Origin of the sequence: Hymenobacter aranciens, assembly GCF_030580865.1 — a bacterium.
Classification (GTDB): Bacteria; Bacteroidota; Bacteroidia; order Cytophagales; family Hymenobacteraceae; genus Hymenobacter; species Hymenobacter aranciens.
This window is the reverse complement of record NZ_JAUQSY010000010.1, coordinates 112,066-169,736: the sequence shown is the minus strand read 5'-3', so window position 1 is coordinate 169,736 and position 57,671 is coordinate 112,066. Positions and strand designations below refer to the sequence as shown.

The 57,671-nt window shown below is 61.4% G+C and carries 37 protein-coding genes (1 of these 37 running past the window's edge); 22 read left to right on the top strand and 15 right to left on the bottom strand.

Translation table 11 applies throughout. From position 1 onward, the window contains the following. Both Q5H93_RS16095 and Q5H93_RS16090 read right to left on the bottom strand, forming a co-directional pair. Nucleotides 1–471: the 5' portion of a transposase gene (locus Q5H93_RS16095; protein ID WP_305007627.1), read on the bottom strand. It extends 90 nt beyond the left edge of the window; only the first 471 of its 561 coding nucleotides appear in the window; it begins with the start codon at nt 469–471; the stop codon falls past the left edge of the window. 159 nt (nt 472–630) lie between these two features. Continuing rightward, on the bottom strand, nt 631–3,249 hold the full coding sequence (locus Q5H93_RS16090; RefSeq protein ID WP_305007626.1) for a PIG-L family deacetylase: 2,619 nt from the start codon (nt 3,247–3,249) through the stop codon (nt 631–633). A gap of 326 nt (nt 3,250–3,575) precedes the next feature. Between Q5H93_RS16090 and Q5H93_RS16085 the strand changes: the two genes are divergently transcribed. Both Q5H93_RS16085 and Q5H93_RS16080 read left to right on the top strand, forming a co-directional pair. Then, a complete protein-coding gene (locus tag Q5H93_RS16085; RefSeq protein ID WP_305007625.1) occupies nt 3,576–3,971 on the top strand; it encodes a hypothetical protein in 396 nt (131 codons plus the stop codon). Nucleotides 3,972–4,323: 352 nt separating this feature from the next. After that, the gene (locus Q5H93_RS16080) at nt 4,324–5,961 is read left to right on the top strand and encodes a S8 family peptidase (protein WP_305007624.1); all 1,638 of its coding nucleotides are present in this window, start codon (nt 4,324–4,326) and stop codon (nt 5,959–5,961) included. Between the two features lie 93 nt (nt 5,962–6,054). Here Q5H93_RS16080 and Q5H93_RS16075 read toward each other — a convergent pair whose 3' ends face one another. Next, nucleotides 6,055–6,858: an SDR family oxidoreductase gene (locus tag Q5H93_RS16075; RefSeq protein ID WP_305007623.1), complete on the bottom strand. Its 804-nt coding sequence runs from the start codon at nt 6,856–6,858 to the stop codon at nt 6,055–6,057. Nucleotides 6,859–7,164: 306 nt separating this feature from the next. On the opposite strand from Q5H93_RS16075, the gene Q5H93_RS16070 reads away from it, so the two are divergent. From Q5H93_RS16070 to Q5H93_RS16045, 6 genes are all read left to right on the top strand, one after another. Continuing rightward, nucleotides 7,165–9,462 (top strand): GEVED domain-containing protein, encoded by a 2,298-nt coding sequence (locus Q5H93_RS16070; RefSeq protein ID WP_305007622.1) that lies wholly within the window; start codon nt 7,165–7,167, stop codon nt 9,460–9,462. Between the two features lie 649 nt (nt 9,463–10,111). Beyond that, nucleotides 10,112–15,712 carry a T9SS type B sorting domain-containing protein gene (locus Q5H93_RS16065; RefSeq protein WP_305007620.1) on the top strand — a complete coding sequence of 1,867 codons (5,601 nt, stop codon included), beginning with the start codon at nt 10,112–10,114 and terminating at the stop codon, nt 15,710–15,712. Nucleotides 15,713–16,053: 341 nt separating this feature from the next. Then, complete coding sequence (rlmD, locus tag Q5H93_RS16060) at nt 16,054–17,463, top strand: 23S rRNA (uracil(1939)-C(5))-methyltransferase RlmD (protein ID WP_305007619.1); 1,410 nt, start codon at nt 16,054–16,056, stop codon at nt 17,461–17,463. Beyond that, nucleotides 17,463–17,750, top strand: a complete 288-nt coding sequence (locus tag Q5H93_RS16055; protein ID WP_305007618.1) for a hypothetical protein — start codon at nt 17,463–17,465, stop codon at nt 17,748–17,750. The genes rlmD and Q5H93_RS16055 overlap by 1 nt, the downstream gene beginning before the upstream one ends. Before the next feature lie 11 nt (nt 17,751–17,761). Then, on the top strand, nt 17,762–18,136 hold the full coding sequence (locus Q5H93_RS16050) for a hypothetical protein (RefSeq protein WP_305007617.1): 375 nt from the start codon (nt 17,762–17,764) through the stop codon (nt 18,134–18,136). 168 nt (nt 18,137–18,304) lie between these two features. Further along, nucleotides 18,305–19,231 carry a hypothetical protein gene (locus Q5H93_RS16045; protein WP_305007616.1) on the top strand — a complete coding sequence of 309 codons (927 nt, stop codon included), beginning with the start codon at nt 18,305–18,307 and terminating at the stop codon, nt 19,229–19,231. A gap of 72 nt (nt 19,232–19,303) precedes the next feature. Here the strand turns inward: Q5H93_RS16045 and thiL are convergent, their stop codons facing one another. Together thiL and Q5H93_RS16035 are read right to left on the bottom strand one after the other, a co-directional pair. Further along, entirely contained in the window at nt 19,304–20,332 is a 1,029-nt protein-coding gene (gene thiL, locus Q5H93_RS16040) for a thiamine-phosphate kinase (protein ID WP_305007615.1), read from the bottom strand. 177 nt (nt 20,333–20,509) lie between these two features. After that, nucleotides 20,510–21,655, bottom strand: a complete 1,146-nt coding sequence (locus tag Q5H93_RS16035; RefSeq protein WP_305007614.1) for a T9SS type A sorting domain-containing protein — start codon at nt 21,653–21,655, stop codon at nt 20,510–20,512. Between the two features lie 197 nt (nt 21,656–21,852). Between Q5H93_RS16035 and Q5H93_RS16030 the strand changes: the two genes are divergently transcribed. The 3 genes from Q5H93_RS16030 to Q5H93_RS16020 all read left to right on the top strand — a co-directional run bounded on the left by Q5H93_RS16030 (nt 21,853) and on the right by Q5H93_RS16020 (nt 23,638). Further along, entirely contained in the window at nt 21,853–22,440 is a 588-nt protein-coding gene (locus tag Q5H93_RS16030; RefSeq protein ID WP_305007613.1) for a TetR/AcrR family transcriptional regulator, read from the top strand. Between the two features lie 168 nt (nt 22,441–22,608). Then, nucleotides 22,609–23,226: a hypothetical protein gene (locus Q5H93_RS16025; protein ID WP_305007612.1), complete on the top strand. Its 618-nt coding sequence runs from the start codon at nt 22,609–22,611 to the stop codon at nt 23,224–23,226. 193 nt (nt 23,227–23,419) lie between these two features. After that, nucleotides 23,420–23,638 (top strand): hypothetical protein, encoded by a 219-nt coding sequence (locus tag Q5H93_RS16020; protein WP_305007611.1) that lies wholly within the window; start codon nt 23,420–23,422, stop codon nt 23,636–23,638. A 63-nt stretch (nt 23,639–23,701) separates the two neighbouring features. Here the strand turns inward: Q5H93_RS16020 and Q5H93_RS16015 are convergent, their stop codons facing one another. Together Q5H93_RS16015 and Q5H93_RS16010 are read right to left on the bottom strand one after the other, a co-directional pair. After that, the gene (locus tag Q5H93_RS16015) at nt 23,702–25,444 is read right to left on the bottom strand and encodes a M3 family oligoendopeptidase (RefSeq protein ID WP_305007610.1); all 1,743 of its coding nucleotides are present in this window, start codon (nt 25,442–25,444) and stop codon (nt 23,702–23,704) included. A gap of 132 nt (nt 25,445–25,576) precedes the next feature. Beyond that, nucleotides 25,577–26,668, bottom strand: a complete 1,092-nt coding sequence (locus Q5H93_RS16010; RefSeq protein ID WP_305007609.1) for a ferredoxin--NADP reductase — start codon at nt 26,666–26,668, stop codon at nt 25,577–25,579. Between the two features lie 201 nt (nt 26,669–26,869). On the opposite strand from Q5H93_RS16010, the gene Q5H93_RS16005 reads away from it, so the two are divergent. Next, nucleotides 26,870–27,562, top strand: coding sequence for a peptidoglycan DD-metalloendopeptidase family protein (locus Q5H93_RS16005; RefSeq protein WP_305007608.1), 693 nt, complete (start codon nt 26,870–26,872; stop codon nt 27,560–27,562). Here Q5H93_RS16005 and Q5H93_RS16000 read toward each other — a convergent pair. After that, nucleotides 27,555–27,872: a hypothetical protein gene (locus Q5H93_RS16000; protein ID WP_305007607.1), complete on the bottom strand. Its 318-nt coding sequence runs from the start codon at nt 27,870–27,872 to the stop codon at nt 27,555–27,557. The genes Q5H93_RS16005 and Q5H93_RS16000 overlap by 8 nt on opposite strands. 11 nt (nt 27,873–27,883) lie before the next feature. Continuing rightward, nucleotides 27,884–29,098, bottom strand: a complete 1,215-nt coding sequence (locus Q5H93_RS15995) for an ABC transporter permease (RefSeq protein ID WP_305007606.1) — start codon at nt 29,096–29,098, stop codon at nt 27,884–27,886. Nucleotides 29,099–29,294: 196 nt separating this feature from the next. Here Q5H93_RS15995 and Q5H93_RS15990 point away from each other — a divergent pair, with 196 nt between their 5' ends. The 3 genes from Q5H93_RS15990 to Q5H93_RS15980 all read left to right on the top strand — a co-directional run bounded on the left by Q5H93_RS15990 (nt 29,295) and on the right by Q5H93_RS15980 (nt 32,301). Then, nucleotides 29,295–30,524: an exo-beta-N-acetylmuramidase NamZ family protein gene (locus Q5H93_RS15990; protein WP_305007605.1), complete on the top strand. Its 1,230-nt coding sequence runs from the start codon at nt 29,295–29,297 to the stop codon at nt 30,522–30,524. Nucleotides 30,525–30,773: 249 nt separating this feature from the next. Continuing rightward, complete coding sequence (gene fmt, locus Q5H93_RS15985; protein WP_305007604.1) at nt 30,774–31,715, top strand: methionyl-tRNA formyltransferase; 942 nt, start codon at nt 30,774–30,776, stop codon at nt 31,713–31,715. Between the two features lie 91 nt (nt 31,716–31,806). Continuing rightward, on the top strand, nt 31,807–32,301 hold the full coding sequence (locus tag Q5H93_RS15980) for a dihydrofolate reductase (protein WP_305007603.1): 495 nt from the start codon (nt 31,807–31,809) through the stop codon (nt 32,299–32,301). A 127-nt stretch (nt 32,302–32,428) separates the two neighbouring features. Here the strand turns inward: Q5H93_RS15980 and porU2 are convergent, their stop codons facing one another. Together porU2 and Q5H93_RS15970 are read right to left on the bottom strand one after the other, a co-directional pair. After that, nucleotides 32,429–37,735, bottom strand: a complete 5,307-nt coding sequence (gene porU2 / locus Q5H93_RS15975; protein WP_305007602.1) for a putative type IX secretion system sortase PorU2 — start codon at nt 37,733–37,735, stop codon at nt 32,429–32,431. 50 nt (nt 37,736–37,785) lie between these two features. Continuing rightward, nucleotides 37,786–38,895, bottom strand: a complete 1,110-nt coding sequence (locus Q5H93_RS15970; protein ID WP_305007601.1) for a putative type IX sorting system protein PorV2 — start codon at nt 38,893–38,895, stop codon at nt 37,786–37,788. A 388-nt stretch (nt 38,896–39,283) separates the two neighbouring features. On the opposite strand from Q5H93_RS15970, the gene Q5H93_RS15965 reads away from it, so the two are divergent. Beyond that, the gene (locus Q5H93_RS15965) at nt 39,284–39,631 is read left to right on the top strand and encodes a PadR family transcriptional regulator (protein ID WP_305007600.1); all 348 of its coding nucleotides are present in this window, start codon (nt 39,284–39,286) and stop codon (nt 39,629–39,631) included. Between the two features lie 65 nt (nt 39,632–39,696). Continuing rightward, entirely contained in the window at nt 39,697–42,369 is a 2,673-nt protein-coding gene (locus Q5H93_RS15960) for a PspC domain-containing protein (RefSeq protein ID WP_305007599.1), read from the top strand. A 92-nt stretch (nt 42,370–42,461) separates the two neighbouring features. On the opposite strand, the gene Q5H93_RS15955 is transcribed toward Q5H93_RS15960, so the two are convergent. Continuing rightward, a complete protein-coding gene (locus Q5H93_RS15955; RefSeq protein ID WP_305007598.1) occupies nt 42,462–43,901 on the bottom strand; it encodes a CCA tRNA nucleotidyltransferase in 1,440 nt (479 codons plus the stop codon). Between the two features lie 1,140 nt (nt 43,902–45,041). Between Q5H93_RS15955 and Q5H93_RS15950 the strand changes: the two genes are divergently transcribed. After that, complete coding sequence (locus tag Q5H93_RS15950) at nt 45,042–46,886, top strand: T9SS type A sorting domain-containing protein (RefSeq protein WP_305007597.1); 1,845 nt, start codon at nt 45,042–45,044, stop codon at nt 46,884–46,886. Between the two features lie 186 nt (nt 46,887–47,072). On the opposite strand, the gene Q5H93_RS15945 is transcribed toward Q5H93_RS15950, so the two are convergent. Together Q5H93_RS15945 and mce are read right to left on the bottom strand one after the other, a co-directional pair. Continuing rightward, nucleotides 47,073–47,645, bottom strand: a complete 573-nt coding sequence (locus tag Q5H93_RS15945; protein WP_305007596.1) for an L-threonylcarbamoyladenylate synthase — start codon at nt 47,643–47,645, stop codon at nt 47,073–47,075. 206 nt (nt 47,646–47,851) lie between these two features. Then, nucleotides 47,852–48,259, bottom strand: a complete 408-nt coding sequence (gene mce / locus Q5H93_RS15940; RefSeq protein WP_305007595.1) for a methylmalonyl-CoA epimerase — start codon at nt 48,257–48,259, stop codon at nt 47,852–47,854. A 154-nt stretch (nt 48,260–48,413) separates the two neighbouring features. On the opposite strand from mce, the gene Q5H93_RS15935 reads away from it, so the two are divergent. The 4 genes from Q5H93_RS15935 (at nt 48,414) to Q5H93_RS15920 (ending at nt 51,052) form a co-directional block, all read left to right on the top strand. Beyond that, nucleotides 48,414–49,628 (top strand): IscS subfamily cysteine desulfurase, encoded by a 1,215-nt coding sequence (locus Q5H93_RS15935; RefSeq protein ID WP_305007594.1) that lies wholly within the window; start codon nt 48,414–48,416, stop codon nt 49,626–49,628. Nucleotides 49,629–49,746: 118 nt separating this feature from the next. After that, complete coding sequence (iscU, locus tag Q5H93_RS15930) at nt 49,747–50,157, top strand: Fe-S cluster assembly scaffold IscU (RefSeq protein ID WP_305007593.1); 411 nt, start codon at nt 49,747–49,749, stop codon at nt 50,155–50,157. A gap of 86 nt (nt 50,158–50,243) precedes the next feature. Then, complete coding sequence (locus Q5H93_RS15925) at nt 50,244–50,639, top strand: hypothetical protein (RefSeq protein WP_305007592.1); 396 nt, start codon at nt 50,244–50,246, stop codon at nt 50,637–50,639. Between the two features lie 86 nt (nt 50,640–50,725). Then, on the top strand, nt 50,726–51,052 hold the full coding sequence (locus Q5H93_RS15920) for a HesB/IscA family protein (protein WP_305007591.1): 327 nt from the start codon (nt 50,726–50,728) through the stop codon (nt 51,050–51,052). A 142-nt stretch (nt 51,053–51,194) separates the two neighbouring features. Here the strand turns inward: Q5H93_RS15920 and Q5H93_RS15915 are convergent, their stop codons facing one another. Further along, on the bottom strand, nt 51,195–57,410 hold the full coding sequence (locus Q5H93_RS15915) for a T9SS type A sorting domain-containing protein (protein ID WP_305007590.1): 6,216 nt from the start codon (nt 57,408–57,410) through the stop codon (nt 51,195–51,197). Nucleotides 57,411–57,671 lie beyond the last annotated feature (261 nt).

Below are 57,671 nucleotides of genomic sequence, written 5' to 3'. Positions count from 1 at the left end.
CCGCGCCAACTCCCGGTCACACAAATTACCATTCCGCAGCCCGGCATAATCCCGGAACGACGACCATGGCCAGTCGCCTGCTATTGCCTCCAGGCTAGCCCGCCACGGGTTCTGGTGGATGTAACAGAAGCAGTTGCTAGCGTATATGTCGGCCGCCAACTCCTTGGCCTGCGTGTGCTGTTGAAATAACGAGCCCGTGCGCTGCTGCTGATTCTGCACGGCGCGGGTGTATGACGAAAGCATCGTTCGCAAATCCTGCCCCAGCGCGGCCACGCTGGCATCTTCCCGCACGTAAAGCAGCCAATGGAAATGGTTTGGCATCAGGCACCACGCTAGTAGCTGAGTGTGGGGCAGCAGATGCTTGCGCATCTTCCCCAGAAAGTATCGGTAATTTTCTTCGTTGAAAAAGATGCGCTCCCGATTGTTGCCCCGGTTGTAGAGATGATAGAGCCGGCCGGGTTGCAGGTTCATGGTGTGGCAGGATTGCGTGGTAGTACGAATTCCGCGCAGCGGTTCGTACTACCACTTCGTCGTTGTTAGGACCGCAATGTAAAACACTTTACCCCAAACGGCGCTACCGACAGAGTGGTAGTACGAACCGCTGCGCGGAATTCGTACTACCACGTCGTTCTACTTCCCATACGACACCAGATTAGCCAGCACCCGATACGCTCCCGGCACCCCCGCCGGCAGCTCCCGGAACAGCGACAAGCCGGTGTAGATGTAGTGCCCCTTCCCTACCGCCGCCACCAGGATGGCGCTTTGCTGGTCGGCCTCGCCGGGGTCGTGGCTGGCGATGAGGGGCGTGTACTTGGCATCCCAGGCCGAGGGGTAGTAGAGGCCCTGCTCCTGCACCCAGCCGGTGCTGAAATCCTCGGGGGTGAGCTTGTTGGGCGCGTTCAGCAGCGGGTGCTGGGGGTTGAGGAACTTGACGGGCGTGTTTTCTACCGTGATGCGGTTGTTGGAGAGCGTGAGGGGATAGGGGCCGATTTGGGGGAGCAGCACGCCGCGCGTCACCACGTACTGCACCACCACGGTGCCGCCCTGCTCGGCGTACTTGAACAGCTCGGCTTGCTGGCTTTTGAGCTTCTCGACAGTGTTGTAGGCGCGGATGCCCAGCACCACGGCGTCGTAGCGGCGCAGGCGGTCGAGGGTGAGGTCGGTGGCGGGGTCGAGCAGGGTCACGGTGTAGCCGAGCTGGCGCAGGGCCTCGGGCACCTCGTCGCCGGCGCCCATGAGGTAGCCCACGGTTTGGGCTTTGCCGCGGCTCACGTTGAGCTTCACGAGCGGGGCGGTGGCTTCGGGAAACAGCGTTTGGGTGGGGATGTGCGGGTAGCTGATGGTTTGCAGGCCGCGGGCGTAGTCCTGACCGTCGACGGTGGCCACGGCTTGCACTTCGGCTTTGCCGGGGGTGGCGCCGGGCAGCGGGCGCAGCTGGAAGTTAAGGGTTTGCTCGGCGTCTTTGGTGGCGAGGTCGAAGGCGGCGCGGGCGGGCTCGGCCTGCCAGCCGGCGGGCAGGCGCAGGGCCAGCGTGCCCTTCACCCCGGCCCGGCCGGCGCGCAGGGTCACGGGCACGGCCTTCGGCTGGGCATCGGCGAAGACGTAAGCGCGGGCGGCGGGCAGGTTCACGGCCACGGGCGGCACCACGGCCAGCGGCTGGTATAGCTCGCCCAGCACGGGGTCGGTGTGCTTGTATTGGACGTTTCCAAATATGGCTCCACTTGACAAGAGGGCGAGGGTAGGAATCGCGCCGGGATTGTCCGGCGTACCGATAAGTTTCTGTTGCTTCAGCCTTATCCAATCCAAGCTACCTGCATAGGAAGGAGTGGCATCCGGGCTGCGTTGAGCCACCATAAGATACTCCGGCACTCTGTACATGCCTTTGTTCTCGGCTAACTGTAACCAATAAGGCTGGGAAGGGGCGACAGCTTTGCTGATAGTGACTTGGCGGCGGAAGCGGAGCTGCTGCCCGGGCTGTACCACTTTTTGCGCTATTCCACTACTGTCACCATCAGCAAAACTGGGTATCATCGGACCTGCGGCCATCACCGTTACCGGGCGTTTGGATTGATTGGTTATCTCAAAATCAACCGGTATGCGCTGGCCAGGCACTACGGTTGGGAAAGGAGTTGTCGCCCCCACGTACACCCGTTGGCATGCTTGCAGTAAGGTTTGGACTTCTTCTTCTTTTGAGTCGCGCCAGAAATTAAAGCCACCTCCCCAAGTGCCGCTTGGTTCGGCAGGCACTTTCCGTAAAGCCGCCTGCACCGCTAGTAGGTCCGTCACACTGGCTTCCGGTTCACTGGCATTGTATTTCTGAATTATATCCTCGATTTTCTTTCCAATTTCGGCCCCGCCAGACACCCGGTTCCAGGTCATGTCCACCCCCTCAAACAGCTCCTTGGGCAGCACATCGCCCGGCCGCAGGGTCTGGAAATACTCCAGGCTCTCGCCACGCTGGGCGGCCGTGCCCATGCCCTGCGAGCGGTGCTGCGAGCGCGAGAGGGACGCCAGCTCGCCGTAGCTTTTACCTAAGAGGGGATTGTAGCCGCCGGCATCGAGCTTGAGGAAGCCGCTCAAATCCTCGCCGGGCTTCACGAAGAAGCTGCCGGTGTTCCAGAGCAGGCGCTTGGGCTGCCAGGGCTGCACGTATTGCAGCTGCTCGGGGAAGCGTTTGGCATCGCCGGCGGCGGCGAAGGCCTCGATGGCCAGGATGGCGCTGGCCTGGTGGTGGCCGTGGCCGGCGCGGGCGTCGGGCGGGAAGCGGGTGATGAGCACGTCGGGCCGGCGCTGGCGGATAACCCACACCATGTCGGCCAGCACCTGCTCCTTGTCCCAGATGGTGAAGGTTTCGTCCGAGGTTTTGGAGAAGCCGAAGTCGTTGGCGCGGGTGAAAAACTGGCTGGCCCCGTCGATACGCCGGGCCGCCAGCAGCTCCTGCGTGCGGATGACGCCGAGCTGCTCGCGCAGCTCGGGGCCGATGAGGTTCTGGCCGCCGTCGCCGCGGGTGCAGCTCAGGTAGGCGGTTTCGAGCAGCCGCTCGTTGGCCAGGTAGGCCAGCAGGCGGGTGTTCTCGTCGTCGGGGTGGGCGGCGATGTAGAGCACCGAGCCGAGGACGTTGAGCTTTTTCAGACCTAATAGTATCTCGGAGGAGGTGTAGGTTTTGGGGGCCTGGGCCTTTGTTTCAATGAACAAGGAGCAATTGGCAAGGAGCAGGGCAGCGGCGAGGCGGAGTATCAGGAAGCGCATGGGCGGAATAACCGGATTGGGGCCGTGAAGTTAGGCCGGCGGGGGCCGCAGGCCATGCCAGGCCCCTGACAGGTCAGCAATATGACCTGATAGGTCCGGTATTTCGGCTATCAGGTCAGCACTTAGCCCTATTAGGTCAGATAATGGAGCTAGGAGGTCAGAAAATCCTTATATCAGGTCAGTATTTGCCCATACAAGGTCAGTTTTTAACCCTACTAGGTCAGTTACCTGAGCTAACAGGTCAGCAATTAGCCCTAATAGGTCAGAAATCAAAGCAAAGCAGTCCGCGTTTGGCTATATTTGCCTGTCTTCTGCTCTTTTACTTTATGGCTTCTTTACCTCCCGATTTAGCGGCGGCCTTCGCCCAGCGCGTGGCTGAGCGCGACAACCCGCCACCGGCCGCCGTTAGCCAAGAGCCGGCGGCCATCCAGGCCCGCCTGGAGCAGTGGCTGCTTATGGTGCACCAGGTGCGCAACGTGCGCGCCCGCCGCCGCCAAACGCAGGCGCTGCTGGCCCTGATGCAGCACCCCGAGCTCGAAACGCTGGCGCTGGGCCGCGCCTCGGGCCCGCCCGCCTTGGCCGACCGCTCGGCCGCCCGGCTGGCCGTGCAGCTGCAAAGCCTGGGGTTCACTGCCTGGGAGTATCGGGGGCTCTACCGCTACCACCGCCTCACCCGCGCCACCGAAGATGCGCTGCTGCTGGTGGTGGCGGGAGGTAAGTAGCGCGGACTTTGTAACTCCAGTTGCGGACTGGCCGCGAAGCGGCGCCACGTTGGTAGAATAGCTGCGCCAGGGAACCCCGAGCCGCGAAGCGGCGGCACGTTTGCCTGGTGAACGTGCCGCCGCTTCGCGGCTCGGGTCCCTACCCCTGCATTTAAACTACCAACATGTCGCCGCTTCGCGGCTATCCCGCAACTTGGGTTTTGTAGTCCGCGAGTTTGAGCGTTTAACGATTCGACTCGCGGACTACAAAGTCCGCGCTACGAGGCAACGAAACCGCCCCCGGGCACGTCTTTGCGGCAACTTTGGTTTCTTTGCCCGTCGGCCGCGCCGTTGCGGCCTTTTTTGCTTCTGAATGACTATTGCCGTTCCCCGGCGCTGGACGCTGGCCCTGCTGGGCCTCGCCTTCACCACCGCCGCCCAGGCCCAATCGGCCGCCACTCCCACCACCGCCGACCTCAGCGCCCAGCAGTGGTATCTCAAAGACCCGCAGCTCGACAAAGTGCCCGGCATCGGCGCCACGCGGGCGTATAATGAGCTACTCAAAAACAAGGTACCCACGCCGGTCATCGTGGCCGTTATCGACTCGGGCATCGACACGGCCCACGTCGACCTCAAGCCCGTGCTGTGGCGCAACCGCGGCGAAATCCCCGGCAACAAGATTGACGACGACAAGAACGGCTACGTGGACGACGTGCACGGCTGGAACTTCCTCGGTGGGGCCGACGGCCGCAACATCGGCGTCGAAACCCTGGAGATGACGCGCCTCGTGGCCGCCGGCCGCGTCAAGTTCAAGGGCAAAACCCTGAAGCAGGTGCCCGCCGCCCAGCGCGCCGAGTTTGAGCTGTACCAGAAAGCCGAAACCGCCTACGCCAAGCGCGTGAAGGACGAAACCGGCCGCGATGAGCAGATGCAGGGCATGGTGGAGCCCCTCACCATGATGGTGATGATGCTCAAGCACGAGCTCAAAACCGAAAAGCTCGACACCCTCACGCTGCGCGAAGCCAAGTTCACCGACCCCAACCTGGGCCGCGTGCGCGATGGCCTGCTGGCCATGATGCGCGAAACCCACCTGCCTGACACCGACGCCGTGCTCAAGGAAGTAACCAGCGCCGCCGACCAGGGCCACAGCATGGTCAGCAAGTCGCTGAACCTGGAGTATAACCCGCGCCCCGACATCGTGAAGGACAACCCCGACGACCTCACGCAGCGCTACTACGGCAACAACGACCTCTACGCCACCGACCCGCTGCACGGCACCCACGTGGCCGGCATCATCGCCGCCGCGCGCGACAACAACCTCGGCGTGCAGGGCGTGGCCGGCCCCATGATTCGCATCATGCCCGTGCGCGCCGTGCCCGACGGCGACGAGCGCGACAAGGACGTGGCCAACGCCATCCGCTACGCCGTCGACAACGGCGCCAGCATCATCAACATGAGCTTCGGCAAGGACTTCTCGCCCCAGCGCAAGGCCGTGGACGAGGCCTACCGCTACGCCGCCAGCAAAAACGTGCTGCTGGTGCACGCCGCCGGCAACGAGGACGACAACCTCGACGTGGACCCGCACTACCCCGCCCCCACCCTGCTCGACGGCAAGCCCGTGCCCAACCTGCTCACCGTGGGCGCCTCCGGCCCCCTCGACAACGAAAGCCTCACCGCCGACTTCTCCAACTACAGCAAGAAGTACGTCGACGTGTTCGCGCCCGGCGTGGCCATCTTCAACACCCTGCCCGGCAGCACCTACGGCAACGAGAACGGCACCAGCATGGCCGCCCCCGTCACGGCCGGCATCGCCGCCACGCTCAAGTCGTACTTCCCCGGCCTCACCGCCGTGCAGCTCAAGGACATCATCCAGAAATCGGCCCAGGTGCACCACACCCAGGTGCGCGTGCCCGGCACCGATAAGAAGGCCGATTTCGCGACGCTGTCGGCCACCGGCGGCGTGGTGAATCTGTACGAAGCCGTGAAGCTGGCGCAGACGGTGGCGAAGTAGCTTAAAGAGTTATGAGTTTTGAATTATGAGTTAGGAGTTGGCATTGGTTCGTCCAGCCAACTCCTAACTCATAATTCAAAACTCATAACTCTTTTACAGCACCCCCTTCTCCTCCTTCCGAAAGTGGTTTAGCACCAGCCTGTCCGATAAGCCCGGCAGCCACTTATTCAGAAACACCGTGAGCTTGCCCAGCCCCGTGAGCACCATGTCGCGGCGGCGGTGCTTCACGGCATCCAAGATGCGCTCGGCCACTTCCTCGCTGGTCATCATCTGGCCCTCGTCGCGGGGCGACTCGCCCTGGGCCGAGCCGTCGGCGGCCAGGGCCGTCTGGCGGATGTTGGAGGCCGTGAAGCCGGGCGCGGCCGTGAGCACGTGCACGCCGTCGTCGAGCAGCTCGGTGCGCAGGGCTTCCAGAAAGCCGTTCATGGCAAACTTGGAGGCCGAGTAGCCGGTGCGGCCCGGCAGCCCCCGGTAGCCCGCAATGCTGCTGATGCCCACGATGGAGCCCTTGCTCTGGAGCAGGTGCGGCAGGGCGGCCTTGGTGGTGAACACGGTGCCGTAAAAGTTCGTCTGCATCAGCTGCTTGATAACGCTGAGGTCGGCATCGACGAACTTGGCCCGCATGGAAATGCCGGCGTTATTAATGAGTGCCGTGAGGCCGCCGAAGCGGGCCACGGTGTCCTGCACGGCGCGGGCGGCGGCGGCTTCGTCGCCCACGTCGGCTTTGATTTCGAGGTGGGTGATGCCGGCGGCGGCCAGCTCCCGGCCGGTGGCGACGAGCCTGGCTTCGTCGCGCCCGGTGATGGCCACCTGGTAGCCGGCCCGGCCAAAGGCCAGCGCGCAGGCCCGGCCGATGCCCGAGGTGCCGCCGGTGATGAGAACAACAGGTTTTTGCATAAGTCCGAAGAAAATCAGCCCGCAGCCGGGCAACTATTTTGCGGGCTGCCCGGTCTGGAGGGCAAAGCTACGACGGGCCCGTGGTGCGATTTTTGCGGCAGGAATTAAACTTTTGCCATCCCTGCTATTCGATAGCTGCCGCCGGGCAGGCAACCGTTGGGCAGAAACTGTCGAGAGCCTGGACACAATCCGGCCGCTTTCCTGATTCGGCGGCGAAAGATTGGAAATGGCCGATTTTCGGCGGGGCTCCCTGCTTTTAGTGTTACTTTTATCCGCAGAATTCTCTCCGACCACTCTACATTGCTTATGAACGTCTCTTTACGCGCTTGGAAACAGCTTTCGATTAGCGTGCTGACCCTGGGCCTGAGCGGGCTGCTGGGCACGGCCGCCGAGGCTCAGTGCCCCGCCACGCCCGCCGCCTGCACCCCCGGCCGCGCCAGCAACGCCAACGCCGGACTGTTCGGCATGGGCATTGCCAACGTGACCCTCCGCAGTGGCACAACGGCCCTGATTAACAACTCGACCGGCAACCAGGCGGAGGGCTACGTGGACTACGCCTGCCGCGCCACCAACCCCATCCCCGGCGCCGCGCTGCTGGTGGGCCAGAACTACACCCTGACGGTGAGCAACTCCGCCGCGGGGGTTTTCGAAAACGTGCGGGCCTGGGTAGACTTCGACAACGATGGTGCCTTCGGCACGGCCGAGCAGGTACTGAGCTCCAACAACGCCGCGACGCACACGGTCACCTTTGCGCCCCCGGCCACCACTGTGCTGGGCACAGCCCTGCGCCTGCGCGTGGCCTCCGACTACGCCAACGTGGCCGTGCCCACGGCTTGCTCGACGCCGCAGTACTCGCAGGTAGAGGACTATTCTATTACCGTGACGGCCAACAGCAACCCGCCGGTGGCCGCCTTCACCACCAGCGGCCTCACCACCTGCTCGGGCTGCGTGCAGTTTACCGACGCCAGCCAGAACGTGCCCACCGCCTGGGCCTGGAACTTTGGCGACGGCCAGACCAGCACCGACCGCAACCCCAACCACTGCTACGCCACGGCCGGCACCTACACCGCCACCCTGGTAGCCACCAACGCCGCCGGCAGCAGCGCCGCCGCCACGGCCACTATCGTTTATACCACGCAGGTACCCTTGGCGGCTGCCTGCTCGCCGGCCACCAACAGCTACTGCTGCGGCTACGGCGTGACGCGCTTCCAGCTGGGCACTATCGACAACGCCTCGGTAGATGGGGCGGCCGGCTATCAGGACTTCACCTGCCCCCAGCGCACGCAGCTGACCGTGGGCGTAGCTCACCCATTGGTCATTAGCCTGGGCAGCACCTCTACCAACCAGGACACCCGCGTGTACCTCGACCTGAACAACGACGGCACCCTGACGGCCAGCGAGCTGATTTACGAAGCCCTGAACCAAGCCAGCGTAAGTGGTAACATCACCCTGCCCGGCAGCACTATCCTCAACCAGCCCCTGCGCCTGCGCGTGGTGACCGATGCCGGCGGCAACAACCCGCAGCCCTGCGCCAGCCCCATCAGCGGGCAGGTAGAAGACTACACCATCATTGCCCTGCCTAATACCATGCCCCCGGTAGCCGCCTTCACCTCGAACTACGTGGCCGGCGCCTGCATCAACCCGGTGCAGTTTACCGACGCCAGCACCAACGCACCGACTTCGTGGAGCTGGGACTTTGGTGACGGCAGCCCCACCAGCACCCTGCAAAACCCCTCGCACCAGTACGCCGCCAGCGGCACCTACACCGTGACCCTGACGACCACCAACGCCAACGGCAACGACGTGGAAACCAAGACGGACTACGTGAACGTGCAGGTACCCTGTCTGGTGTATTGCCCCTCCAACGGAGTTGGGCAGCCCGGCCCCGGCGGCCAGACGCAGCCCAGCCAGCTCTTCATCACGCGGGTGGCGGTGGCCAATGCCCAGCCGGCCTTTACGAACAACACCCGGGTCGAAACCGGTGGCTACGGCAACTATACGGCCCAGACCATCACCGTGAACCCCGGCCCCGTGAACCTGACCGTGGCCGTGAACCTCAACCTGGCCCACCGCACCTTTGTGTGGATGGACGTGAACCAGGATGGCGTTTTGGACAACAGTGAGTTGGTGGTGAACGGCAACTCGACGGCCGGCCCTAATGCCTCGACCTTCACCACTACCTTCACGCCGCCCGCCAGCATGGCCGCCGGCGCCGCCATTCGGATGCGGGTGCGGGTTTCGCTCGCCGGCTCCACGTCTAACGCCTGTGCCGTGAACCTCGTCAATGCCGAGGTGGAGGATTACACCTTCCGCATTCAGCCCCTGGCCACCCGCGAGGCGCAGAACCTGCCCGCCCTGGCCGTGTACCCCAACCCCACCCAGGATGGCCGCCTGCACCTCAACCTGAGCGATGCCAGCGCCAGCGGCACTTACACCGCCACCGTGGAAAACCTGCTGGGCGCCCGCCTGCTCGAAACCTCGCTGCGCCTGGCTCCCTCGGCCGATGCCGAGCTGAACATCGGCGCCCTGGCCAAGGGTGTGTACCTGCTGCGCCTGCGCGATGCCCAGGGCCATACCGCCCTGCGCCGCGTGGTGCGCGAGTAGGACTTTGGCCTCAGCTTTTTAGTTAAAAATCTACTCGGGCCGGTTGCTTCAGGCAGCCGGCCCGGTTATTCCCGCCTCCTACCCTTTTCCCACTCTTATGTTTACAACCTTACTCCGTCACTTCCGCGGGCTGCCCCTGCTGGTGCTGGCACTTCTATGCCTGGGCAGCGTGCAGCAGGCCCGGGCCACGCACTTATACGGCGGGGAAATGAGCTACCGCTATCTCGATGCCAATGGCCCGGCAGGCAATGCTTTTCGCTATGAGGTGACCGTCGCTATTTACAACAATAGTGGTGGCACGAGTCAGGTACCGAATGGGCGCCTCAATATTGAACTCGGCTTTTATCTAAAGTCCGGGACTCGTATTGCCTTACCTGTCTCAATGCCCACTTCACCCGGCTCAAATGTCACAAATTCAGGAAATCTAGTTATTAATCAGACGACTAATAATTCGGTAACTAGGGTGATTCCAGCGGCCTGCGCCAATGGTTTTACACCGCCTTCAGTGCGCCTTGTGCGATATGTGGCCACGGTTTGCCTACCGGTATCAATCGATGGTTACTACTGCTTTTATTCTGACAATGCCCGCACTTCTAACATCAATAACCTACAGAACATTGGTGGCGCTGGCGGTGGTGCAACGGGCAACATGACACTCTACCTAGACATGGCCGGGCCGCTGATTCCGAACTCGGCGCCCGTATTCTCCGACACGGCAGTAGCACTGGTATGCCAGTTCGATACCACTTATATTCTCAACAGTGCTTCTGATGCCGATGGCGACCGACTGACATATTCTTTTGGTACTCCGTATGCTGGCGATTACAATCAATTGGGAAATGCACCAACGTCTAACAATTATAATCCGCCCGGGACTTCGTTTACCCCTCCACCAACTTCCGTTACTTACGCCTCGGGCTACAGCACAGCCCTACCCTTTGGGGCGGGCAGCACGGCTACCCTCAACGCCACCACCGGCCTGAGCACCTATATTGTAAATGCAGCGCAGGGATTCTACGTCGTAGCCGTGGACGTGAACGAGTACCGCAACATTAATGGGACGGAGGTTCTGGTGGGGCGTACCCGGCGCGATTTGCAGTTGGTAGTGCGACAGTGTCCGGCCGGCAATGCGCCCACCATTCAGAGTGCGGGCGGCACCGGTAACCCCACTGGCTCTGGCGGTCGCAGCTTTACGGTGGAAGAAGGCCAGACCCTGACTTTCCCCATCAACGCCAATACCAACCCTGGCGGCAGTAGCCTGACTACCCGCGTCAACAGCGTCCTGCTTGATGGTAGCGGCAGCATCAATGCCTCTTATAACGGCGACCAGGGGCTACGGCCAGCTGGCTCCACCACAGGCACGGTGACGGTGGCCGGCTCCGGCCCCGTCAATGGCACGTTCTCCTTCACGCCGAGCTGCGGCATGGCCCGCTCCACGTCTTACGACGTGCTGACGACGGCTACGGTGGTGTGTACCACTAAAAGCAAATCGGAGGTTTTTCAGATTACGGTGACCAAGCCTGCGGCGCCGACGGCCATTGCCGGCACTACGCAACTGTGCGACGTGAGCCTGGGACAGGTTTACACCGCGACGGGGCCGCTTTCGGCTACTTACAACTGGCACATTGTGGGCGGCACCATTGTGAGCGGCCAAGGCACCCAAACGGTGCAAGTGCGCTGGAACAGCGTTGCGACCACCGCTCAGCTGTCGGTGAAGGGCATTTCGGCCTTCGGCTGCCGCACCGACTCCGTGGTGCAGAACGTGACCATCCGGCCGCTGGCCAACCCCGTGGTGACGCCCAGCGCCCCCAGCATCTGCCGCGGCGCCAGCACCACCCTCACCGTGACGCCCGCTACCGGCCTCACCTACACTATTGCCGGCGGCGCGCAGACCGTGACCGGCACGACGCTTACGGTGTCGCCCACGGCGACCACGGTGTACACTGTGACGGCCTCGGACGGCACCTGCACCTCGACCACCCAGGTGACGGTGACGGTGGTGCCGCCCCCCACCGTAACGCCCGGCACGGCCGTAACGGTGTGCTCGGGGCAGACGGCGCAGCTGGGCGCGGCCCCGGTGGCCGGCCTCACCTACAGCTGGAGCCCCGCTACCGGCCTGAGCAACCCCAACATTGCCAACCCTACTCTCCAGCTGTCGAACAACACCGGCGCCAACATCACCCAAACCTACACCCTGACGGTGACCAACACCGCTGGCTGCGTGAGCACCGGCACGGTGGTAGTAACCGTAACGCCGCCGCTGAACGTGAGCGCGGGCACGTCGGTCAGCACCTGCTCGGGGCAGACGGCCCAGTTGGGCGTGGCCCCCATTGCCGGCCTCACCTACAGCTGGAGCCCTACCACGGGCCTCAGCAACCCAACCATTGCCAACCCCACCGTGACGCTGACCAACACTACCGGCGTTATTGTGACGACGACCTACACCCTGACGGCTACCAACGCCGCCGGCTGCATCAGCACCACTACCGTGACGGTGACGGTGAACCCGGCGGTGATAATCCCGGCGTTTGCCCCGGAATTCCTCTGCTCGGGACAGACCCTGCAGTTCAACGCGCCGGTGCTGGCGGGCTATACCTATAGCTGGACCCCGACCACCGGCCTCAGCGACCCGACTATCGCCAACCCGGTCCTGACGGCGGTTAATACGACGGCTGCCCCCATCAGCACTTTGTACACGCTGCTGGCCACCAATGCGCAGGGCTGCACGGCTACGCAGGCTATTTCGGTAGTGGTGGTGCCGCTGCCCATCGCCAATGCGGGCGCCAACCAGACGCTGTGCTCCGGCGTGGCCTCGGCCCCGCTGGGCATTGCCCCGGTAGCGGGCAACACCTACCGCTGGACGCCGGCTACCGGCCTCAGCAGCGCCACCGTGGCCCAGCCCACCGTGACGCTCACCAACTCCGGCACCACGCCCATCACCCAGACTTACACCCTGACCGTGACCGGGCCCTTCGCCGGCAACCCCGTGACGGGCGGTACGTCCTGCACCAGCACCAGCACGGTAACCGTGACGGTGAATCCGACGCCGGTGGCTACCCCGGGCCCGGCCGTGAGCTTCTGCTCGGGCGGCTCGGCGCAGCTGGGCGCGGCCCCGGTGGCGGGCGTTACCTACAGCTGGAGCCCGGACAGCGGCCTCAGCGATGCCACCATTGCCAATCCTATCGCAACGGGTACCAACACGACCAACGCTCCGATTACCCGCATCTTTACCCTCACGGCTACCCTGGGTACCTGCACGAATACGGCCACCGTGGCGGTGACCATCAACCCCGCTGCCCAGGCCCTGCCGGGCGTCGACCGCTCGGTATGCTCGGGCATCGGCACGGCGCTGGGCGCGGCCCCGGTAGCCGGCAACACCTACCTCTGGACGCCCGCCACCGGCCTGAGCAGCGCCACCGTGGCCAACCCCACGGCCACGCTCACCAACACCACCGGCGCCGACATCACCCAGACCTACACCCTCGTCACTACCAACACCCAGGGCTGCACCGGCACCGGCACCGTGACGGTGACCGTGAAATCGGCCGCCGTGGCCGACGCCGGCCCCGACCTGACGGTGTGCTCCGGCGCTACCGGGCTGGTGGGCACGCCCGCCCTGCCCGGCTACACCTACAGCTGGATTACGACGCCGCAGGCCGGCATCAGCATCGACAACGGCAGCCTGGCCCAGCCCACCTTCACGGTGACCAACACCACCGCGCAGTCCTTCTTCCGCATCCTGGTGCTGAACGTGACGGCCCCCAACGGCTGCACCAGCCAGGACCAGGTGCAGATTAACATCAACCCCGCCGCCGTGGCCGAAGCCGGCCCCAACTACACCACCTGCTCGGGCCAGCCCGTCACGCTGGGTCCCCTCAACAACCCCGTGGTGGTGGGCAACACCTATGCCTGGACGCCGGCCATTGGCCTTAGCAGCACTGCCGTGCCCAACCCCGTCGCCACGCTCACCAATACCACCGGCGCCACCATCACCCAGAAATACTACCTCACCGTTACGACCTCCAACGGCTGCGTGGCCCGCGACTCGGTGACGGTGACCGTGACGCCGGCCGCCGTAGTGGATGCCGGGGCCGACCAGACCGTGTGCGCCGACCAGCGCGTGACCCTGGGCACGCCCGCCCAGGCTGGCTACACCTACACCTGGACGCCCGCCACCGGCCTGAGCAGCGCCAGCACGGCCCAGCCGGTACTCAACACGACTGGCCTGAACACCACCACGGCCCCGCTCACGCTGAAGTACTACCTCAACGCCCGTACCACCAGCGGCTGCGTGGGCCGCGACTCGGTATCCGTGACCATCAACCCGCGCCCGGCAGCGGAGGGCATCACGGGCTCGGCCTCGGTGTGCCCCACCGTGACGGGCGTGGCCTACTCGGTGGTGAACCCCACCGGCACCACCTACCGCTGGATTATCACCGGCGGTACCCAGGCCAGCGGCGGCACCACGGCCAGCATCACCGTGGACTGGGGCACGGCCGGCACCGGCCTCGTGCAGGTGTACCAGGTGAATGCGCTGGGCTGCTCGTCCGACACCACCGACTTTGCCGTGCGCATCAACCCCATCCTGCAAACGCCTACGCCCAACGGCCCCGGCAACGTGACGGCCACCGCCCCCAACAACGCCGTGTGCCAGGGCGACGGCCCCTACACCTACGCCACCACGCCCTACACCAACGGCTCGGTGTATGCCTGGACCATCATCGGCGGCACGCAGGTGAGCACCAACCTCAACACGGTGAGCGTGCAGTGGAACCCGGTGACGGTGTCCACCATCGGTAAAATCGTCGTCACCGAAACCAGCAACCCCGCCAGCGGCGTCCGCTGCCTGGGCACTTCCGACACGCTGCGCGTGCGCATCAACCCCACCCCGTTGAGCACGCTCACGCTCACCGGTCCGGCCCGGGTGTGCCAGGGCTCGCCCATCAGCTTCACGCTGCCGGGCGGATTTGCGGGCTCCACCTATGCCTTCCAGCTCGACAACCAGCCGCAAACCACCACCGGCAACACCCTGAGCCTGCCCGCCCAAACCACGCCCGGCACCTACGTGGTGAGCGTGCGCGAAACCTCGGCCCAGGGCTGCGCCGGTGCGCTCATCACCACCAGCTTCACCGTCGACCCTGCCCCGGTGGCGGCCACCATCACCGGGCCGGCGTTCCTGTGCGACTTCCCCACCCCCGCCCAGCCGGGCATCCAGTACTCGGTGCCCAACACCAGCGGCGCTACCTACCAGTGGACGGTCGTGGGCGGCGCCATCGCCACCGGCCAGGGCAGCAGCCAGATTACGGTGTACTTCAACTCCACCGCTCCCAGCTATAGCGTGTCGGTTACCGAAACCTCGGCCTTCGGCTGCGCCGGTCCGGCAAATACTCTGCGCATCCTGCGCAACACGCCCAGCCTCGCGCTGGCCCTGGCCTCGGTGGCCGAAACCTCGAACAACAGCGTGGTGCTGACCCTCAACGTAGCCAGCAACGACAACACCCCCGCCGCCAACCTGGTGCAGGTGCAGCGCCGCGTGACCGGGTCGGGAGCGGCCTTCGTCACGGTGGGCACGGTGCCCGCCACGGCCACCACCTACACCGACGCCTCGGCCGATGCCGCCGCCAATTCCTACGAATACCAGCTGGAGCTCACCAACGGCTGCGGCACCCTGCTACGGAGCGCCTTGCTGCAAACCATCCGCCTGCAGGCCATGGCCGCACCTGGCACCGGCGGCCGCAACCAGGGTACTGTCGACCTGAGCTGGAACGCCTACGTGGGCTTCCCGGTGCAGGGCTACCGCATCTACCGCACCCTCGATGGCGGCACGCCAGAGTTGCTCAGCACCGTATTGGCCAGCACGCTCACCGCCACCGTGCCTAACGGCGCCGACAACTCGGCCACCGGCGCGGGCTTCAATCAGGTATTCCGCGTAGTGGCCGTGAGCACCGATGCCACCCCGCTGTTCTCGAACTCCAACACGACCAGCGTGGATTTCGCCAACACCGTGAAAACCTACAACATCATCACGCCCAACAACGACGGCAAGAACGATGTACTGGTGTTCGACAACATCACGCTCTACCCCGGCAACACGCTCACCATCTTCAACCGTTGGGGCCGCGAGGTGTACAACACCACCAACTACCAGAACAACTGGGGCGGGACCGAGCTGTCGGGCGGCAATTACTACTACCTGCTCAAGTTGCCCAACGGCACCACCACCAAGGGCTGGTTTGAGATTGTGAAGTAAGCAGTCTCCGAATAACAGAAAAGGCCCTCCGGCACCCGGAGGGCCTTTTTTTATATCCGCCGCCTTCCCACCGCCTGCCAGACCTCTCCCACCACCGACCAGACCTCTCCCACCGCCTGCCAGTATGTTCCCACCACCGACCAGACCTCTCCCACCGCCTGCCAGTATGTTCCCACCACCGGCCAGACCTCTCCCACCGCCTGCAAGTGTGTTCCCACCACCGGCCAGATGCTCCCCACCACCGGCCGGCAGGCTCCTACCGCCTGCCAGATGCTTCCTACCACCGGCCGGCAGGCTCCTACCACCGGCTAGGCCATTCCCTGCCCTATCTTTGCTCTCGAATGAAAGCTGATAAAAAAATACCCGCCGAGGCCCTCCTCAACGTCGAAATTCAGGACATGGTCGCCGAGGGCAAATGCCTCGTCCGCGTGGGCAACCTCGTGATTTTCGTCTCGCAAGTAGCCCCCGGCGACGTGGTGGATTTGCGCGTCACCAAGTCCAAAAAGAGCTTCCTCGAAGCCGTGCCCGTCAAGTTCCACAAGTATTCCGAGCTGCGCGTCGAGCCCTTCTGCCAGCACTTCGGCACCTGCGGCGGCTGCAAGTGGCAGCACCTGGGCTACGACACCCAGCTCAAGTACAAGCAGCAGCAGGTGGTGGATACGCTGGAGCGCATCGGCAAAGTCGAGCTGCCCGAAATCCCCTACATTCTCTCCTCGCCCCAGCGCACCTACTACCGCAACAAGCTCGAATACACCTTCAGCTTCAACGGCTGGCTGACGAACGAGCAAATCCAGAGCGGCGAAGACTACGACCGCCGCGTGCTCGGCTTCCACACCCCCGCCCGCTTCGATAAGATTATCGACGTGCAGCACTGCCACCTCCAGCCCGAGCCCAGCAACGAAATCCGCCTGTTCATCCGCGACTACGGCCGCCAGCAAAACCTGCGCTTCGGCAACATCGTCAAGCAAACCGGCAACCTGCGCAACCTCATCATCCGCACTGCCCAGAGCACCGGCCAGATTATGGTGCTCCTGCAGTGCTACCTCCCCCACCACAGCATCGAGCCCCTGCTGGATGCCGTGTACGAGAAGTTCCCGCAGATTACTTCCCTCAACTACGTCCTCAACAACAAGGGCAACGAAACCTTCCACGACCTCGAAATCGTGAATTATAAAGGCCTGCCCTACATCGAGGAAGAAATGGAAGGCCTGCGCTTCCGCATCGGCCCCAAGTCGTTCTACCAAACCAACTCCGAAGGCGCCTACAACCTCTACAAAGTAGCCCGCGACTTCGCCCAGCTGCAAGGCACCGAGCTGGTCTACGACCTTTACACCGGCACCGGCACCATCGCCCACTTCGTGGCCCGGCAGGCCGCCAAAGTCATCGGCGTCGAATACGTCGAGCAGGCCGTGGCCGACGCCCGCCTCAACGCCGAGGTGAACAACATCACCAACACCGAGTTCTTCGCCGGCGACATGAAGGACATCCTCACCGCCGCCTTCACCGCCCGGCACGGCCACCCCGACCTCATCATCACCGACCCCCCCCGCGCCGGCATGCACCCCGACGTCGTCCAGCGCCTGCTGGAGCTGCGCTGCCCCCGCATCGTCTACATCTCCTGCAACCCCGCCACCCAGGCCCGGGATTTGGAAATGCTGGATTCGGCGTATAAGGTGACGAAGGTGCAGCCGGTGGATATGTTCCCGCACACGCACCACGTGGAGAATGTCGTGCTCTTGGAATTGAAGTAATGCAAAGCTACCGCCCCCAAATTATCTGGCAAGGAACACCAGTAGGCATCTTTGACGAGCCGCAGCCGGACATGGCTTACTTAGAAGGCCGTTTGCTGTTGAATCAAACTGCTGCTGCTGCCTCTTTTGAAGCAGCAGCTTCACAACTCAATCCTCGTGAAGTCATGTTTAATTTTGATAAGGGTTTAAAGATTGAACTGCAAACCGAAGACGGAGAGACAACGCATGCCGTAGTTATTGCATTAGACGGCCAATCTCTCTTTGTCAGAAGAATGGCAGGCAACTAAACTATTAACAAATGGACTACTTCAACGACCCCGAACTAAACGGCAAATACCTCGGCACCATCACCAAGGATTTCGCCACCGTGAGCGACACGCTGCTCGAAGCCTCGGCCCAGATTCGCAAGCGCGACATCAGCCGCTACCCCATCTTCGTCTTCGCCAAGGAAAACGTCAGCCTCGGCGGCCTGCTCATCAACGCCGACGAGCAGCAGCTCGAATGGCACGTCTTCGCCAGCTACCTGGAGCTGTTCGTGCAGCAAGGCATCGTCAGCGCCGAGGGCGTCGAGGGTTTCCAGGCCACCTACAAGGATGCCGACGAGTTCTGCTGTTTGTTTGTACTGGACAAGGAGTTTACGAACTTCGTATTCGTGCCTTACCCCGAAGACTAACGGCCAGCCGCGAAGTGGCGACACGCTGGTAGCAGCCAGCTCCCCAAGTAACCAGAGCCGCAAAGCGGCGGCACTTCCTCCGGGCGAAATGTGCCGCCGCTTTGCGGCTCTATCGTTCTCTTCGTGTTATTTCTACCAACATGTCGCCGCTTCGCGGCTCAAGGTTCTATGAAATTTCTTCTTGTTCCCCTGTTCCTCGCCCTCAGCTGCTCTTCGGCCCCCGGCGAAAAGCCACCCGTCAAAGCCGCCCCGCTCCCCGCCGGCTTCGGCGCCTACTGGTTTCAGGGCAAGGCCGAGCTCAGCAGCTACACCCTGGAGCAGGCCCGCTACGGCGAAATCCACCAGGGCGAGGCTGTGCTCATCTTCGTGACGGAAGATTTCTCGCGGAGCAAGCAAGTCAAGCTCGACGACCCGACCACCAATCCCGACGACCGGCTGCCCGTGCTCAAGCTCAATTTCGAGAAGAAATTCCTCACCGGCATCTACCCCTACTCGCTGCTCACGTCCACCTTCACGCCCCTTGACCAAAGCCCGACCGTGAAGGTCAGCACCTCGGTGCAGGAGTGGTGCGGCCACATCTTCACCCAGCTCAACCTGCGCCGCAAGCAGTACCACGTCTCCCTCAAATCGTACTTCGAAAGCGAGGGCGACCGCGAAACCGACCTGCCGATAACGACGCTCGAAGACGAGCTCTGGAACCGCATTCGCCTCAATCCGGCGGGCTTGCCCGTCGGCGCGGTGCAGCTGGTGCCCGGCACCACCTACACCCGCCTGCAGCACCAGCCCCTGCAGGCCGAAGCGGCCACCGCCACGCTGGCGGCCGCGCCCGGCACGCCCCGCTTCGGCACCACCAGCCCCCTGCAGGCCTACACCCTGAAGTACCAGAGCGGCCGCCGCCTAGTCATTTATTTCGAACAGGCTTTCCCCCACCGCATCCTCGGCTGGGACGAAACCTACCTCGACCGCGCCGGCAGCAAAACGCCCCGCGAACTGACCACCCGCGCCACCCGCCACCGCACCCTGCAGCTCGATTACTGGCGCACGCACCACCATGAGCACCTGGGCTGGCGCGATTCGCTGGGCTTAAGAAAGTAGCGCGGACTTTGCAGTCCGCGAGTCTGAACGTTTGACGGACCACACTCGCGGACTACAAAGTCCGCGCTACCATTAAAACGCCGTCCAGCCCTGCGCCTGCAGCGGCACGGCCTGCCCGCCTTTGGTAATCAGATTCACCGCGTCATCCCGCTCCGTCAGGTGGCCGATGACGGTGATATCGGGGTGGTTTTTAATCTTGGCATGGTCGGCCACCGGCACCGTGAAGAGCAGTTCGTAGTCCTCCCCGCCATTCAGGGCGCAGGTGATGGGGTCGAGGTTGAATTCGGCCGCCGCCTCCAGCGTGGGGTTGGCCAGGGGCAAAAATTCCGAAAACAGCCGCGCCCCGGTGCCGCTGGCTGCGCACAGGTGCATCACTTCCGAGGCCAGCCCATCCGAAATATCAATCATGCTGGTGGGCGTCACGCCCAGCTCGCGCAGCTCGTGGATGATGTCGAGCCGGGCCTCGGGCTTCAGCTGGCGCTGCACCACGTACTCGTAGTTGCCCAGCTCGGGCTGCGTCTCCGGGTCGGCCAGGAAGGCTTGTTTCTCGCGTTCCAGCACCTGCAAACCCAGGAAAGCCCCGCCCAAATCGCCGCTCACGCACAGAATATCCGTCGGCTTGCCGCCCGAGCGGCGCACGGCCTGCCCGGCCGGCACCTGCCCCAGCGCCGTGATGGCCAGCGTGAGCCCGCCCCGGCTGCTGGTGGTGTCGCCGCCCACCAAATCGACGCCGTAGGCCTCGCAGGCCAGCCGCATGCCAGCGTATAATTCCTCAATGGCCTCCACCGTGAAGCGCGGGCCCGTGGACAGCGCCACCACAAGCTGGGTGGGCTGCGCGTTCATGGCCGCAATATCCGACACGTTCACGGCCACGGCCTTATAGCCCAGGTGGCGCAAGGGGCAAAACATCAAATCAAAGTGAATGCCCTCCACCAACAAATCGGTGCTCACTACCACCTCATGGTCGGCCGCCGGGGCGATAATAGCCGCATCGTCGCCGATACCGAGCACGGTACTGGGCTGGCGGTGCTCAATTTTCTGCTGCAGGCGGCGGATGAGGGCGAATTCGCCAATGTCGGAAAGGGGAGTCAGGTCGGCCATGTTTTCAATGAATAAGTAACGATGAGCAATTAACAATTTAGGGCCCTTTCCTTTCTGGCTGCAGAAGCACAAACTGCTACTTGCTCACGGTCCATTGCTAATTGCCCCCAAAGGTACGCTCACAAAAAAAGGGTGGGAATTGCTTCCCACCCTTTTAGTAATAGAACCGTTTGGTGCTTATTGCACTACCAGCTCTTTGTAGATTTTCAGCGAGCCATCGGCGCTCAGAATCTGTACGAAGTACAGACCGGCTTTCAGGCCCGAGATGTCGAGCTTGATTTGCTCCTGACCAGCACCTTTAGCCTGGCCGGCAATGCGCTGGCCCAGGTTGTTCAGCACCACCACGCTGCCAACTTTGGCATTTTTAATGTCGACGGTAGCAGTGCCGTGGGCAGGGTTGGGATAGATGCTGATGTTGGAGTTGAATTCAGCCAGCCCAACCGACAGGGGAGCTCGCGGGCCAGTGTAGTCGAGGTGGTCGCCAAACCGGTTGTACAGCTGGCCGCCGGGGTTCGAAGTGCCGCCTGGGCCGTTAAAGGCCGTCGAATACATCAGCCACTCGTCGGCGATGTTATAGCCACCGGGGTTACGGGTAGGAGGCGTCACGCCCGGCGTCTGCTGGGGCAGCGGGTTGGTACGGATGCCGGTTGAGACGTCCGGACGGCGCTGGATGGTCTGGTTGGCCGACGACACGAAAACCTGCGTGGGGGGCGTGCCGGGGATGTCGTCGAGGGGGTTGGTGCCGCTCCAGTTGCCACCCTGGTTGCCGTTGGCCAGCAGCGGGCGCTCACCAATCACGCCAATCAGGTCGATGATAACACCGGTGCCCTGACCGGCTGTCGTGGGGTAGCGCACCAGGGCCACGGCATCGTCGCCGTTGAAGTACGATACGTTGCCGGTGGTAGCGCCGCCCCCCGAGATGTAGTTCGGGCCGTTAGAGTTGTAAGGTGTGCCCCCAAACTGATTGGCCGCAGTCCGCAGGTCCGTCAGGGTAGCCTCGCCATTCGCGTACACGAACGTAGTCGAGGGGTTCATGGTATTGGCCCCAGTGGTACGCATCAAACGCTCTTCGTCAACCGGCGTGAGGCTACCGTTGGAGTAGCGGCGTACCGAGTACGGTGCCAGATTTACGGTGGAGGTCGTCGGGTTGAAAATCTCGATAGCCCGCTCGTTACCGGTCGAGTTGGCAGCGCCGCCGTAGTTCACGCCGCTCTGGTGAGCACCTTCGGCATATTCGGAAAAGAACAGTTCGTTGCCCTGAGCTTGAGCAGCGCCGGCCACCAGCATCATCGCCGAGGCAAGCAGGTAGTATTGCTTTTTCATAAAAATGGGGGAAATGGAGTCTAAGCCAGGGCAAAGATACGTGGTTTTCGCCGCATGGTTGGTTATGAAATGATGAAGGGCGGCCAAAATCGGCAGCAGAAACAGATTGAACTTCACCAATAATACATTCTCGCTACCCCGCTCTGGCCGGCTCCCGGCTCCCGGCGCAGCCTATCTTTGCCTACCTACTGCTGCTTATGTCTGCCCCGCCCTTATCCCGCAAAGCCCAGATTGACCGCACGGCCACGGCCCTGTTTCGGGCGCGGGGCTTTGCCGCCACCAGCATGCGCGAGCTGGCCACGGCGCTGGGAATAGAAGCCGGCAGCCTGTATTCGCACATCAAATCGAAGGAAGAAATCCTGCACCGGGTATGCTTCGCACTGGCCGAGGAGTTTTTTGTGGACTTCACCCGGGCCACGGCCGATGCCACGCTGCCCGTGGCCCAACGCCTGCGGGCGGCCGTGGAAGCGCACGTGCGGGTGCTCACCCGCGACGCGGCCGCCTCGGCCGTCTTTCTGCACGAGTGGCGGCACCTGAGCGAGCCCGCCCGCACGGAGTTTCTGGCGTTGCGCGACAAGTACGAGGCTGGTTTCCGGCACTTGGTGGAGCAGGGCGTGGCCCAGCACGAGCTCCGGACGCCCGACCCCGCCTTTGCGGCCCTCACCCTGCTGGCCAGCCTCAACTGGCTGCCCAGCTGGTACCGCCCCGGCGGCAAGCTGGGCCCCAACGAAATTGCCCACCGCCTGGCCGAGCAGCTGCTCTACGGCCTGGAAGTCAGGAGCTGATTACTGGGCTGCTGCCGGCGCGTACTAATCCGGCCAGGGCCGCGTTCAAAGCACGACTCCGTCGAACCTGATTTTCTGAAGTCAGCGAATTATTTACCGTCGTCCGATTTATCTGCGGCCTGCCGGTGTTATTCTTGCAGTCCCGTAATTTCTCACGCTCTTTTTTCAATGAAGTCCCTTTCTTCCACTTTCTCCCTGAAAAGCCTGCTGGCGGGCGCGTTGCTGGTAGCGGCCTGCGCGGCATCGTGCAAGCACGAAGGCAGCAAAGCCGCCCTCAATCCCGCTGCCACCGCCGAGGTGAAAGCCCAATTTGACCAGCTGAACGACACGGTGGCCGTGCGCTGGCGCGATATGATGGAGAGCGACGACCAGAAAATTGGCGTTATCCGCCTGCTGCTGCGTGAGCTGCAGGCCCAGCCCGGCGCCGATGCCGCCCAGCTGCAGGCCTTGGGCAAGGCCAATGCCCGCCTCAAAACCCTGCGCTACAACCAGCAGACCATGAGCAGCTCGCCCCTCATCGACCGCTACGACGCGGCCCAGGATTCGCTGCTGCACGCCCTCTACCCCGTGGCTGCGCCCGGCGGGGCCGCCCCCACCGAAAACGCCCGCAACTTTGTCGAAGGCATTCAGCAGATTGACGAAGGCGTGGTGGGCTACCGGGTGCAATACGACCGCGCCGCCCGCCAGTACAACAATTACCTCAAGCTGCATCAGGAACAGCTCGAAACGCTGGGTGGCAAGTATGAGGAATTGAAGCCATTGCCGCTGTTTGAGCTGGCGGAGTAAGCCCGGGCCGGACAGCCGATGCAACGGTATTGATAGTTAGCCGGTCGTAGCTGCAGACTTTACTCCTTACAACCAGATGGCTACTACTTTCTCTTCTACACAGCTGATATGGGCCAGCCTTTTAAGCCTGATGCTATGCACCAGTGCTTGCCACAGTTGCAATCCGGAGCCTAGTTGCTCAACCCCAGCCACGGTGCGCGACCTTACCGGCCTTGATGGTTGTGGCAAGGTATTGGAGCTAAGCGACGGTCGGCGCCTGGAACCCACCGGCGCACTTTGGTGGAACTTCAACGCCACCGACGGCCAGCAGGTGTTTGTTGATTATCGCCCTGTTTCGATGGGAAGTATCTGCATGGTGGGCGAAACCGTCGAACTGACCTGCATCAGTCCAGCTACAGCTTCTAAAAACTAATCCGGCATAAAAAAGGCCTTCTCATTATTGAGAAGGCCTTTTTTATAAGAAGTCGGCAGAACCTTACAACTTTTCCATCTCGTCGCGCACGAAGTCGGCCAGCATACACAGGTAGTCGGTGCTAAAATCGAAGCGGATGCCGGCAGCGGCGTAAATATCGCCGATGGGCGCGGTGTAGCCCAGGGCCAGGGCGCGCTTGTAGGCGGCCAGGCCGGCGGCGGCATCCTGGCGGTAGTTGCGCCACACGGCAATAGCGCCGAGCTGGGCCATGGCGTACTCGATGTAGTAGAAGGGCACTTCGTAGAGGTGCAGCTGCTTCTGCCACAAATAAGGCTTGAAGTTTTCGAGGCCGTTCCAGTCCACGGTGCGCTGGTTGAACTCATCGAACAGCGCCACCCATTTGGCGTGGCGCTCGGTTTCGCTGTGCTGCGGGTGCTCGTAAATCCAGTGCTGAAATTTGTCGATGGTGGCCACCCAGGGGAAGGTTTCGAGCACGCCTTCGAGGTGGGTTTTCTTGGCCCGCCGCAGGTCGTCGGGGTTGGGGAAGAAGATGTCCCACTGGTCCATACTCATCAGCTCCATGCTCATGGAGGCCAGCTCGGCTACTTCGGACGGCGGGTGCTTGTCGGCGCCCAGCGGCAGGCTGCGGGTGAGGAAGCTGTGCACGGCGTGGCCGCCCTCGTGCAGCATTGTCACCACATCGCGTAAGGAGCTGGTAGCGTTCATGAAGATGAACGGCACGCCGGTTTCATCGAGCGGGTAGTTGTAGCCGCCGGGGGCTTTGCCCTTGCGGCTTTCCAGGTCGAGGTGGCCCATGGTGCGCATGGTGCGCAGGCAGTCGCCGAGGTAAGGGTCGAGGTTCTGGAAGACGGTGATGGTTTTTTCGAGCAACTCGTCGCCGGTGCCGAAGGGGCGCAGCGGCGGCTGGCCGCTGGGGTCCACGTCGAGGTCCCAGGGGCGCAGGGCGGGCAGGTTGAGGTCCTGGCGGCGCTCTAAATCAATGTTATCGATGAGCGGCACCACCGTTTCGCGGATGGCGGCGTGGAAGTTAAAGCAGTCCTGCGGCGTGTAGTCGAAGCGGCCCAGGGCAGCAAACATGTAGTCGCGGAAGTTTTCAAAGCCGGCGTTCAGCGCCACCTGGTGGCGCAGCTGCACCAGCTCGGTAAACAGCTCATCGAGCGGCTTGGAATCCTGCAGGCGGCGCTGCTGAATGGCGCGGTAGGCCGTTTCGCGCACCATGCGGTCGGGGTTTTTCAGCCGGTCGGCGGCCTGGGGCAGGGTCAGCTCCTCGCCGTCGAGGGTCACCGTCATGGCGCCCACGGTGGCGGCGTACTGCTGCTGCTTGGTGCTGATGTCGGTTTTGAGCGGGATGTTTTCGGCCCGGTAAATTTCCGAAGCCCGGCGCACTGAGCGCAGAAATATGTTGTAGCGGCTGGCATCGAGCCCGCTCAGGTAGGGCGAGGCCAGCATCTTCTCGTTCAAGGCGTGGTCGTAGGGCGCCACCTGCGGTTCCACCTCATTCACAAAGAACTGAAAAGCCTCCGAGCGCTTCGCATCCTGCGTATCGCAGGTCATGTGGATGTAGCGCCAGGCCAAATCTTCACTGAGCATAGACTCCAGTTCGGAGCGGTCGAGCAGCCAGCGTTCCAGCTCGGTGGCCGAGTGCAGAGGCCGGTCGCGCAGCTCGGTGAAGAAGGATTCCAGCCCGGTCCAGTCGGTTATGTGGAAGTCTTCGGGCAGGTAGTGGCGGGGCGGCCGGGACGTATTGGTGGCCGAGGCGGTATCTATTTCAGGGGCAGTTATCATCGGAGGAAGGTTTACGGTGACGCCAGCGGCATGGCCACTTACGTGGGCGCAAATAAGCAATTTTGTTACAAAAAAAGCGGAACGAGGCTGCTCTCGTTCCGCTTTTAACTGATTTTTAACGAGTGCAGCACACTAATCAATCTCAATCACCACGTCGTCCGTCATTGGGTGACCCACGCACACCAACACGTAGCCCTGCTTGATTTCGGAGTCCGACAAGCCTTCGCGCTCGTCGAGATGCACTTTGCCGCTCAGGCACTTGCCGCGGCAGGCGGTGCAGAGGCCGGCCTGGCACGAATACGGCAGGTCGATGTCCTGGTCGAGGGCGGTTTCGAGGATGGTCTGGTGCGGGGGCACTTTGATTTGGTACTCGCTGCCTTCGTAGTGCAGCGTCACGAGGCGGGTGCCGTCGGTGCTGTCGGCGGGGCTGGTCGATACGTCGCCATGGGCCTGAGCGGCTTCGGCGGTTTCGGTGGCGGCCACGAAACTCTCGCGGTAGATGCGGGCGGCGGGCACCAGCAGCAGGTCGAGGGCGGCGCGGGCCTCGTTCATCATGCCGTCGGGGCCGCAGAGGTAGAACTCGCATTGCGGGGCCGGGAAGTCGCGGCGCTGCTCCAGAATGTGCAGCAGCGTGGTGCGGTTGAGGCGGCCGGTGTGCTGGTGGCTGCCGCCGGCGCGCAGCGGCTGGCTGTAGACGTGCTCGATTTGCAGGCGGCTTTGGCTGCCGGCTTCCAATTGCGCGAGCTGGTCTTTAAAAATCACCGAGTCCTCGTTGCGGTTGCCATACACGAGCAGCACACGGCTCTGGGGCTCCTGGCGCAGCACGGCTTTGAGGATGGACATGAGCGGGGTGATGCCCGAGCCGGCGCCCACCAGCACCAGCGCCCGGCCGGCGCCGCCAGCGTTGGGCTGCAGCACGAAATTGCCCAGCGGCTCCATCACTTCTATTTGCTGGCCCACGCGCACGGTGTCGAGCAGATAATTACTCACGAGGCCGCCCACCACGCGTTTCACCGTCACGGACAAGCGCGGAGCTTCCTGCGGGGTGCTGCTGAGCGAGTAGGCGCGGCGCTCCTTTTTACCGCCGGGGCCGCAGGGCAGGATGAGGGTCAGGAACTGGCCGGGCTGGCTGGCCAGGGGCTGGCGGTCGGGGCGCTCCAGGTGAATGGTAACGGCATCGGGGGTTTCCTGGGTAAGCGCAACGACGGTCAGGGTGTGGTACATGCGGGGGATTGAGGGGTTGAGGGTGGGGGGGAATGAGGGAGACGAAAAAGAAGGTTTTATCCTTTCTCGCCGGCCTCTTTCAGAGGTAGTATCTACGAAAACCAGCCGCAACTGGTGCTACAAAGGTAACTTGCCACCCGCGCTACGCTGCCGACTGGCTTCATTCAGTCGTTCGCCCATCTTTCATCCAACCATTCAACATTGCTTTCCTCCCTCCTGCTCCGCCACCAGGCCGATTTCGGCCCGGTGCTACCCGTCGACCTCAACGGCCCTGACGTGGCCCGCCTCGACTTCTCGGCCAGCAACCCGCGCCTGGCCACCGCCGACCTGCGCGGCACCGCTGATTTTGACCAATTGGTAAACGACATGCTGGCCGAGCAGCACGCCACCATCGGCATCGGCGGCTACCTCGAAAACCGCGTTATCTACCGCCGCAGCGCGCATTTCGGCCCCGGCGCCGAGCCCGAGGCCCGCTCCCTGCACTTGGGCGTGGACGTGTGGCTGCCCGCCGGTACGCCGGTGCTGGCCCCGCTGCCCGCCACCATCCACAGCCTCTGCGACAACGATAATTTCGGCGACTACGGCCCCACCGTCGTGCTCCAGCACGAGCTGGAAGGCATCACCTTCTACAGCCTCTACGGCCACCTCAGCCGCGCCGAGTGGCGGCTGCTACGCGCCGGACAGGCCCTGACAAAGGGTGAGGCGTTTGCCACCGTCGGCCCGTTTCCGGAAAATGGCGACTGGCCGGCGCACCTGCATTTCCAGCTCATGGCCGACATGCAGGGCCACGTGGGCGACTTCCCCGGCGTGGCCCGGCCGTCGGAAAAAGCGCAGTGGGCGGCGCTGTGCCCCGATGCTAACCTAGTGCTACGGTGTGAGCTGCTAACTACCTAAGGGCGCCCACTACCAGTAATACCAGCCCGATAGCAAATAAGCCCCCAACTAACTCCAGCACGGCGCCCGCCAGCATTCCTAAAGCCAGCGACTTACTGAAGAACTGATTGCCCACGCTTTTCCGGAAAAGAGCTACCAGACAGCCAATGGTGGCCAGCAGGCCGCAAGGCGTGAGGCTCATCAGAAAGAGCACCCACAGCTTCATGTCGGCATCCGAAACGACGACCTGCTGCACAACGAAGGCGAACAGTAGCAGCGGCGGCAGCAACAGCAGGATTCCTGCAGCCAGAAGCAGTCCTTTTGATTGCATCGCCGCCCGGGTTAGTCGAACTTGATTGCCTTGACCGGGTTAATCCGCGAAATCAGGTACGTCGGAATAAACACGGCCAGCAGCGACGACACGAACGTAGCCGCATTGAGCACCAGCATAATCTTTAAGTCCCAGTGAATCGGCACCCGGTCCATGTAGTAGTTTTCGGGGTCGAGGGGGATGATTTTGAAGTAGTGCTGCAGGGCGCAGAAGCCGATACCGACAGCATTGCCGATGAGGATGCCGCGCACCGTGAGCGAAATGCCGCGGTGGAAGAACATACCGCGAATCTGGCTGTCCGTCGCGCCCAGGGCCTTGAGGATGCCAATCATGTTGGTGCGCTCCAGAATCATGATGAAGATGGTGGCCACGATGTTGAAGGCGGCCACGAAAATTATCAGAATCAGGAAAATGATGACGTTGCGGTTAAGCAGCTGCAGCCAGTCGAAGAGCTGGGCGTACTGGTCGGTGATTTTGTCGATTTTGAGGTCGTAGGGCAGCTTTTCGTAGAGCGTCTCGGCGGTGGCGTCGAGGCGCGGGAAGTCGCGCACCACCACTTCCATGCCGCCTACCAGCGAGTCGGGCCAGGCGTTGAGCTCGCGCACTTGGCGGATGTCGCCGATGACGTACACTTCGTCGAACTCATCCAGGCCGGTGGAATAGATGCCGCTGACGCGGAACTTGCGGATGCGCGGCGGGTTCTGGATGAAGTAGAACAGGGCCTCGGAGCCCACGCTGAGGCGCAGCTTGTCGGCCACTTTGCGCGAGATGAGCACGTCGTTGCTGGCGGCGGTATCGCTGAAGGCCATGAATTTGCCGGCCACCAGATTCTGGCGCATGGGCGACTGGCCGCCTTTCTCATCGATGCCTTTGAGCACCACGCCCAGCACCTCATCAGGAGTTTTGATGATGGCCGTTTTGACGGCGTAGGGCTGGGTGTACTGCACCTGCGGGAAGCGGCCGAGCTGCTGCTGCAGGCGCGGCCCGGCAATGGGCGCTACTTCGAGCGAGTTGTTGGTGTCGTAGCGCGAGATTTGCAGGTGCGCCCCGAAGGAGAAAATCTTACCCTGAATTTCGTTGCGAAACCCTTGCAGGATGGCAAACGACACCACCATCACCGCCAGCCCCATGGCAATGCTGATGATGGCAATTTTGGTAACCGAAGCGGTGAAGGAGCCGGCGTCGGCCCCGTCAATCTTCGCGGAAATGTAGCGGGAGACGTTCATGCGGTGGCGTAAAGCTACGCAGAATGGGGGCGGCGGGGTTTGGGAATGTCGTGGTAGTACGAATTCCGCGCAGCGGTTCGTACTACCACTCTGTCGTTAGCGCAGTATTGCTTCAGTTATAACACCGTCAGAGTGGTAGTACGAACCCCTGCGGGGAATTCGTACTACCACACCTACCGCACATCTTTGCAGTATTATGCTCTCCGAAAAAATAAACCTGCTGGCCAGCCTCTTCCTGGCTTTGCAAACCTGCTCCACCGCCCCCGCCACCCAGCCCGCCGCGCCAACCGTAGCCGCTGCCCCGACGGCTACCGTCGCCGTCCCCACCATCACCGTAGGCGCCGAGCGGCTGGCCGAGTACCTGCCGAAGCTTAAAAACCAGCGCGTGGGCCTGGTTGTCAACCAAACTTCTCTGGTCGGCAAATCCCACCTCGTGGACACCCTGCGCGCCCGGGGCGTCAACGTGACGGCCATTTTCGCCCCCGAGCACGGCTTTCGGGGCGAGGCGGCCGACGGGGCCACCATCAAGGACGGGCGCGACGCCCGCAGCGGCGTGGCGGTGCGCTCGCTCTACGGCAAGTCGAAAAAACCCACGCCCGAGATGCTGGCCGACGTGGACGTACTCGTGTTCGACATTCAGGACGTGGGTGCCCGCTTCTACACCTTCATCAGCACCCTGCACTACGTGATGGAGGCCGCCGCCGAGCAAAACAAGGCCGTGCTGGTGCTCGACCGCCCCAACCCCCACGGCGCCGAAGTCGATGGTCCCATCATGGAGCCCGCCCACAAATCCTTCGTGGGGCTCGACCCGCTGCCCATCGTCCACGGCCTCACGGTGGGTGAGCTGGCGAAGATGCTGAACGGCGAAAAGTGGCTGGCCGGCGGCCGGCAATGCCGCCTGACGGTGGTGCCGCTTGCGCCGGGCTACACCCACGCCCTGCCCTACGCCCTGCCGGTGCGCCCCTCCCCCAACCTGCCCACTGCCCGCGCCGTGGCGCTCTACCCCAGCATCTGCCTGCTGGAGGGCACCAACGTGAGCGTGGGCCGCGGCACCGATTTTCCCTTCGAGGTCATCGGGGCGCCTACCCAGCCCAACACCCGGCCCTACTCCTTCACCCCGCGCCCCAATGCGGGCTCGCCCACCCCGCCGCTCAACGGCCAGCGCTGCTACGGCCTCAGCATGCACCAGCCCGCGCCTGACGAGCCCCAGGGCTTCACGCTGAAATACCTCATCGACTTCTACCAGCAGAGCACCGACAAGACCAACTTCTTCAGCAAATACTTCGAGCAGCTGACCGGCACGGCCAGCCTGCGCCAGCAGGTTGTGGCCGGCAAGACCGAGGCGGAAATCCGCGCCAGCTGGGAGCCCGGGCTGGGCCGGTTTAAGGAATTGCGGAAGAAATACCTGCTCTACCCGGAGCAGTAGGGGCTTCCCCACCGGGCCGGAATTGCAATTCCGAGGCATTGGGGATTCCCCAACCGCCCGGGATTGCAATTCCGAAGCACTGGGGAATCCCCAGCCGGCCGGGATTTCAATTCCGGGGCACTGGGGAATCCCCAACCGTCCGGGATTGCAATTCCGGGGCACTGGGGATTCCCCAGCCGGCCGGGATTTCAATTCCGCCCGACTGAGGAATCCCCCGCCCGTTCGGCCGGGCGGCGTTTTCTTTGCCCCATGAATAACGCTCCGCTCCGCCTGATTTTCATGGGCACCCCCGATTTTGCCGTGTCCACCCTCGAAAGCTTGCTGGCCTGGCCGGGCGGGCAGGTGGTGGCCGTGGTGACGGCGCCCGACCGGCCGGCGGGCCGGGGCCGGCAGCTCCAGGCTTCGGCGGTGAAGGTGGCGGCCGAGGCGGCGGGGCTGCCCATTTTGCAGCCCACCAACCTGAAGTCACCCGAATTTCAGGCCGAATTGAAATCCTACGCCGCCGATTTACAGGTGGTGGTGGCCTTCCGGATGCTGCCCGAGGCGGTGTGGAACATGCCCCGGCTGGGCTCCATCAACATCCACGCCTCGCTGCTGCCGCAGTACCGGGGCGCGGCGCCCATCAACTGGGCCCTCATCCACGGCGATACCGAAACGGGCGTGAGCAGCTTCTTCCTGCGCCACGAAATCGACACCGGCGACCTTATTCTGCAGGATAAAATCCCCATCGCACCCACCGAAGACTTCGGCAGCCTCTACGACAAGCTGAAAGTGGCCGGCGCCGCCCTGGCCCGCCGCTCGGTGGAGGCCATTGCAGCCGGCACCGCCCCCAGCACCCCCCAGCCCAACACCCCCGACCTGCGCCCCGCCCCCAAGCTCACCAAGGAAACCGGCCGGCTCGATTTCCAGCAGCCCGCCGCCGCCCTGGTGAACCTCGTGCGCGGCCTGGCGCCCATTCCCACCGCCTTCGCCACCCTGCCCGACGGCCGCACCCTCAAAGTATTCCGCGCCGCTGCCCTGCCTTTTGAGGCAGCCCCCGCCGAGCCCGGCACCTGGCATTCGGATGGCAAAAAGTACCTGCGCGTAGCCACCCCCAGCGGCTGGCTCGACCTACTTGACGTGCAGGCCGAGGGCAAAAAGCGCATGGGTGTGGAAGAATTCCTGCGCGGCACGAAGTCATTTAACAGTTAACAGTCGGCCATTGATTGTTGAATAATAAACGTATCTGTACCCTTCTTACTGGCTGCTGGCCGACTGTTAACTGTTAAATGACAACTGTTAAATGACCAAAATTGCACTCGTAGTTGCCGTGGCCGACAACGGCATCATCGGCCACCAGGGCCAGCTGCCCTGGCGCCTGCCCAACGACCTCAAGCACTTCAAAGCCCTCACCCTGGGCCACCCCGTGGTGATGGGCCGCCGCACCTACGACAGCATCGGCCGCGCCCTGCCCGGCCGCCCCAACCTGGTGGTGACGCGCCAGCCCGATTGGCAGGCCCCCGGCTGCGAAACCCAGCCCTCGGTGCGGGCCGCCCTGGCCCGCGCCGCCGAGCTCGATGCGGAGATGGTGTGCGTCATCGGCGGCGGCGAAATCTACCGCGAAGCCCTGCCTGCCGCCGATGTGGTGTACCTCACCGAAGTACACCACGCCGTGGAAGGCGACGCCTCCTTTCCGCCCCTCTCCCCTACCGAGTGGCGCGAGGAAACCCGCGAGCGCCACGAGGCCGACGAGCGGCATGACTATGCGTACAGCTTCGTGAAGCTGGTGCGGCGGTAGATAAAGAACGGTCATGCTGAACGCAGTGAAGCATCCTCTCACGCCAGAACCAGTCGTTCCAACGTGAAAGGATGCTTCACTGCGTTCAGCATGACCGTTCTTTTTTGTCAGCTGCCGTTACTTCTGCTTACCGCATCAGCACCAGCTTGCCCCAGTCGTTCTTGAAGGCCTTATCGGCCACCGTGCGGCGCTGGCTGAACTGGTCCTGCGGGTCGTCGAGGCTCACGCGGTAGAGGTAGGTGCCGTTGGCCAGCCGGTCGCCGTACTCGTCGGTGCCGTCCCAGGCATACTCGGTGATGTTGTTGCCGATGTGCAGCGGGCCCAGCTCGCTCATGAAAATCTCACGCACCACACGGCCCGCGATGGTCATAATCTGGATTTTCATGTTGCGCGGCAGCTCCTGCCCCGTCACGGTGAAGACGAACTTGGCTTTGCTGGTCACCGGGTTCGGGTACGGGAACACGTTGGTGATGGTGGAGGCATTCACCACCTCAAACTTCACCTCGTAGTCCTGCGCATCGCCGTTGCCGGCAATGCCGGCGGTGGCATTGCTGGGGTCGCGGCCCTGCACGCGCAACGTGTACACGCCGTCGGGCATCGGGGCACTCAGGCCGGGCTGATACTCCAGCCTGGCCACGCTACCCTTGGTGGTGTCGGTGGTGAAGCGCACCGCCGACGAGCGCAGGTCCACGATAGTGGCCGGCTGGCCAGCGCGCTGCAAGGTCACCGTGAAGTACGACACATTGCTGATGTGGCGCAGCCGGTCCTCGTCGTTCATCTGAATGCTGATAACCGGCCGCGGCGACACCAGCTCGCCGCTCATAATGCGGCGCCCGTCGAAGGCCACGTCGAGGGTGGGCGGCAGGTTGCGGTCAATCACCGTGAAGGCGTCCAGCGCCAGCTCATTGTTGAAGTAGTACAGCTCGGGCTGCGGCTTGGGCTGCGGGTTCACCGTCACCCGGGTGTTAAATGTCCCGAAGCGCCCAATCATCGGCACTTTCACATTGAAGGTGGTGGTAGCATCGCCTTTGAGCTGGCCCGGAATGGTTACCAGCACCGTATTGCCGTTGCCGCTGGCATCGCGCACGTCCACTTTCGCCAGCAGCCCGGGGGAAAAGTCGAGCGAGGTCACGTTTTCGAATGCCACCGGGAAGCGGATGTAGCCGCTGTCGGCCGCCATGGTGGCCAGCCGGGCCGCATCGTAGTTAGTGGCCGCCACCAGGTCGCGGCGCACCACGCCCTCGGGCACGCCCCGGTAGGTGATAAACCACTCCTTGAGCTGCGGCGCCATGCGGTTGGTCGAGTCCTGCAGCTCCAGCTCCAGCTCCAGGTACGGGTAGGTGCGGGCCGAAATATTGCTCAGCGGGTAGCGCGACGACGGCACGCTGCTCTGCAGCACCGTCGAATTGCCCAGCGTATCAATGCCAATCACGCGCAGCTTGTAGCTGCTGGTGGTCGATTCCTTCTTTATCCAGTGGTGCAGGGTTTCCCAGTTCTGGGCCGGGCCGATGCGCGTCGAGGTAATCTTGCCACGGAAGCTGGGCGTGCTCAGCGTGTCCACGATAGTTATGGTCTGGTTAGCCCGGGGAATGTTGCCATTTCGCAGGTCGGGGCCTAGCTCACGCACCATCTGGCCGCCAGCATTATACTTGCGCGACAGCACGGCCAGCGGGTCGCCGTTTTGCAGCTGGTTTACCAGCGTCGAGCCCAGCAGGGTTGCCAGCGTATTCTTGACGCCTGCCAGGCTGGGGTCGGCCCAGCGCACGCGGTTCATGCTGATAAGCGCCACATAGTCGCCCTCGGTTACCTGGCTGAGCAACGACTGCAGGTCGCTCTGACGGGCGCCGCTGTTGTTGATGTTGTTAAGCGTATCGGAGGGCACCCGCGGGGCGGGGTCGGTGGCAAACGTATAGAACTGCTGCGGCGCCTGCCCGCAGGTGAGGTAGCTGGTCGAATTCACCCGCTTGGGCTGCAGCGTGTGCTGGTCGTAGATGGCCAGCAGCAGGTTGGGCGCGCTCGCGCCGCAGTCCAGCACGCTGGGGGGCGTCGAGATGTTGGCAATAATACCAAGCCCGGTGCCCGTCGTGAACGTGGCGGAGCGCGTGGGGGCGCCCTGCGTACGCAGGGTCAGGGCCTGAAACTCATCCACGAAGCGCCAGCGGCCAGTGGGAGCGGCTATTTCCACGCCCTGGCGCTGGTTGCGCTGCAGCTGCGCATAGTGGCTCTGCGACCATCCGCCGGCGCTGTTCTGAATGATGCGGAACGAGCTGACGGTCCATTCCGCCGTTTCGTTGGCGGCGGGCGTCTGGAAGCGCACGCGCCAGTACCACACCACGCTGTCGCGCCCGGCAATGGCGGGCAACGTCGGCTGCCAATCGGGCGTCAGCGTGGCCGTCACGGTAGCCGTTTGCCGGATGGGCGCCGGGCTGGTGAAGGCGGCCGTCGTATCTACTTCGTACTCATACACCCGTTGGGTGCCGCTGGGGTCGTTGGTTTGCGCCACCAGATGGGGGCGCTGGCTGCCCACAATGGCAAATTCGGCCGGGCTCAGCGCCGTCACGCCGGGCTTCAGGAAGGTGAAGAGGAGCTCACCGGTGTTGTTGTTCTCATCCAGCTCCGGAACGCGGTTGGCCGGGTCCAGCATCACTTCAAAGCGGTTGCTGCCAAACACATTCACACCCGCCGGGTTGCGCAGCACGGCCGTGTATATCGTATCGGGAAGCCACGACTGCCGGAACTTAAACACCGTATCAATGGGCGAGCCCATCCCAGGCACGCGCCGCACCCGCACTTCCAGGGTATCGCGCGTAATCTTGCCAGGGTTTTTCACCCCGATATTCAGCACGAAGCGGTTGGAAGAGGCCGATACCGGCGGCTGGCCTGCCTGCGGCACAATAGACAAGGCCGCCGAGCTGGTCTGGAAATCGGGCCGCGCCGGGGCATACAAGCTTATCACCGGGTCGCCGAGCCACATCGTACACATCAGCTGCTCGGGCCCGACGGCGCGTCCGTCTACCGGCTGGAACAACTGCGTCCTTTGCAAACGGCGCACCGCTTCGGCATACACCTGCGCTACGGGCTTGCCATACCAGGCATTATTGTTGAGTAACAGCGAAAACACCGTATCCTGCGCGGTATCCAACGGGCCTGGATAGCTAAAGCCCGATTGCCCTAACAGGCCAATGGCGCCTTTATTGGCCGATAGCAGCCACAGCTCGGCAAACGTGCGGTAATCCTTATCGAAGATGGTATTATCCGAACTGTTGGTACCGGCCGCCGTGTAGGTGCTGCTACACCCGTTAAAAAACATTATCGGGTAGCGGCCGGCGTTGCTATAGTTATTCATCACCACATCCGGCGTGCCGATGTGCAGGCCGAACGTGGTGTTGGAGCCGTGGCCGAAGTAATTAATCAGCGACAGCCCGGCATTGAGCTCATTCTGGATATTAACCGAAGTAGTCTGTGGCGCTGTCCGCTGGATGGTTTTTACCACCCTGCCACCCCACAGCGGTCGCTCAATGCGTTTCTTGTAACCGGTCATGTATTCGTTGAATATCCCGGTTTCGCCTGCGGTTTGGCCGCCTACCAGGTTCAGCACATTTTTGCGCCAGGGCTCCATGCCCAGCGAATCGTGCTGCTGCACCTTGCGCAGGTAGTTCATCACCTCCTGCGGGTTGGTGGCCGGCACGCGGCCGGTATGCATCCGGGCCACGTAATCATCGTTCTGCCAGTCAGCCGTAAAAAAAGCATCCGAAGTAGACCGGCCGCTTACCGGCACTAAATCGCGGGCATAGGTAGCATTGCCTGGTATGTTGCGATAAAATTCATTTCGGTAGGTAAGACGGTTATAAACGTTCACCGAATAGATTACCCCGTTGCCCAGCAGCAGCAGGTTTTTCTGCTGCCCACCAGCATTATCCATAATAAGCTTGGCAAACCGGCGCACGGCCAGAGCCGATTTCTCACCGTAGTGAAATTGGTCGTACAAATCCTCACTATTCACCATCAGCACATTATGACCCCCGCCCGCGGCCGAAGCCCGGTAGTCGGCATAAGCCTGGGCCGCATTGGGCACGTTGGCAGCAGGAGCCTGCAACAGCCGGCTGGTCACGATGATGTAGTTAGGTTGAGAGGGATTGAAGGTGCGAAAGGTGACGCGCTGTGCGGGCTGCGGCACGTAGGGCCGGTCGCCGGACAGCAGCAGCCAGCGCGTTTGCTGGCTGGTGGCGCTGGGAAACACGAATACTTTGCTGCGCGCCGTGCTCCCGGCCGTCCCCGTGATGCGCTGCACATTGTAAGGGTCCGTCACATCGTAGCCGTGCACCGCTGCCGGAATAGAATCGACTTCGTAGGTGGCCGTACCGGCGAGCAGCGAATCGTTTTGAAACAGCACATGGCGCTTATTCGGAAACCAGCGGTTGGTCTGCGGCACCGTTATCCGGTAATAGGCTATCCGAAACCGGTCGTACGGTAGGCCCGCCAGGCTGGGGTCGTACACCCGAAAGCGAATGGTAATCTTCGCGTTGGTATTAGGATTAGTCGTGCTATTGATATCCGAGCGCCGGATGGCAAACGTGCGGCGCACCTTATCGTAGTTCCGATAGTTGATGGTATCCAGTACCCGAATGGTTCCACCGGGCTCCACTACCGAAATTTCGGTGCGGTGGGCCGTCATGGAGCTACCTATCAGGTTTACCTGCACCCGGAAAGGCCCGCTGGTCAGCGGCACGCTTGCCATTAGCGAGTCGGTTGCCACATCGTAGTAGTTATTGCTGAGCGGTCCGCTAATGCCTTGCGCAGGTGTCAGCACCCCAACGTAGCCTGATATATAGCCTTCGGCCTTATCAAACCAGGGAGTGTAGTTATACTTATCCTCCTCATTGGATTGCCCATCAGAGTAGCCAGTCTTTATGAGCCTGGCGGTATTATATAAGCGGTGCGGATGCAAGGCGCCGGGCGCTGCTACCGGCTCGGTCATGGCCCGGCCGGGGCGTGACGCCGCCCCTACTCCCCAGGTTATGAAGTAGCTGGCCGTATCGGTATAGTAGCTGTACAGCGGGTTGGCCAGGTCATTGGGCGACTTATAGAAGTCGCGGTCCAACTGCCCGTCGTTGCGCTGGCCAAAAAACTCGATGTAGGTGGTGGCATCCAGCACCTGCGCGTTGCCACCCACGTAGCGGGCAAGTTCGCGGCCACGCCGCCAGAGCTGCAGGTTTTGGGGCGCTACCCCAGCAATACCAGCCGCTGTCAGATATTGGTAATCAATTTTGTAAAGACCCGTACGGGGCAGCTTCAGCTTAAAATATTGCTGGCCGGGCACTATCCACTCGTTGCCATACACCAGCTGCTGCGCCTGGGCACTCTGCCCCCCAGCCAATGCCAGCAGGAAAGCCAGCATCAGCCCCAACCCGGTCTGTCGGTAATATTTAGTCATAATCCTGAGCTTTATTTATGTCGAATGCAATAGCTTGAAATGCACACGGCTTACTTGAAGCCATATCCCAACGATACAATCAGCGAGTTGGTTTGCGAGGACTGGCCCAGCTTTTCCACTGCCAGGCGCGACAGCGCCAAATCGACGCGCAGCCCGCTGATGGCCAGCCCAGCCCCGAGACTGTACTGCCCCAGCATCTTTTCCTTGTTCTCGAAATTGGTGATGCGTTGGTAGTCGCCAGCCCCACCGCGCAGAAACACCAGGTTTTTGTAGCCCAGCTCCAGCCCCAGGCGCGGGTTCAGGTTGAAGCTACTGCTGGAAACGAGCGTGTTGCGCTGCCCATCGGTAGTAGCCTCGATATCGGCCGCTACCAGGGCCGAGAACTGCTTGGGCAGCTCAAAGCGCCGGCCCACGCCCAGGGTGATAGTGGGCAGGGTGATTTCGGTGCTGTTTTTAGGAATCGGGTCGTTGAGGTTGGACGAAGTAAGGCCCTTCTGGTACTCATCGGCGTTGATAGACCAGGAGTTATAGGTCGTGGTGATGTCGCGCACCATTAGGGCAGTGCGCCAGCCTTTCTTGTTGTATTGCAGGCCCGCATCGAAGCCGAAGCCGTAGGCATCGGCGAAGTTGCCGATGTTGCGGTAGATGAACTTCCCATTAGCACCGACGCTGAGGCCTTCCACGTTGCCGATTTTGCGGGCGTAGGACAGCAGCACGGCGTAGTCGGCCACCGAGAAATAAGTTATTTTGCTGTAATCAATATAGTTGTACTCATTGATTAGGGCACGGGTATCGGCAATGTCATCAATACCCAGACGTATCAGGCTGATACCGATGGCGCTTTTGTCATCCAGCGGCATCGAAAATGCACCATAGTCGTTTTTCACGACGCCCGAAAACAGCTCCGAGTGCATCAGCACGCCGTCGTACTTATGGGCCTGGTTCACGAGGCCAGCGGGATTCCAGTAGCCGGCGGTGGCGTTATCGGCCAGGGCCACCTGCACTTTGCCCATGCCCAGGGCGCGGGCGCCCACGCCAAGAGTCAGAAATTCATTGCTGTACTTGGGCGTTTTGGTGGTTTGGGCGGCGGCGGGCAGGGCGAGGGCAGCAGCAGTGCCCGCAAGCAGAAGGCGCCGGGTGGCAGCGGAAAACTTGGACATAGAAAATAAGGCGGTGAAGAAATTCGGAGCGGAAACGCAAGATACTTCATTATAGTGCGTGCCGGCCGCGAATTTCAGGCCAAAAGCCCGCATACGGTAGGTGAACGCAGCCAGCAAGCCGGTGAAGTTGGCAACGGCAGCTTGATGGTAGCGGGTTTGCCCACTTAACGCCGCTACGGATTACGCAGTTTTTGGTGGCAGACGGGGCGCACTAAATGCTTAACCGCAAAAAACCGGCGAAGCTGCACAAAAAATATTGCCTTAACTATTAGCTACTTGCTTTTAGAAGATTAAAATCCCAGTGCTTTTATTGCAACAGTACCTTGCGTTACAAAGTACCATCTTTACCTTTGTACCGTTGCTCACCCACTAGCTTGTCATAACGCCTATGAAACTTGAGAACACCCAGGTCCAGATGCGCAAGGGAATCCTTGAATTCTGTATCCTGGAAATCATCGCCCGCGGCGAAGCTTACGCCTCCGATATGCTGGAGGAGCTGACTTCGGCCCGCATGATAGTGGTGGAGGGCACGCTCTACCCACTACTCACCCGGCTGAAAAATGCCGGCCTGCTGGACTACGTCTGGAAAGAAAGCACCAGTGGGCCGCCCCGTAAGTACTATACGCTCACCACCGATGGCCGCCAGTTCCTGGAGGAACTGCGCGACACCTGGGAAGAAATGGCCACCTCGGTGGGCATCATCCGCAAGGGCCGGCCAGGCCCGCCGGCCAGCTAAGGCTACCGCTTTCTTTTTCCTCTCTCACTCACCTGCATCAAAACGGCTTCTTTCAGCCTTTTACCATGAAAAAGAACATCAGCATCAACTTGCAAGGCATCATCTTCCACATCGAGGAAGACGGTTACGAGGTGCTTAGTCGCTACCTGGCCGAGGTAAAATCGCACTTTGCCAGCTACCAGGGCCACGAGGATATTGTGTCCGACATCGAAGGCCGCATTGCCGAGCTGTTTTCGGCCCGCATCACGCCGTTGCAGCAGGTCATTTCCCTCTCTGATGTGGAGGCCATGATTGCCAAGATGGGCCGCGTCAGCGACTTCGCCGTGGAAGCCGACGAGGATGAAACAACGACTGCCGACAGTGCCACGGGCGGCACTTTTGGCCCCAATGGTCCTTTCGGCACCAAAGGCGCGTTCGGCCCCGAAGGCCCATTCGGTCCTAAAGGACCGTTTGGTCCGGAAGGCCCCCTGGGCGCTGGTGCCTCCGGCCCCGCCGAGCCCCGCCGCCTCTACCGCGACATGGCACACCGCAAAATTGCGGGCGTAGCCGCTGGTATCGCGCAGTATTTCAACGTGAGCCCGCTGTGGATTCGCGTGGCCTGGGTGTTCCTGGCCATCTTCACCCCGGCTATTATCAGCGACTTTGGCACCCACAATTTCAACATCCAGTTCGGGGGCTGGGCTGTGCTGGTGTACGTCATCATGTGGATGGCCCTGCCCAAGCGCTACGATGCTCCGGCGCCCAACGACACGCCGTTTGCCGACGGCCCGCTGGCCGGCCGCAAGTACTACCGCGACGTGGACAACGGCAAAATCGGGGGCGTGGCCGCCGGCCTGGCGCACTACCTCCGGGTTGATGTAACGCTGGTTCGCATCATCTTACTCGCCGGACTGTTCGTGGGCGGCTTCACCTTCGTGCTCTATGTGATTCTCTGGATTGCCTCGCCGCAGGCCATCACGGTGGCCGATAAAATGCGGATGCGCGGCGACGCCATGACCCTTGAAGGCTTCGACAGCAAGCTCCGGAACAGCCCTTTTGACGACGCCGCCCTCGCGGGCGGCAACCGTCCGGTGGGCGCCTTTATCGAAGACTTCGGCCGCAACCTGCGTCCGCTGGTGAATTTCGCGGGCTCATTTATCCGCATTGCGGCAGGCTTGCTGCTGACGATGATGGGCTTCGGCTTGCTGCTCTTTACCAGCGTGGTAGCTGGCGTGGCTATTGGCTTGATTCCGCAATCGGAAAACATTGTATTCGGCGACCTGCCGGTGCACGTGCTGTTGAATGGGGTGCCTGAGTGGGGCGTGTTAGCGGGCTTCCTGGCCTTCGGGATTCCGGCGCTGTCATTGCTGCTGGGCGGGCTAAACCTCTTGTTCCGCCGCACCATCATGAATCGCACGGTAAGCTTGTCGCTGCTGGGCTTGTGGCTGCTGAGCGTGGTGGGCGTCACGATGGCGGCCGTGCGTCAAAGCCACGATTTTCAGCATGAAGCTGAAGTGGAAGAGCGCAAAACTTACCCTGAACTTACCAAGCCGGTGCTGTTTTTGGACGAGCACAGCATCGACCGCCACACCGACCAGTGGCCCCGCGTAAGCCTGGCAGCCATCGACAGCGGCCGCGCCGTGGAGGTGTTGCGCACGATGTCGGCCAAAGGGAGCAACGAAGACGACGCCCGCCGCAATGCCAGCACCAGCATTGCTTACAATGTGCGGGTTAGTGGTGACTCCTCGCTCGTCTTCGACGACCACTTCTCCTTCCAGCCCAACGCCAAATACCGCGACCAGGACCTGCGCGTAGTTGTCCGCCTGCCCCGCGACCGCACTTTCCGCATCAGTTCAGGCTTTGCCAGCCTGGTGGGCGACGAGAGCTTCGTGAATAACCGCCAGCCCAACGAGCCCGAAAAATACCGCTACCGCCTGGTGGGCAATAAGCTGCAGTGCCAGGAGTGCCCCGCCGAGGAAACCGATGCCGATAATGACGAGGATAATGACATCGACATCAATGTGAATGTGGGCGACGAGGACGACTCGGCCGATAACGGCAACCATACTGTCAAAGGCGCCCCATCCTTCAACCTCGACCTGCAATACTACGGCGCTGGCCGCCGCAGCTTCTCCGAAAACGACTTCACAAAAGTGCGCGTGCAGGGCGGCTACCGCGTCATGATTCGGCAGGGCGACAGCTTCCGCATCGAAGCCGCCGGCCAGGACGATGACCTGCGCGACCTGCGTGTGACCCGCGAAGGCAACGAGCTGGACATCCGCCCGCGCCGCAGCGGCCTGTTTGGCACTGCCTTCGGCGACGACCACGATAAAATCCTTATCAGCATCACCATGCCCGATATTGAAGCGGTATCCTTGGCCGGGGCCGTGCAGGCCGACGTGGCCGGCTTCCCCCGCCAAGTGAGCCTGGCCGTAGAGCAGGCCGGCGCCAGCCACCTGCGCCTCCAGGGCGACTTCAACCGCCTCGACCTGGAGCTGGCCGGCGCCTGCCGCACCACCGCCGCCGGCGATGTTGACCAGCTGGAAGTAGACGCCGCCGGCGCCTGCAACCTGTCCGGCCCCGAACTCCGCGCTAACACGGCCAACCTCGACCTCGCCGGCGTGAGCCACGCCCGCCTGCAGGTAAATGAAACCCTGAAAGCCGAAGCCGTAGGCGCCTGCGTGATTGAATACAGCGGCAACCCTACGAATGTGGATACGGATGTGAACGGCGCCTCGCGGGTAAAACGATTGAAGTAGTGACGATTGCGGGAAACTTAAATGCTTAACCTTCCCTACAGGCAACCTCTACGGCTCTTCTGCATCTATCGCTACTGAAACAGAAACCGGGTCTAATTTGGTGAGTGAATGAAGCCCTGTTTCGGAGCCAGTCCTTTGGCCGCCCCCTGCTGCAACAGGAAGGCCAGGGCTGGCTCCATTTCGTTTTTAATGGTGCCCTCCAAGATGGCTTCCATCACGGCCTCCTTCAGCTCGCCCACTTGGCGCGAGGGCTTCAAATCAAACATTTCCATGATGATTTCGCCGGTGATGACGGGCTTGAAGTTGCGCAGGTGGTCCTTTTCCTCCACCTCCTTCAGCTTCTCCTCCACCTGGCCGAAATTACTCAGGTAGCGTGCTTTGCGCTCGTGGTCCTTGCTGGTGATGTCGGCCCGGCAGAGCAGCATGAGGCGGTCGATATCGTCGCCGGCCTCGAAGAGCAGGCGGCGCACGGCCGAGTCGGTCACGGTTTCCTTTACTAGCGCGATGGGGCGCAAGTGCAGCTTCACCAGCTTCTGCACCATGCGCATCTCCTCACCCAGCGGCAGCTTGAGGTCGGCAAAAATCTGGGGCACCCAGCGCGCCCCCTTGTCCTCGTGGCCGTGGAACGTCCAACCCTGGTTGGGGAAGTAGCGCTTGGTGGCGGGCTTGGCAATATCGTGCAGAATGGCGGCCCAGCGCAGCCACAGGTCGCCGCCAGCGGCTGCCACGTTGTCAAGCACTTGCAGCGTGTGGTAGAAGTTGTCCTTGTGGGCATGCTTGCCCACTTTCTCCACGCCGTGCAGCAGGGCCATTTTGGGAAAGATGAGCTGCAACAGCCCCGTCTGAAACAGCAGCTTGAAGCCGTAGCTCGGCAGCGGCGACTCCACTATCTTGTTCAATTCGACGGTGATGCGTTCCTGCGACACAATTTTTATCCGCTCCTTATTCCGCACGATGGCGTCGTAGGTATCGGGCTCAATGTCAAAGCCCAACTGCGAAGCGAAGCGCACGGCTCGCATCATACGCAAAGGGTCGTCGGAGAAAGTAATATCGGGGTCGAGCGGGGTGCGTAGGGTTTGGGTGCTCAGGTCTTTCATTCCGCCAAAGCGGTCGACCAGCGCTCCAAAGTCAGCCTCATTCAAACTCAAGCCCAGAGCATTAATTGTGAAATCGCGCCGGGCCAAATCTTCTTCCAACGTACCTGCTTCCACTTCCGGCTTGCGGCTTTCGGCGCGGTAGCTTTCCCGGCGGGCGCCCACAAACTCAATTTCGCCGGCCTCCTGCGTGGGCAGCATGGCCGTGCCAAAATTCTTGAACACCGTTACGCGGCCTTTGCCTTTCAGCTTGCGTCCCACAGCCTGGGCCAGCGCAATACCGTCGCCCACCGTCACCACGTCAATATCCTTACTACCTCTATTAAGCGCCAAATCACGCACGTAGCCACCGATGACGTAAGCGGGCTGACCGAGTTCAGCCGCCGCTTCGGCGATGGTTCGGAAAATAGGCAGGTCGGGCAGTTGAGGTGTTTCCATGCCGCAAAGGTCGATATACAACAGCCACCCTGGTAGCTCATCGGCTTTTTTCATCCGCCAAGATGTAACGCGAAAATTTATGAGTACAACCGTTTAAAAATTTATTTTATTGGAAATCAATAAATTATTGACTATTTTTCAAACATATCATCTCGGCGCTTGCGTCGGCTATTTTTGCCTCCTACATTTGGCTCATTATCGTGTTCCCCCCCCTTTAGGAGCACATCGTTAGAAACTACTAGTCACTCTCTACCCATTCTGCACATTCCTCGGGTTCAGTCTCGCAGGAGTTCTTTTGGCTACTACGTTTTACTCTAACGGTATCCCGGTCCGGCCCAGTTTCGATGGGTTTCAGCCAGTGGACGCCCACACAACCAGCCCCAGTTTTTAACTGTGGTCAGTTGGATTGCCGTCTTTGCGCTTCGGTCTGTGGTTTCACTGGCACAAGTCAGGATATTCACAGTGTGGGGGTGGTTGTTCTCATAACAGCTACTTGGTGGTATTAACAGCTTGCTATGGTCGGTTCACGACCAGTAGTCAGCACTGTTATGGCTAGGCTTGAAATTTCCTTTCATTAAGTCCTCCGCTGCTGCTTCAAGTGGCAAGTCGGCAATGCCTACCCCAAAGCGGGTACAACTCCTGGATTAGTAGGTTTTGCCTACACAGCTCATTTTTGCCCAGATAGTTCTGCGGCAGACGGGATACTCATGCCTCGCGCTATTTTTCGCGGCACATTACTCAGGCTTTCCCCAGCTTGGCGGCACCTCATCACCCTTTTTAATCAAATTATTTTTATCCTTTTTACTTCCATTTTTTAATATCTTTAATAAAATCACTAGCATATTAAATACTCATCTTCCTTCAACGCACTCACTTCACTAACAGAATATTAATCAAAAAAATCGCCAAAATCATTTACCAGCTACCTGCCTGAGTAGTGAATACACCGGCACGAATTGGGCAGTTGACTGGTCATTCTCTCACCAAACTCATATTATCACTCATTAATCCATACCTCTGTGCCACTCGCGGCTCCGTGCCGCCACGGCCTGCCTCCGCCCTGCCGGCGCAGTTGCTGCCTCTGCCCTACCGGCCCTTCTTACCAACGGCAGTACATCCCAACCATTACCTTCTACGCTCATGAAGAAGCATTTAATCTTACCCTTGCTGGCTTTAGCCGCCTGGGCCAATCCAGTGCAGGCTCAGTACGTGCCTACTAATGCCGACATTGATGCACATGGTACCACTACCGCGATGGCAAACGTAACTGTGAACACCGGCACCGACGTCATGCGCGGGTCCAAAGGCAGTTTCATCCAAACCATGGTGTGGGACGGCGGCGGCAATGTGCGCCTCAGTTGGAGCGTTAACGAAGTTCCAACGGGATCACTGTTGGCGACCCTACCCTCAGGTACCACCTCACTCAGCGACCCTGACGTTGCAATGTCATACATGGGAAACAACCTCTATGCTGACGTAGTCTATATCGCAACCAACAGCAACGCATCTCCCGCTACTTCCCAGACGTACTTGGACATTTACCTGTGGAACGGGACGGCCTTTGTCCAACAAGGCTCGCCTCGCCCGCTAGGGCTTGCTGGTATTGCCGCTTACACAGGCCCCGGTGCCCCCCTGCCTAAGGGCAACCGCATTCATTCCAATCCTAATATTGATGCCAATATTTCCGGCAAGGTTGGTATTGTGTGGCAGGAAACGAGTACGGAAACTGCTACTGTGACGGTATACTCGCCTACGTACGGTCCGAATGGTATTCCTCCCTATCCCAACGGCTACAGCTTCAATATGACGACCACCTTTGCCGACAGCTACGTGCTGGACTGCAACATTGATGGTACAGGGTTCTATTGCTCCTATCCCTATCGGGGGTCGCACGTAGTGCGCGGCATCGGCCCCAACACGACAGCTAGTAACCCCAACATTCTCTTCAATCAGAGCCTGACGCCCGACGTGGCAGTATCTCCTTTGGGCGTGGTTTCGTTCTGCTATATCAGTGCATCAGCCGACCCCACTGCCCTTCCGGTAACTGCAGGCAAATCCCTTGTTGTGAAGCAGTACGGCCGCGACTGCACAGTCTTCAATTCTAATGTGGGGGGCACTTACAGCTGGGCAATTCCCAATACGCTAGGGGTGCCGCGGATGGCCGCCACGGCCAGCCTTGCAAGCAGCGACGACCTAGATGTGGAGTTGGTGATGGCTTGGAGCGACAGCCCCTGCACCAACTCGGGCCCTCGCAATTATTACGAAATCAGGAACTGGGGTAAGAGCGCTGGCTCTTGGCGTCCAAACTATACCACTGTCAGCATACCAACCGTATCTACCCAAAACGGCTATGATGCCGTAGCACCAGCAGTAGCCTTCTTGAGCGACCAAACAAATCCATACCAATATGTGGTAGCTTGGTCTGGCTTGAACTATCCATCTACCGGCAACGGCTATGATGTATGGAGCCGTACCCTGAAGGCTGGCTCAGTAATACCCGGAGTCGATTATAGCCGGGTGAACTTTACGGATACCAACACGCAAGGCATTGTTAGTGTGGCCGCTCGTCACGCGGCTTCGCCCACCGCCTCCGCCTTCCTCTGGCGCGATGCCAGCGTGCCGCGGCTGGCTTACCGCTACTCAACCGTGCTACCTGGCTCTAACCAGCACAACCGGCCCGCCGCGAATCCCACTCAACCCACTGGCAGCAACATTCTGCAGGCGTATCCCAATCCTTTCAGCACCGATGTGCAAATCCGTCTGAGCTTGCACGCTGGCGAAACGGTTCGCAGCTTGCAGGTAACCGACTTGAGCGGCCGCGTGCTCGATACTCTGCCCGTTGATTCGCAAGCGAAAGCTTCTACAGAAGCTTCGGCACCTGCCACCTATACTTGGCATGCGCGTCGGGGCTTGCTGAGCGGGTCTTACCTGGTGCGCGTGGTTACCAGCGAGCGTACCGAAACGCTGTCGCTTAGCAAGCCTTAGGCTTTTACTGAGCAAGCGGTTAGATAAAATCCTGCTTTACCATCCCTCCACGGGGTGATTTGGCAGAACGACCCACACTGAGCTTTTTTACCGGTGCTACGAAAGCCGCTGATAATTCATCAGCGGCTTTCTGCGTTGGCCAGCTTGCTGTGGCCTACGTAAACCACCTAGCTGGCCTAGCATTTTTTATTCCCGCACTACCTGCAGCTCCCCACCCTCCCCCAGCCGCACCACCCGTGAGGGGGCCGTGCGCGTCTCATCGTTCTGCCGCCAGCTCACCACGTAGTCGGCCCCGCGCACAATGGCCGGGTCAATTTCAGAGAAAATAGCCGGCGTCGGCTCCCCGCTTTTGTTGGCCGACGTCGATACCAGCCCGTGGCCCAGCCGCCGCACCACTTTGTGGCAAAACTCCTCCTGCACCACCCGAAAGCCCACCGTGCCATCCGGTCCTACCAGGTTTTTGGCCACGGCCGGGCCAGCGGGCAGGATGTAAGTAGTGGGCCGCTCCTGCGTGGCCAGCAGCTGCTCCAGCTCGACGGGCACCTTGGCGGCGTAACGCTGCAGCATCTCCAGGTCGGCCACCAGCACGATACTGGGTTTGCCCTCGGGGCGGCCTTTCAACTTATATAATTGCTCCACCGCGCGGGGCACTTCGGCGTCGCAGCCCAGGCCCCACACAGTGTCGGTGGGATAGAGAATAACTTGCTGAAGCAGCAGCGCATCGACAGCAGCATCTACTTCCTGTTTAAAGAAATTCATGTCGTTTGTTGTTGAATCAGTTTGGATAACCTTGGCCGTTTCGTCTGGAAGCTTTGGCTTGGTGAAAGCAGTCAGCCAACTCAACCCGCCCAGCAGTAGCAGGCCAATCCACAAGACAATTAGGCCGAAAAGCCCCGCCACCACCCGCTGGCCATGTATGGTCTGCTGCTTATCCATCAGCTCCCAGAACCAGCTGTAGAGTCGCCTCACGGCTTCACCTCCTGACAAAGCTCTACCAGTACGCCACCCGCGCTTTTCGGATGCACAAAGCACACCAGTTTATTATCAGCCCCGCGCTTGGGCTCCTCGTTTAAAAGAATGAACCCTTCCCCTTTCAGGCGTTCCATCTCAGCCCGAATATCATCCACCTCGAAAGCCACGTGGTGAATACCTTCTGGTTTCTTAGCTAAATACTTGGTAATGGCGCTGTCCGGTGAGGTGCCCGCCAGCAGCTCAATCTTGGAGCCGCCGACCTGGAAAAACACCGTATCCACGGCTTCGCTGGCCACATGCTCGGTTTTATACGGCCCGGCGCCCAGCAATTTGGTGTAGAGTTCCGTGGCGGCTTTAAGGTCGTGCACGGCCAGGCCGAGATGTTCGAGGTTGGTAAGCATAGAAATAAGATGCGAAACGAGAGGGTTTTCGGCCGGCCGACAGCCGGCCTTGATGGTATTGTGCCTATTTTTGTAAGTCCAAAGAAAACCGATTCGGTCCGAACGGTGTTCTAGTGCCTGATTCCAACTACTTGCAGATTTTTCGCTACGCGCAATGCTGAAGCTCCCTATCTATCTCGACAACAACGCCACGACCCCGCTCGACCCGCGCGTGCTGGAGGCCATGATGCCTTATCTGACCGACGTATTCGGCAACGCGGCCTCGCGCAACCACCCCTTCGGCTGGGCCGCCGAGGAAGGCGTGGACTACGCCCGCGAGCAAATCTCGGCCCTCATCAACTGCGACCCGAAGGAAATTATCTTCACCAGCGGCGCTACCGAGAGCGACAACCTAGGCATCAAGGGCGTGTTTGAGATGTATGCTCAGAAAGGCAACCACGTCATCACCTGTACCACCGAGCACAAAGCCGTGCTCGACACCTGCAAGCACCTCGAAAAGCTGGGCGGCCGCGTCACCTACCTGCCGGTAGATGAGAAAGGTCTGATTAGCCTGGCCGAGCTGGAAGCCGCCATGACGCCCGAGACGATTCTCGTGACCATCATGTATGGCAACAACGAGACGGGCACCATTCAGCCCATCCGCGAGATTGCCGCCATCGCTCACAAGCACGGCGCGCTGTTCATGACCGACGGCACCCAGGCCGTGGGCAAAATCCCGGTGGATGTGCTGGCCGACGGCATTGATTTGATGGCTTTCACGGCTCACAAAATGTACGGTCCCAAGGGCGTAGGTGCGCTGTACGTGCGTCGTAAAAACCCGCGGGTAAAGGTAACCGCCCAGATGGACGGCGGCGGCCACGAGCGCGGCATGCGCTCGGGCACCCTCAACGTGCCCGGCATCGTGGGCTTGGGCAAAGCCTGCGAGCTGGCTCGCCTGGAAATGGAGGCCGACACCAAGCGCCTGAGCGTGATGCGCGACCGCCTCGAAAAAGAGCTGCTGACCCTGGAAGAAAGCTACGTGAACGGCTCGGTGGAGCACCGCCTGCCCCACGTGGCCAACATCAGCTTCAAATACGTGGAAGGCGAAGGCCTGATGATGGGCGTGAAAGACCTGGCGGTATCGTCGGGCTCGGCCTGCACCAGCGCCTCGCTGGAGCCCAGCTACGTCCTCAAGGCCCTGGGCCTGAGCGATGACCTGGCCCACAGCAGCCTGCGCTTCGGCCTGAGCCGCTTCACCACCGACGAGCAAATCGACTACGCCATCGGCCACGTAAAAGAGGCCGTGACCAAGCTCCGCGAAATGTCGCCGCTCTGGGAAATGTTCAAGGAAGGCATCGACCTGAGCACCATCGAGTGGGCCGAACACTAGGCGCTAATCGCCAATTATGAATTATAAATTATGAATTAAAAATGGCGGTTCTGCGCCAGCTGATTCATGATTTCAATTCATAATTTATAATTCAAAATTCATAATTCAAACCTGAGCCATGGCTTACTCCGATAAAGTAATCGACCACTACAGCAACCCCCGCAACGTGGGCACGCTGGACAAAAGCAAGAAAACCGTAGGCACCGGCCTCGTGGGCGCCCCCGAGTGCGGCGACGTGATGCGCCTGCAAATCGAGGTGGACGAAACCACCCAGACCATCACCGACGCCAAGTTCAAAACCTTCGGCTGCGGCTCGGCCATCGCCTCGTCGTCGCTGGCAACGGAGTGGCTGAAAGGCAAGACGGTAGACGAAGCTCTCGCCATCGACAACATGGAGATTGTGGAGGAGCTGGCTTTGCCGCCCGTGAAAATCCACTGCTCGGTGCTGGCCGAGGACGCCATCAAAATGGCCATCTCGGACTACCGCGTGAAAAACGGTCTGCCGGCCCTGGAACTGGCCCACCACTAGGTTTTAATTATGAGTTAGGAGTTATGAATTATGAGTTGACGTTCTGCCAACTCATAATTCATAACTCCTAACTCATAACTCCTTCTATGGATTCTCACGTCGAAACCGCCCGCCTGCAACGCGAGATTGAGCAGCACCTGGGCCTCGACCCGGCGCAATTGCTGTTTGAATTTCGGCAACTCGATGGGCAAACGCGGCTGGACCTCATCACCGTGAACCCGCGGCACCAGCAGAGCTTCCTGTTTCGCTACGAAATGGGCTATGACCGCGTGGATGCCCTGCGCAAGATGCTGGAATACGTGCGGCGCTTTCGGGACACCGAAAGCTCGTATACTGTGCAATGGCGCGCGCGGGACGACAAGGAGTTGCACACTTCCTACTTCCGGGCGCACAATATGTATGAGGCGCTGGACAAGCTCTATTTTGGGCGCGATTTGAACACCATCACGGTGTTTAGTGTTGTGCTGAACCCGAGCTCGTAAAGTGGGCTTTTAGCTGGTAGCCATTAGCTATTGGCTTTTATGAACAAGGCTAACAGCTAGCCGCTATTAGCTAACAGCTTAATACAATGATTACCGTTTCAGATAAAGCCAAAGACAAAATCGAGCATCTCATGCGCGATGCCGAACTGGATGCCACATATCGCCTGCGCGCCTCGGTAGCCGGCGGCGGCTGCTCGGGTTTGAGCTACAAGCTCGATTTCGACAACGAAGTGCGGCCGATGGACCAGGAATTTGAGGACAAGGGCGTGCGTGTGGTGGTGGATATGAAAAGCTTCCTCTACCTGGCCGGCACTGAGCTCGACTTCTCGGATGGGCTGAACGGCAAGGGCTTTCAGTTCAACAACCCCAACGCCTCGCGTGAGTGCGGCTGCGGCGAGAGCTTCTCGGTTTAAGCTATTGAATTAATTGTGCCTGCCGGCTCAGGCTAAGCGGGTTCTGATGCAACAAAAAAGGTCGCCCAGTTGGGCGACCTTTTTTGTTGTCCGGTTTCCTTGGGCTCCGCCGAATTCGAAGACCAGGCGGAGCTCAGGGTTACTACTCCTTACTGAACTTCTGCACCTTGCGGCCAGCAGCGGTTTGGAGTTCCAGGTAATACGTGCCGCTGGCCAGCGATGCTACCGATACGTTTGTCATGTCGGTGGCCGTGCCTTGCAGCAGCACCTGGCCCAGCACGTTGCTGATGCGGTAGCTGGCCGGGCCGGCGGTGCTGAAGTTGATGGTTTCGCGGGCCGGGTTGGGGTAAATGGCCATTTCGAATACCTTGCTGCTGGCTGCCACCACTTTCACGGGCGAGTAGGCTACGCTGCCATCGTTATCGACCTGGCGCAGGCGGTAATAAAGCTGCGTGGGGGGGGCGTTGCGGTCGAGCGTCTGGTAGACAGCTTTTTTAGTGCTGCTGCCAGCGGCATCCACCTTGGCGATGGTCGTGAAATCTTCGGCATTCGGGCTGCGCTGCACTTCGAAATAGGCGCTGTTTTTCTCGCTGGCGGTGGCCCACTGCAGGCTCACGTTGGCTTCCTGACGCTGGGCAGTGAAGCTGATGAGTTCGACGGGCAGCGGGTTGAGGCCAGGGAAAAAGTTGGCGGTGCTGGTGCTGGCCAGCGAGAAGTCGGAGAAGGTGGTGAAGATGCCCGAGGTGATGGTACCGGCCACGGGCGCGCCGTTGCTGGCCGTGCCGGTTTCGGCCGTATGGCCGATGTTGGTCCATTCGCTGGCAGGAGTGCTGCGCTTGGCCACCACGAAGGTGGGGTCGGCGGGGAAGTTCACGTAGTCGTCGGTGCCGAAGGTCATGGTGAGCGTACCGCTGAAGGTGCCCGCCGAGGTGCTGCGGTTGATGGTGAAGTAGCGCTTGAACGATACCCGCTGCAGGTTGCTGCCGGCGGCGTAGTTATTGTTGGCCGGCGCCGACTCTATCTGCTCGGCCGTGTAGGTCACGGTGTTGCTCTGGGCGGCGGTGTTCAGCGTGAGGGGGCGGTAGTTGCCGGCCTTGCCCACGGGGAAGAATACCGTACGCGCCCCCGAGTTGGTGATGCGGGCCAGAGGGCCATTGATGTAGCTATCGGCCGAGCCGCCGGTGGGGGCAGCCGCGTTAATCAACGTGAGCACATTGGTAGCATCGGTCGTGATAATGCCGTTGGTAAGCGCCAGGGTTGTGTTGATAGTCAGCGGAGCAGTGAGTACGAAAGCAGCGCCGCCGGCGCGGTTCATTGTCAGCGTGCTCAGGTTACGACCAGCGGCTGCGCTAACAAAATTGAGCGTACCCAGTGCCCCGGTGCCGCCGAAGTTCAGGCTGCTGCTCGTGCTGCCGCGCAGCGTGCCGGTGCCGCTCGTTATGGGGCCGTTCAGCGTCAGGGTCCGGCCATTGAGCTCTAGCGTGCCGGCCTGGAAGGTAGCGCTGCCATTCACCGTCAGGTTAGACGACAGGCCCAGTACGTTCTCGCTGCTGACACTGGTAGTGGCGCTTAGCAGGAAGTTGTTCACCGTGTTGAAACCCGTAACGAACCGGAGGCTGCCCAGGTCATAGTCGTTAGCTACGGTACGCATAAACTCCAGATTGGCAGCTGGGTCGGGTTTCAGCGAACCTAGTGAGGTACCGAAGATATTGCCCCCGCCGTTGAAGCGGAGCGTCGTGCCAGCCCCTAGTTCCAGGGTGTTACCCGAATCCAACATTTCCAGGCCCCCGTTGCGGCTGTTGCCCAGCGCCAGCACTGAGCCCGCGCCCACCAGGCTACCGCCTTTCACGGTGCTGCCATCTGTGAGCAGCCGGTGCAGGGAAATAGTCCCACCGTTGGCATTCAGCGTCTGAATGGTGCTGGTATTCAGCAGCTGCAGCGTAATGCTCCGGGCGGGGTCGTAGGTCACGTTACTCAGCTGCACCAGGTTGCCATTCAGTCGGATAATAGCATACGCAAAGTTGTTGCCGGCACTGGTGTTGAGCAGGGTGCTGCTGATAAGCGTGTTTTCCAGCGTCAGCGTCCCGTTCACGTCGTAGAAATAGGCAGCATTAAGCCGCTTCTCGCCGTTGGTGAGCTTGAGGTTTTCGTAGTTCAGGTCAACCGGAATGATGTATGGCGCAGTCGTTTGGGCCAGCTCAATAGTGCTGGAAGCCGCCTGCACATCCTGAAGTAGATTGTCGGTAGCCGCCGCCGTGGCGTTGCGAATCACCAGGGTGCTGTTAGCTCCCTGGTCGAGGGTACCGGCGAAGACGGCCGTGGTGGGGATAATCATCTCCGCGCCGGCGGCCAGCACCACTTTCGTGCCCGTGCCGCTCACCGTCCAGTTGTTGCCGAAGCTGCGGCCCGTGCCGGTTACGGTGTAGGTAGTGCCGGCCAGGGCAAACGACGTGGGGGCCGTGCCCGAGCCGTCGGGCTGGTCGCCGTAGGTGCTCAGCAGGTCGAGGTCGCCGGTGGCCTTGGTGTAGTAGGCATTGGGCACTACTGCGAAGGCGCCCACCGCCAGGGTAGTGCCGCAGCCGGCCGTGAGCGTAAGCGGACCGCTGCTGGCGCTGGCGGGCACGGCCACCGTCACGCTGGTGGTGCTCACGAAGGTAGTAGCCACGGCCGTGCCGCCGTTGAAGCTCACCGTGGGCGCGGGGCCGGTGGTGAAGTTGGTGCCGGTGATGGTGATGATGGTGCCGGGCGTGCCGCCGCTGGGCGAGAAGCCCGTCACGGTGGCCGCCTGGAAGGGCACGTCGCCGGTGGTGAGCACGCGGGCCGTGGTACCGCTGTTTGGGTTCACGGTGCTGGTGGTGCTGGGCCACACGCCGTCGGCGTCGGTGGCGGGGCAGCCTACCAGGCTGCCATCGGCCAGAGCGCGCTGCTCGACGCGGCGGATACCGTTGGCATTGGTGTTGGGCGTGAGCAGGCCCCAGGCGCCGGCTACGCCATTTACATCGTTGCTATAGAAGGCCGCATAGTTGTTGGCAGTCGTGTTGACAATGCCGTCTTCTTCTACCCAGGTGCCGGCCAGAGGGCGGCTCATGCCGTTTACGTCGTTATAGGTAAAGATGAAGTTGGCCGGGGCCGCGAAAGAGGTGCCGCGCACGGCCGTGGCCTGGCTGCTGCCGGTGCCCAGCTGCATAGCCGTAACGGCGCTGGTGGTGGGCAGAAACTGGGCGGCCACATCGCTGCCATCGCCCGCATTGAGCACGATGAGCGGATATACCGTGCTGCCATCGGCAAAGCGGCTATCGGCGGTGGGCTCCACGGCAAACCAGCCGGTGTAGCTGCCGCTGGCATCAGTGGCAAAGGTGGCGGTGCTGCTGCTCAGGCTGGGGCCACTGGCGCGCACGAAGGCGCCCGGGGCTTTTACTTCCAGCGGCACCCCTACCCCACCGTAGGTAGCGGCATCGGTGGCGGCATGCACGGCGGTGTAGTACTTATAAGTGGTAGTGGGCAGCAGGCCGCTCACAGTGGCACGCCACACGTAGGGCAGGCGGGCGTTGTGGGTGCTGGTGCTGGTGCGGGCGCTTATCAGCTGGGGCACCAGCACTTCGGTAAGGATGGCGGGCACTACCGGGCGGGCCGAGCGCACAATGCCGTCGCTGTAGCCGTTGCCACCGGTTGTGAAAATCTGGAAGAAATACTGGCTGCCGTTGGTAAGGCCCGTCACGGTTACGCTACCGTTGAGCGGCCCGTTATACACCACGTACTGGCCGCTGCCCAGGTTGGTGCTGCCGCTGCCGCCAAAAGTGGTATTGGCAGTGTAGATATTGCCGGCCAGTGGCTTGAGAGTGCCGGCACTGCCCAATCGGGCGGTGATGATAACGCTGGTGGCGCAGCTGTTGGCCGGGGCCCCGAAGCTCACCGTCACCTGCCCGTTGCCGGGCGTGGCGCTGGCCGTGGCGGGCACCTCGTTAGTCAGGTAGTTGGTCACCACCAAGTCGGTTCCGTTGTCGGGGGCGTTGGTGGCGGGGGTGCTGGCTTGCACCCGCACGCGGTAAGCCGTGCCCGAAACCACGCTGTTGGGGATGTTGCCGCTGATGCTGCCACTAGCCACGGCCGTGAGGGTGCCCAGCGTGGTGGTGCCGCTGGCAAAGCTGCCGCTGGCATTGCTGAGCACGGCCGTCATCACATTGGCGGTGCCGAAGGTGCCGCCGCTCACCGTGAATGGCACCGTAATGCTGGGGTTGGTGCCCTGGTTGATGCAGAACGGCGAGTCGGCAATGGTGCCCGTGGTCAGGGTAAAGGCCGGAGCCGGCACGCCGCAGCTCACGGTCACGTCGTCGAGGCGCCAGGGCGAGGTGTTGCCGTTGTTGCGGGCAAAGCGAATGTACACGGCGTTGGAGGCCGTGTAGGCCGACAGGTCTACTGTCAGCGGCGTCCAGGTTTCGGTCAGCGGCACATCGCTGTGGGTGAAAGTGGTCACGGTCGTGAAGGTCCCCGTCTGACCGCTGGTCGATACCTGCACCAGTAGGTTTTTGGCCGTGGTGCTGGTGGTCCGGTACAGGTAAAACGTCAGCAACGAAGGGTTGGCGATGACCGGGGTGGTCAGGGATTCGGTGCTGCCGTCAAACTCGGCCTGCCGGGTGCCGGTCCGGGGGCTGTCCGTAGAGGTCGATACGCCCGACGTCAACCAGCCCACAGGGATGGCCGCGTTGTTGAAGCCTTCCGTCAGGCAAGCGCTGGCGCCCGCCAGCACCGTGCCCGTCACGGCCACGTTCTGGCTGGCCGTGCCGCTGACGTGGGTAATGTTACCGCTCACCGCGCCCGGGGTGGCCGTGGCCGCCAGCCGCACCGAGATGGTGGTGCTGGCTACGCTGTTGCCGCTTTGGGGCAGCACCAGCGGCGCGGCGTTGGTGTTGGCGGTGCTCAGGAAGCCGTCTTTCGAGATTTCGACGCCCGCCGGGGGCGTGATGGTGATGCCCGTGGTGAGCAGGCTGCCGCTCACCGTGTAGGTGTAGATGGTGCCGGCCGTGTTGGTGCCCACCGTGCCCAGGTTGAGGGAGGCGGTACTCAGGGAAATGGTGGCGCTGGTGGCCGGGTTCACCGTTACCACCGACTGGTTGCTGGTAACCACGCAGCCGCCCAGCGTGCTCTGAGCCACCACGTAATAAGTGCCCGTTGTGCCGCCAAAGTCGGCCGGCTGGGGCGTGTAGCTGGTGCCCGCCTGGCTGCCGATGGTGTTACTGTAGGCCCCACCCGACATGGTGCCGTACTTCCAGATGCGGCTGGTGGCGGCGGGAGTTTCGGTGGCCGTCAGAGCCGTGGCGTTGGTCTGGCCGATGGTCAGGCCCAGGGTGGTGGGGGCCAGCGTCACCGCCAGGTTGTTGATGGCGAAAGCCGGACTGGCCGACCCCGTCCGGGCCGGGGCAGCGTTATTCACCCGAATTTTATAGCCGGTGCCGTTGGGCGTACCGGCCGGAATAGTTACGGTAAGTGGGTTGGCGCTGTTCGAGCCAACAATGCTCAGCGTGGTGGGCGAAGTAAAGTCACCCGCAGCATCCGACAATTGAGCCGAATAGGCGCCCGTAAAAGTTATGTTCGGCGTGTAGGGGACCGTCACATCAGTGGCTGTGTTTGCACAAACCGGAGTGCTGCCGACGGTACCGGTAGAAATGGCGGCATTGCCCTTCACGACAATGTCATCAATTACCCATTGTTCGTTAGCAGCGTCGTTGCCCAGCGTGATGCGGAAACGCAGCTGGTTGCTGGCAGTGATGCCGGTTACCCGAATGAAGGTGTAGCCATCGGTGGTACGGGCGTCTCCTCCGGCCGGCGTAAATCTTTTGGCGGCTTCAACGGTGCTGTTTCCGTCGTATGCCGCCGATGCAGTGCCAGTTCCCGTAGCAAAGCTCCACCGGGCATTGCTGTTGCCGGTTACTATCAACTCGTTTGAGTAGCTGGTTCCCCCATTAGTGCTTATCGCAACCGTAACCAGGTCATCGTTTTCAGCCCCGTTACCGGAAGTACCGGAGAAGGATGCCAAACGAAATTCCAGCGCGACGCCGGTATAGGCACTCGCGTCGATGTTCGCCGCTGAAGTGATGACCACCGACCCCGTACTCCCGCTGCGGCCGTAGCCCTGGGTCCCGGAAACGTACCGCGGGTCATTGGGGGTATTGGCATTGCCGGTTGTTATTGCTCCCCCGGTGCCGGTCGTGCCATAGGTGGCCGTTGGCGTGGCAGGAGTTGCTTCAAAATCCTGAATGGCAATGGTCGTTTGCCCCCACCCCAGCAGTGGCAGCAGCAACAGCGCCAGTAGCCCGGCCCTCCGGCCCAGGCGAATAAACGGAATAGAACGTGTTGTCATGCGCAGCATACTAAAAATAGAAAAGAGAGAGCATTTGCTTAGCAAAGGTACCAGTTGCAGGCATTACACCTGTATTCTTTTGGGTTAACAGACTGTTAATATCCGAGTATGGTTCGCGGCAGCCCTTACATAAATATAAAACCCCCTGGCCGATAGGCCCAGGACGCTTGCGGCATTGCAGCTACCAGTAAGCTTATTGCCCAGCCGGGGCAGTGGGAATGGTTGAGCCAGCAGGTCGACACGCTTAACGAGCCGAAACAG

Coding starts and splice junctions, on each gene's coding strand:
- Q5H93_RS16090 (WP_305007626.1), bottom strand. CDS start 3,249: ATGCGCTTCCTGATACTCCGCCTCGCCGCTGCCCTGCTCCTTGCCAAT.
- Q5H93_RS16085 (WP_305007625.1), top strand. CDS start 3,576: ATGGCTTCTTTACCTCCCGATTTAGCGGCGGCCTTCGCCCAGCGCGTG.
- Q5H93_RS16080 (WP_305007624.1), top strand. CDS start 4,324: ATGACTATTGCCGTTCCCCGGCGCTGGACGCTGGCCCTGCTGGGCCTC.
- Q5H93_RS16075 (WP_305007623.1), bottom strand. CDS start 6,858: ATGCAAAAACCTGTTGTTCTCATCACCGGCGGCACCTCGGGCATCGGC.
- Q5H93_RS16070 (WP_305007622.1), top strand. CDS start 7,165: ATGAACGTCTCTTTACGCGCTTGGAAACAGCTTTCGATTAGCGTGCTG.
- Q5H93_RS16065 (WP_305007620.1), top strand. CDS start 10,112: ATGACACTCTACCTAGACATGGCCGGGCCGCTGATTCCGAACTCGGCG.
- rlmD (WP_305007619.1), top strand. CDS start 16,054: ATGAAAGCTGATAAAAAAATACCCGCCGAGGCCCTCCTCAACGTCGAA.
- Q5H93_RS16055 (WP_305007618.1), top strand. CDS start 17,463: ATGCAAAGCTACCGCCCCCAAATTATCTGGCAAGGAACACCAGTAGGC.
- Q5H93_RS16050 (WP_305007617.1), top strand. CDS start 17,762: ATGGACTACTTCAACGACCCCGAACTAAACGGCAAATACCTCGGCACC.
- Q5H93_RS16045 (WP_305007616.1), top strand. CDS start 18,305: ATGAAATTTCTTCTTGTTCCCCTGTTCCTCGCCCTCAGCTGCTCTTCG.
- thiL (WP_305007615.1), bottom strand. CDS start 20,332: ATGGCCGACCTGACTCCCCTTTCCGACATTGGCGAATTCGCCCTCATC.
- Q5H93_RS16035 (WP_305007614.1), bottom strand. CDS start 21,655: ATGAAAAAGCAATACTACCTGCTTGCCTCGGCGATGATGCTGGTGGCC.
- Q5H93_RS16030 (WP_305007613.1), top strand. CDS start 21,853: ATGTCTGCCCCGCCCTTATCCCGCAAAGCCCAGATTGACCGCACGGCC.
- Q5H93_RS16025 (WP_305007612.1), top strand. CDS start 22,609: ATGAAGTCCCTTTCTTCCACTTTCTCCCTGAAAAGCCTGCTGGCGGGC.
- Q5H93_RS16015 (WP_305007610.1), bottom strand. CDS start 25,444: ATGATAACTGCCCCTGAAATAGATACCGCCTCGGCCACCAATACGTCC.
- Q5H93_RS16010 (WP_305007609.1), bottom strand. CDS start 26,668: ATGTACCACACCCTGACCGTCGTTGCGCTTACCCAGGAAACCCCCGAT.
- Q5H93_RS16000 (WP_305007607.1), bottom strand. CDS start 27,872: ATGCAATCAAAAGGACTGCTTCTGGCTGCAGGAATCCTGCTGTTGCTG.
- Q5H93_RS15995 (WP_305007606.1), bottom strand. CDS start 29,098: ATGAACGTCTCCCGCTACATTTCCGCGAAGATTGACGGGGCCGACGCC.
- Q5H93_RS15990 (WP_305007605.1), top strand. CDS start 29,295: ATGCTCTCCGAAAAAATAAACCTGCTGGCCAGCCTCTTCCTGGCTTTG.
- fmt (WP_305007604.1), top strand. CDS start 30,774: ATGAATAACGCTCCGCTCCGCCTGATTTTCATGGGCACCCCCGATTTT.
- Q5H93_RS15980 (WP_305007603.1), top strand. CDS start 31,807: ATGACCAAAATTGCACTCGTAGTTGCCGTGGCCGACAACGGCATCATC.
- porU2 (WP_305007602.1), bottom strand. CDS start 37,735: ATGACTAAATATTACCGACAGACCGGGTTGGGGCTGATGCTGGCTTTC.
- Q5H93_RS15970 (WP_305007601.1), bottom strand. CDS start 38,895: ATGTCCAAGTTTTCCGCTGCCACCCGGCGCCTTCTGCTTGCGGGCACT.
- Q5H93_RS15965 (WP_305007600.1), top strand. CDS start 39,284: ATGAAACTTGAGAACACCCAGGTCCAGATGCGCAAGGGAATCCTTGAA.
- Q5H93_RS15960 (WP_305007599.1), top strand. CDS start 39,697: ATGAAAAAGAACATCAGCATCAACTTGCAAGGCATCATCTTCCACATC.
- Q5H93_RS15955 (WP_305007598.1), bottom strand. CDS start 43,901: ATGGAAACACCTCAACTGCCCGACCTGCCTATTTTCCGAACCATCGCC.
- Q5H93_RS15950 (WP_305007597.1), top strand. CDS start 45,042: ATGAAGAAGCATTTAATCTTACCCTTGCTGGCTTTAGCCGCCTGGGCC.
- Q5H93_RS15945 (WP_305007596.1), bottom strand. CDS start 47,645: ATGAATTTCTTTAAACAGGAAGTAGATGCTGCTGTCGATGCGCTGCTG.
- mce (WP_305007595.1), bottom strand. CDS start 48,259: ATGCTTACCAACCTCGAACATCTCGGCCTGGCCGTGCACGACCTTAAA.
- Q5H93_RS15935 (WP_305007594.1), top strand. CDS start 48,414: ATGCTGAAGCTCCCTATCTATCTCGACAACAACGCCACGACCCCGCTC.
- iscU (WP_305007593.1), top strand. CDS start 49,747: ATGGCTTACTCCGATAAAGTAATCGACCACTACAGCAACCCCCGCAAC.
- Q5H93_RS15925 (WP_305007592.1), top strand. CDS start 50,244: ATGGATTCTCACGTCGAAACCGCCCGCCTGCAACGCGAGATTGAGCAG.
- Q5H93_RS15920 (WP_305007591.1), top strand. CDS start 50,726: ATGATTACCGTTTCAGATAAAGCCAAAGACAAAATCGAGCATCTCATG.
- Q5H93_RS15915 (WP_305007590.1), bottom strand. CDS start 57,410: ATGACAACACGTTCTATTCCGTTTATTCGCCTGGGCCGGAGGGCCGGG.